Genomic DNA, 56,641 nt, shown 5'->3' with positions numbered 1-56,641 from the left:
GGCGACGCCCGGATACTCCGCGCCAGGCCTGGCACCGGCTTCCCGCCGTCGTCAGGAGAGCCAGGCAGCACGGGCTGGCGTCGGCCGCGGTCGCAGTGACCGTACTGCTGTGTGCGACGGCGCTGGCCGCGCTCACGACGCTGGCCGGGAGTTCGGTGCAGGCCGGGGCCGTGCGGCGGCTGGCCGCCGACCCCGACGCGCAGGTGAGCGTCAACGCGTCCTTCCGGGCCGGGGGAATGGCCGCGGCCGACCGGGACGTACGGGCCGCCGCCGACCGGGTGTTCGCCGGGGTACCGCAGCGGACCTATGTGGGGCTGCTGGGCATGTCGCCGGTCTCGGTAACAGGGATCGACGGGGTCACGGGCCCGCCGCGCGGTCCCGGCGGCAGCGGTCTGCACCCGGTCGCGGTGCAGGACGCGGGCCGGTTCGGGCGGTTGGTCGCCGGGCGGTGGCCCGTCGGCGCGGGCGACGCCCCGGCCGGCGCGTTCACCTCGCTGCCCGAGGTCCGGGTCGCCACCGGGTCCACCGCCCCGGTCGACACGGCGGTACCCGCCGCGCTGGCCAGGCGTCTGGGCGTCGCACCCGGTTCCCGCCTGCAGGTTCGGGACGCCTTCGGGCGCGCCATGACCCTACGGGTCACCGGGGTCTTCCGGGCGTCCGGTGCCGTCGGGTTCTGGCCCGCGATGGCCGGCGACCTGACCGAGGGGGAGACCGCCGACCAGGACCTGCTGGTGGTCTCGGCCTCGGCCCTCAACGGCAGCGCCGTCCTGAACGGGCAGCTGGCGGCCCACTGGAGTGTGCAGCCGGACTTCTCCCGTCTCGCCCCGGGCAGCCTCGCCGGGCTCCACGACCGGCTGCGCGCCTTCTCCGGCAGCCAGAGCCGCGTGTCGGTGTTCGGAGGGCGGCGGCCGTCGTTGAACGACCTGACCGTGGTCTCCGGTCTGCCGGGGGCGATCGACGACCTGTCGGTGCCGATGGTGGCGGCCCGGTCCTCGCTGTACCTGCCGAGCGTGATGCTCGCGTCCCTCGCCCTGGCCACCCTGGTGCTGGCCGCTCGTCAGTTGACGGTACGTCGGCGCAGCGAACTGGCTCTCCAACGGGCCAGGGGCGCGGGCACCCTGCGGTTGCTGCGCGGCGCGGCGGCCGAGTGGGCGCTCACCGGCGTCCCGGCCGCCGTCGCCGCGCCCTTCCTGGCCGGGCTGCTGCACCCCGGCACCCGGAGCACCGGCGCGTGGGCGGCGGTGGGTCTGACCCTGCTGGTGCACGCCGCGGCGGTGCTGCTGCCCGTGCTGCCGTCGGCGCGGTCGCGGCCGGCCCGCGGCGCGCGGGCCGCCGCCGCGCAGCGGCTGGGCGCCGACCTGGCGCTGCTGGCCGTCGCGGCCCTGGGATATCTGGAGTTGCGGCGGCACCACTCGCTGCTCGTCGGCCTGGGCACCGGCGGCGCGTCCGCCGACCCCGTGCTGGTCGTGGTACCGACCCTGGTGGCCGGCGCCGCCGCGCTCCTGCTGTTACGGCTGCTGCCGCTGACCTCCCTCCTGCTGGACGTGTGCGCCCGGCGCAGCCGGGGCCTCGTCCTCGCGCTGGCCGGCTGGCAGTTGAGCCGGCGGGCCGCGCGCAACGCGGGACCGGTGATGCTGATGTGCCTGGCCGTGTCGGTGAGCGCCTTCGCCACCACCGCGCTGGCCTGCCTGGGCGGCTTGGCGTCCGAGGAGGCCGCGTTCACGGTCGGCGCAGACGTGCGGATCTCCCCCTCCGCAGACGACAGTTACCCCTCCTCCGTCCTGGGCGCCGCCTATCGCGCCCTGCCGGCGGTGACCTCCGCCACACCAGTGACGCGGTCGACGGTGAACCTGCCCGGCGGAGCCACCGAAGAGCTGGTGGGCACGATCGGCGGGCCCGCTCCCCGCCCGCCGTCACCGGTCGTCCCCGGGATACGGCTCCCGGGGCGTCCGACCGCGCTGCTGGTGGACGAGCGGCTGAGCAGCGACGGCAGCCGCGCGGCCCCGGACCTTGGACTGACCGTGCAGGACGCGTTCGGCGTCGTCAGTACGGTGACGGCCCGGCTGCCCGCCGCCGACGGGGCCAGGCACACCGTCGTGGTCCCCCTCGACGTGGCGCTGAGCGGCGGCCACCCGCGGAGTTATCCGCTGACGGTGACCGCCGTCAGCGTCCTGCCGCAGCCGAATGTGCGCCCCGCGCGGCTGGACCTGGAACTGATCCGGGTGGGCGCGCGCGGCACCGCGGACACCTGGATCACCGGGCTGCCCGGTGGGCAGGTCTGGGCCGACGGCACGGACCACGCCGCCGACTCCACCGCGGGGGCGTGCCGGGGAAATCCCACCGGCGCCTACGGTCCCGGCACCCCCGGGGTGTGCTCGGTCGATCGTGGTGGCCCCGAGGTCCTCCGCACCACCATCAGCACCGGAATCCGGGCCTCCCAGGCAAGCGAGGACGCGTTCGGCGTCCTGGCCGGCAGCGACTACGAGACCCGGCCGGGCAGCCGGCTGCGACTCGTCGCGGGCCCGGCCGGCGCGCCGGGGCCGCTGCCGGTGCGCGCCGACGCCTCGGCGCTGAGCGAGGTGCGCCTGGGCGTGGGCAGCACCATCACGCTGAATCTGGGCGGCGCTGAGGTCACCGTCAAGATTGTGGGCCGGGTCGACTCGCTGCCCGGACTGGGCCGCGGACAGGGGCATCTGATCGCCGACCAGCGCCAACTCGCCACCGCGACGACGCGGACCGGTGCCGACCAGGAGGATCCCGCGTTCTGGTGGCTCAGCAGCACCGACAGCGCCCGAACGGCCGCCGCCACCGAGGCGCAGCCCGCGCTGGGCCGCGTCACCACCACGGCGCGCACCGCCGCGTCCCTTCGGGCCGACCCGTTCCGCAGCGGACTGCGCCGGGTGCTGGAACTGGTCCGGTATCTGGCCCCCGGCTTCGCGGTCATCGCCTTCACCGTGCACGCGGTGGTCTCCACCCGGCAGCGCCGCAAGGAGTTCGCCCTGCTGCGGGCGGTGGGCGTCCGGGCCAGAAGCCTGTCCGCGCTGCTGGGCGCCGAGCAACTCGGTCTGGCGCTGTTCGCGGTGGTCCCCGGGGCGCTGATGGGCATGGCCCTGGCATCGGCGGTGCTGCCGCTGGTCACCGTGGACGACAGCGGACAGACCCCCTATCCGCCGCTGCCGCTGGTCATCCCCTGGTGCACCGTGGCGCTCACCGCGGTGGCGACCGCCGTGGCCATCAGCGCCGTCGTGCTGGCGCTCGCCCGGCTGCTGGCCCGGGTGGACCTGGTCCGTGTGCTGCGAGCGGGGGACGACCGTTGAGCCGGGCGGCCGGACACGACCGGAAAGGACGGACGGTGACGCGAACCGTGGGTACGGGCGCGGCGGTGACGCGGCGCCTGATACGCAAGGAGACCCTCGGCGACCTGCCGCTGCTGGCCTGCCTGGCGGTGTTGGTCCTGGTGCTGACGGCGCTGTGCGCCTGGGGCCCCGCCTTCGCGGGGGGCCAGGAGGACCGGGCACTGCGGCAGCGTGTCGACGCCACGCGGGCCCAGGCGCCCCCGATCAGCCTGAGCACCACACCTGAGGTCTTCGGCACCGAGCCGCCCGCCGTGGACATGGCCACCCTGCTCGGCGCCGGCCGCACCCTCATCGAGCGGCTCAGCGGCCCCGCCGCCCGGCATGTGACCATCACCGGCGGCGACTACGACTACAACCAGGCGTCCCTGATCTCACCGCAGCCGCCGGGGCCGGCCATCACCAGCACCGAGCTGACGGTCAGCCATCTGCCGTCCGCGCGGGCCCACCTGCACTACGTCAGCGGCCACCCGCCGGCCGACCACACGCCGTTGGGCACCGCGCCCCAGATCGGGTTGTCGCAGGCCACCGCGCAGGCGCTGGGCATCCGGGCCGGCAGCCGGCTGACCCTTGAGTTCGCCAAGACCCTCGGGGTACAGAACGCACCGCCCCGCGCAGTGCTGCTGGTGAGCGGGATCTACCGCACCACGGCCGCCACCGACGGCTTCTGGTCGGGCCGGGAGACGCTGGACCAGCCGTCACGCTACCCGGCCGAGCACTCCGCCGGCACGGTGCTCGCCGTCCGCGGCCTCGTCGGCCTCGACGCCGCCGACCTGCTGGCCGGCCGCGGGGTGGGCGGCCCGCGGGTGACCTGGCAGCTGCGCGCCGATCTGTCCGGGGCGGCGCTCGACCGGGCCCGCACCCTGACCGGGCCGCTGTCCCATTACAGCCAGGACCTCAGCGCCGCCCTGTGCCAGGGGACCGACCCGATCACCGGCGACCTCAGCTGCCTCGTCGAAGGCCAGGCCACCGGGCCCCTGTTGGTGACCGACTCCCTGACACCGCTGCTCGCCGCCTTCACCGCTCAGGACCAACAGGCCAGGGACCTGGCGATGTTCGCCGTCGACGCGCTGGCCGCGGTCGCGCTGGCCACCGTCACCGTCGCGGTACGGCTGCTGCTGCGCCGAAGGCAGGCCCACCTGCGGTTGCAGCGCGCGCGGGGCGCGTCCACCACGCGGCTGGTGCTGCTGCGCTGCGCCGTGGCCTGGCCGGTGGTGGTGATCGCAGCACTGCTCGGCTGGGCGGCCGGAGGGGCGCTCGCCCCCACCGGCACGTCCGGAGCGCCGCAGCCGATGACCGCCGCGCTCGCCGCCTCGGTGGTGGCGCTGACGGTGCCGCTGATGACCTGGCTCGCGGTCCGAGAGCCGCGCAGACCCGGCCGGCTGCGGCACTCACGCCGGAACATCGCCCTCGGCCGGCGCGTGGTTCTGGAGCTGACGGTGCTGGTCACGACGGCGGCGGGTGTGATCGCGCTGCGCTCGCAGGGCCCCGACGGGATCCTGGGCGCGGTGCCGGTGCTGGTGGCGCTGACCGTCGTACTCGTCCTGCTGCGGTGCTACCCGCTCGTGCTGCGCCTGGTGCTGCGGCGGACCCGGCGCGGCCGGGGAGCGGTGGGCTTCGTCGGGGCCGCCCGGGCCGCCCACGACGCCCCGGCGACCGGGCTGGCCCTGTTCGTCCTGGTGCTGACCCTGGGAACGGCCGTGTTCGGCGGCCTCGTGCACCGTACGATCGACGACGGCCTGGCCACGGGTGCGGCCTGGAGCACCGGCGCCGAGGCGAGCGCGACCGTGGCCGGAACCGTGACTTCCGCATCGGGTACCGGCACCACCGGGACACGGACCGCCCTCCAGCATCTGTACACCCTCGACCTGGCAGGGCAGGCCGACGGCGCAGTGATCTCGCCGGTCGCCGTGATCACCGTGGATCCCCGGCAACTGGCCGCCGTCGCCCCGAAGTCGCCCCTGGCCGGCGCGCTGCTGTCCCGGCTGGCGGCCCCGGCGGGAACCCGGGCCGGCGCGAACGCCCCGCTGCCCTCCTTCCTCTCGCCCGGCCTGCGGGCGAGCGAGCGCACCGGCGGCTTCACCGCCACGGTCGTACCCGACGGGCAGCGGCCGGTGGACCTCGTCTTCAAGCCGGTCGGCACCCTCACCGCCGCGGAACTGCGCGACCCGCTCCTCGGGCCGGTCACCGCGCAGCTCACCGCCGGTACGCCGTTGCTGATCACCACCGCAGGAGCCGAGCATCTGCTGCCCCCGCAGCCCTCGGGAAGCACCGTCCTGCTCCTCAGGGGCGACAGCCCCGCCACCGCCGCACCCGCGGCACTGCGGTCGGCGGCGGCCAAGGCGCTCGGTCCTCTGGCCCGGATCCGCGTCCGCTCCGAGACGGTCAGTGCCCTGCGCTCGGACGGCCTGACGCGGGGACTCGCCACGATCTACACCACCGGCTCGATCCTGGCCGCCCTGTCGGGCCTGCTCGCGCTTCTCCTGGAACTGACCCTCACCTCCCACGAGCGCAGCCGAACCACCTCGTTCCTGCGCACGCTCGGACTCGGCGCAAGGGAAGCCGGGGCGCTGCACTTCCTGCAACTGCTGCCGCTGGCGGTCGCCTCGGCGGTGGGCGGCACCCTGCTGGGGCTGCTCGAACCGCGGCTCATGGCGCGGACACTGGACCTGCGGCAGTTCACCGGCGGTCCCGCCCAACCGGCGCTGCACACCGACTACTCGCTGACCGTCGCCCTCGTCGCCGGCGTGGCCGCGCTGATCCTGGCCGCCGCGGTCACCGAGTCCGTCCTCGCCCGCCGCCGCGGCCTGGGAGCCGTACTGCGCCTCGCGTGACGGCTCGCCCTCGGCGTGCTCAGCGTTCGGGGCCGCCGCCCGCCGCGTCCTGCGCGTCGGACCTCGCCCGGCGCGCGGCCTCGTCGGGCCACACGCCGACGTGGTCGCTCTCCAGGACCAGCCGGACCCGCTTGCGCAGGTGCAGGCGCTCGGTGAACTCGCCCGGCAGCTGCAGCCGACCGCTGCCGTCCAGGACCGCGTACTCCTCGGCGGTGAGCACCTCGACGCCGTCCTCGTCGGTGGCGACCCGGCGCAGCACCTCGGTCGAGGTACGGCCGTCGCGGATCCCCACGGTGCGCTGCACCTGCTCGGACACCAGCGCGTCGTGGGTCACCACGATCACGGTGACACCCAGGTCCTCGTTGGCCCGGCGCAGCGCGGCGAAGACCTCGTCGCTGGTGGCGGTGTCGAGTTCGCCGGTGGGTTCGTCGGCGAGCAGCACCCGCGGCTCGTTGGCGTTGGCGACGGCGATGGCGACCCGCTGCTGCTCGCCGCCGGAGAGCGTGTCCGGGGTGCGGTCCCGGCAGTGGCCGACGGACAGCAGGTCGAGCAGTTCCTCCGCCCGGGCCCGGCGCCGGGAGCGCTTGATCCCGGTGTACGTCATCGGCAGCATCACGTTCTCGGCCGCGGAGAGGTAGGGCAGCAGATTGCGGGAGGTCTGCTGCCAGACGAAGCCCACCGTGCCGCGCCGGTAGCCGAGCCGCTCGCGGCGCTTCATCGCCAGAAGGTCGTGTCCGGCGACCTCGGCGGCGCCCGCGGTGGGCACGTCCTGGCCGGACAGTATGCCCAGCAGCGTGGACTTGCCGGAGCCGGAGGCCCCGATCACCGCGATCATCTCGCCTTCGGCCACGGTCAGGTCGAGGCCCTGGAGGGCCTGTACCTCGACACCCTCGGTCCGGTAGATGCGCACCAGGTTCTCGCAAACGACCAGCCCCGCCTCGCGCCGCGGGGCGGCGGCCGCCGCGGCCCGCCGGCGCAGCTCGGCCAAGTCCGGTGCCCCGGTGGGCTGTTCGTGAACTGGCACACGGTCCCCCGAGGAGGTGAGGTCTGCGGGCAACGCTGTCAGGCAGTCGCCAGCGTAATGCGGAAGTGTGTGCGAGGGGCGGGATCCGGCAGGTCGGCGGCGGCACGCCGGTTCCGTCCCGGACGGTCGGGTGCCGGCGCCTCAAGGACCGCCCCGCCCGGGCTTTCGTCACCGGTCCGCGGCGGTGCCGTCAGTCGTCCTCGACGATGCGGCCGTCCCGGAGTTCGAGCACGCGGTCGGCCAGCGCGAGGAGTTGGGTGTCGTGGGTGGCGACGAGGGCGGTGACGGATTCGCTGCGGACGACGGCGCGCAGCAGGTTCATCACGGTGAGCCCGGTGTCGGCGTCCAGCTGGCCGGTGGGTTCGTCGGCGATGATCAGGGCCGGATTGTTGGCAAGCGCCCGGGCGATCGCGACCCGCTGCTGCTGGCCGCCGGAGAGCTCGCCGGGACGCTGGTCGGCATGGTCGGAGAGGCCGACGAGCGAGAGCAGAAGACGGACGCGGGCCTCGCGCTCGCGGGCCGGGACCTTCCGCAGGCGCAACGGAACCCCGACGTTCTCGGCAGCGGTCAGGACCGGGATGAGGCCGAAGGACTGGAAGACGAAGCCGACTCGGTCGCGGCGCAGCGCCAGCAGGTCGTCGGCGCCGAGGCCGGCCAGGTCGGTGCCGTCCAGGATGATCCGGCCGCCGTCCGGAGTGTCGAGACCGCCGACCAGGTTGAGCACGGTGGTCTTGCCCGAGCCGGAACGGCCTCTGAGGGCGACGAGTTCGCCGCGCGGCACGTTGAAGGAGACACCGCGCAGGGCGTGGACGGCGGTTTCGCCGCTGCCGTAGGTGCGGCGCAGGTCCTCGACCACGACCATCCCGCCGGCCGCCGTCCCGACGTCCGCCACAGCGCCGTGACCGCCGGGCTGCTCGCGCATTCTTCCTCCCCGCCCCGCCCCGGCTCGACCGGGGCGCTACTGCATCCGCACCGTAGGGTATGCCGGACCGCCGCGGGAAGGTGGATCGCGGGCGTACCACCCGGCGCACCGGCCTCCCGGCCACCGCGGTGCGAGCGCGGCCGAGGGTGTTCGGGCGAGGGCACGCTAGGTCGCCGGAGGCGAGGTCCGCCGGCCGGCCTCTGCCGTGCCCGGCGGGAACACCTCGGGCACACCGTGCCGGCCCGCACGCCCCGGCTCCCGTGGCCGACGGCGGCCGAGCGGCACAGCCGGCGCCCCGCCGTCTCAGACCAGGGGATTCGGCAACGGCAGATAGCGCGCGTCGGCCCCGTCCGCGCCGGTCCAGCGCAGCAGGAGGTTGGTCTTGCCGGGCAGGGTCGGGGAGGCCAGCAGGCCGGTCACCTCCGGGAGCGGCTGCCGTGCCAGCTCCCGCCGCGCCGCCGGCCACGGGTCGAACCCGGGGTGCCGCTCGGCGAGCGCGGCGGCGACCTCGGTCAGGTGGTTGACGACGAGGCAGTACACGAGCCGCTCCCAGCCGGCGGCCCGGTCCACGTCGGCCAGCAGCTTGACCCCTTCGGCGTCCCGGTACAGCGCCTGCACCGGCATGCCGTCGGCGTCGACGGCGACCAGGGTGTTCTGCAGATGCGCTTCGAGGACGACGCCGTGCTCGGCGAAGGCGGTCAGGGCCGGGGGTACGACCGCCCGCAGATACGCCTCCCACCAGGCACCGGGGTCCGCCGCCGCGGCCAGCGGGTCGCCGTCGAAGCCCTCCACCAGGCCGGCGGCGAGCAGCGGGGTGGCTCCCGGCAGCAGCGGCCCGCGCAGCCCGTCCCGGACCAGTACGGCCAGCTCCTCGAAGGCGAAGCGGGCGGTGCGGTAGCCGCGGTCGCCGAGCCAGCCGGCGGGCCCGTCCATGGCCGTGAACGCGGCGGTCGCGGCCGCGTCCGTACGGCGCAGTCTGCGCAGGTCGTGCGCCCAGAGGCGGCGGATGTCGTTGGTGATCCGGACGTCCAGGCTGAACTTCAGGAAGAGGTCCCGCTCCGGCTCGTACACCGTGCGGATCGCGGCGGTCGGCCAGGTCGTGAAGCCGGTCTCGCCGAGGCGCAGCAGCCGCCCGTCCGCGAAGGCGGGAGCGAGGTCGCGGGCGACCAGGTCGAGCTGCCAGGGGTGGGCGGGCAGCAGCCGGTAGCCCGGCGGTACGGCGGCCAGGGCGTCCAGCGCGGCCGTGTCGCCCTCCTCCACCACCTCGTCCTCCCGGACCGCGAGCAGCACCAGCGGGAACCGGGCGTGCGCCTCGGGGGCGTACGGCAGCCAGGCGGTGACCGGGCCGCCGCCACGGGCCTTGGGGGCGGGGTGGTAGGGATGGCCGGTGATGAGGGACTGCTCCGAACGCAGATACGGGTCGTCGGGCGCCGTCGCCCGGGCGCGTGCCGTGAGCAGCGCGGCGACCGCGTCCCGGCTGTCGATCATCTCGGTCGGCAGGTCGCCGTTGGACAGCCCGGTGTGTCTGCGCAGTTCCTCGGCGACGAGTTTCACCAGTTCGGGGTGGCCGACGCGGTGCCAGGTGCCGTCCGCGTACACCTCGGGAGCGGCCGGCCGGCGTCCGCCGCGCACCCGCAGCAGCCGTCCGCCGCCGGGCAGCCGGTAGACCCGTGACGGCCCTTCCCCGGTGTCCGGGAGCGGCTGGGCCACCTCCCGCAGCAGGCAGTTGAGCAGGGGCGCGGCAGCGTACGCGTCGGCGCGTTCGCCGACCGCGTCGCTGAGGGGGATGAGGTCCACGCGTTCCATTCGTTCGCTACGTCCACACAGTCCGATCCTGATCAGTATGTCGCTCACCACCGGTCATCATGACCGTCGTACCCCTCTCCGAGGAGCCCTCCCGTGCATCGTCCCTCCCCCATCGAGACCCGGCTCGCCGCGGAGCTGGCCGAGGCCCGGCCGGACCTCGTCGACCGGTACGCGGCCGAGCTGCCCGGTGCGCGGGCGGCGGTGCTGACCCGGCTGTGGCGGGCGCTGGCGCACGAGCCGCTGCCGTGGGTGGCGCGCCGGGTGCGCGGGGCGCACAGCCTCGCCCTGTGGCTGGCCGACGGGCGGGCGCTGCACGGGCCGCGGGCGGATCCGTACGCCACGGACGCGTACGTGACCGCCGTGCGTCTGGACGGGGAGGTGTACGACGATCCGGCGCGGTTGACGACGGACCTGGGGTGGCCGCACTCGGCCGGTTTCGCCGCCGAACTCGGGCACAGCGTCGCGTCGTTGGCGCTCTCGCGAGCGAACCGGGAGTTCTCCGCGAAGGGCCCGGAGCAGAGGGGCCCCGAGGAGTGGCCGGTGGGAGTCTCTCCGGCCGAAGCCTGGGGGAGCGACTGGCAGTGGGAGCAGCGGGTCGTCGACGGGCATCCCTTCCACCCCAACTGCCGTTCCCGGCCCGGTTTCTCGGCGGCGGAGCAGCTCGCCTACGGGCCGGAGCACCGGCCGGTCGTACGGCTGGAGACGGTCCCGGTCGCGGCCGGGGACTGCCTGCTGACCGGCGACTGGCCGGACGAACTCCGGGACGGTGGCCGTCTGCTGGTTCCCGTGCACCCCTGGCAGCACACCCATGTCCTCAAGGGCGGCTCCGCCGGGCCGTGGCGGGACGCGCACCCGCTGATGTCCCTGCGCACGCTCGCCCTTGCCGACGACACCCATGTGAAGACAGCCCTCAGTGCACGGCTGACCTCGTCCGTGCGGGACATCTCGGCGTACTCGGTCGGCGCGGCGGTGACGTTGTCGTCGTTCGCCACGGACCTGGCGGACCGCACGGACGGGCTCCTGCACATCACCCGCACGCTGGGCGCGGTGACCGCCGGCTCCCCCGACCTGGCGGCGCTGTTGCGCGAGTCGCCGCAGGCGTACGCGGCACCGGGCGAGCGCGTCCTCCCGGTGGCGGCCCTGGCCACCACGACGCTCCCCGAATCGCCGTCGTGGCTGGCCGGGTTCACCCGGCTCGCGCTGACGGTGGGTCTGCGGCTGCTGGATCTGGGCGTGGCCCTGGAGGCGCACGGCCAGAACCTCCTGGTCGTGCTCTCCGGGACCGGCGCCCCGCTCCGCCTGGTCTACCGCGACCTGGCCGACATCCGTCTCAGTCCCGCCCGCCTCCGCCGGCACGGCATCACCCCGCCCGACCTGACGGGCCGCCTGGTCACGGACGACGAGACGACCCTGCGCCGCAAGCTGTTCGGCTCCCTGGTCGCGGGCGCCCTCGCGGGCACGGCGGGTTCGGGACCGGTCCTGGCGACGGCCCTGGAGGCGGCCGTACGGCACCTGCCCGCCACCCCCGACCTGACGGCACTCCTCGAAGGACCGCTGCCCACCAAGGCGTTGACCCTGATGCGGCTCTCCCCGGAGGTGCCCGGCGACCAGTGGACGGCCCTGCCGAACCCGCTCGCCGCCCTGCGTTGACCTGCCGGTCACTCTTGTTCACCGGTCCGGACCTCGTTTTGGAGCCCGGCACCTTTGATCAATAGGATCCGCCGATGATCAGAACACATCGGCCGGCGGCAGGAGTCTGTGCTCTGCTCGCCGCCCTGGCGGCCGGGATCGCGTTCCCCGGCCATGCGGTCGCCGACGAGACCGAACAGGCCGCTCCCAAGGTGGAGCTCGTGCTGGACGTCAGCGGTTCCATGCGGACGGCGGACATCGACGGCGGGACGCGCATGGCCGCGGCCAAGCAGGCGTTCAACGAGGTGCTGGACGCGACGCCCGAGGGGGTCCAGCTCGGCATCCGCACGCTGGGCGCCAACTACCGCGGCAACGACCGCAAGGAGGGCTGCAAGGACACCGCGCAGCTGTACCCGGTCGGCACGCTCGACCGCACCGAGGCGAAGACCGCCGTCGCCACACTCTCGCCGACCGGCTGGACCCCGATCGGCCCCGCGCTGCTCAAGGCGGCCGACGACCTCCAGGGCGGTGACGGGACCCGCCGTATCGTCCTGATCAGCGACGGCGAGGACACCTGCCAGCCGCTGGACCCGTGCGAGGTGGCCCGCGAGATCGCCGCCAAGGGCGTCGGGCTGACCATCGACACGCTCGGCCTGGTGCCGGACGCCAAGACCCGCGACCAGCTCAGCTGCATCGCGGACGCGACCGGCGGCACGTACACCTCCGTCCAGCACAAGGAGGAACTGACCGACCGGGTCGGCCAGTTGGTGGACCGGGCGGCGGACCCCGTGGTCACGCCGGTGGCGACCGAGGGGACGGACCAGTGCTCGTCCGCGCCCGCGCTGAAGTCGGGGCTGTACACCGACCGTGAGGAGTTCGGGCAGCAGCGCTGGTACAAGGTCGACGTCAACCCGGGCCAGGAGCTGCGCGCTTCGGTGAGCGTCGCGGCCGACCGGGCCGTCAACGCCGACTACGGTGTGCTGCTGCGCGCGGTGACCGTGCACGGGCGGGAGATAGTGCGCGGCGAGGCGTCGGGCCTCGGGCGAACGGACGTCATCTCGACCGGGCTGCGGTACCCGAAGGCCGAGAGCGACGACGACGAGGACACCACGCCGGAGACCGTCTGTCTCCAGGTGACCAACTCCTTCTCGGCCGCGTCCGGGGTGAAGACCAGCCCCGGCCTGCCGGTCGAGCTGACGGTCGACGTGGTGGACGGGCCGTCGAAGGCGAGCGATGTCGCCTCCTTCGGTCTCGGCCGCGGCTGGTGGCTGCTCGGCGCGCTGGTGCTGACCGGCTTCCTCGCGGGTCTGGTGTGGGGCTGGGTGTCGCGCTGGCGGGTCGCGGTCTGGAGGACCAACTGATGTCGATCACACGTGTGTTGAGCGCCGCCATGCTGGCGGTGGGCCTGGCGGCCGGTCCGGCGGTGGCGGATTCCTCCCCCTCCCCCAGCGCCTCGGAGGACAGCGGCGCGCCCACCCAGGCGGGCACGTCCTTCCGTACGGCGGCCGAGATCGACCAGGGGCAGCGGGCGACGGCCAGCGGGTCCACCGGCGACTACCTGTACTGGTCGTTCCCGGCCGACGCCGGCCGGCGCCCGGACGTCAAGGCGACGGTGAAGCTGCCCGACGCGCACGCGGGGCAGACCTGGCAGCTCGACGTGTACGACGGTCTGCGGCGCCGGCAGGCCTGCCAGTACGGCGCGCAGACCCGCACGGCCGCGCAGGGCGCCACGTCGGTGGAGCTGGCCTGCGTGATGCGTACCGTGCGCGCCTGGTCGGAGCCGTGGGCCGACGATCCGCTGCCCGGCACGTACTACATCCGGCTGACCGTGGTGGACCTGACCTCGGCCGACCTCGGTCAGCCGGTGAGCGCCGAGGTGAAGGTGGACTCCAAGGACATCGGCGGCTCGGCGGCGGTGGACGGTTCGCTGGCCGAGCCGCTGGTACCGGGGATCGCGGTCAAGGCCGAGTCGGACGCCGACAGTTCCTCGTCCGACGACGGTTCTTCGACCTCTAAGTCGGCGGTCCTGTCCAGCATCGAGCCCGACGGCGGCTGGTCCTCCGGCTGGTGGAGCGACCGCTGGGTGTGGACCGGGATCGGCGGCGTGCTGGCCGCGCTGGCGGGGATCGGCGGATATGCGCTGACGCGGGGGTCGGGCCGGCCGTCGCGGGTACCGCCGGGCGCGTGATCCTGTACAGAACCTGGTGACTGGGCCCCGTTCGCGGCGGCCCAGTCGTCGTTTCAGGCCTCCCGCAGCTCCTTGGCCAGCGCCCCGTCCCCCGTCACCGTGACCCGCCCGCCCCGCACCGCCTCCGCCAGCCCCAACTCGCCCCGGGCCAGAGCCGTACCCGTCCCGGCGTCGAGCACGAGCCGGGCGTCGGGCTCGGCCGGAGCCGGGCCGTCGCCGTACACCGGTCCCTCCTCCGCCCCGACGTACAGGTGGAAGTCCCCCTCCCCCAGCCGGACTTCGACAAGCCCCTCGCCCGTCAGGGCCCGCAGCAGCGGCAGCGCGAACCAGTGCGCGCGCACCGCGTCGGTCGGCCGGCGCTCCCCCAGTTCGGACTCGCCCCACTTGCCCAGTGCCTGGAGTACCGGCAGCAACTCCCGCCCGCGGGGCGTGAGTTCGTAGACGTACGCCGCACCCGGCGGGGGCAGCCGCCGCCGGGTGGTGAGCCCGTCCCGCTCCATGTCCTTCAGCCGGGAGGCGAGGACGTCCGTGCTGACCCCCGGCAGATCCGCGTGCAGGTCCGTGTAGCGGCGGGGACCGGCGAACAGCTCCCGGACGATCAGCAGGGTCCAGCGGTCGCCGACGACGTCGAGGGCGCGGGCCGCGGAACAGTACTGGTCGTAGCTTCGGCGAGGTGACATGCGACGCAGTCTAGACAAGATGTTGGACTTTCCAAGCTCCTACTTGGTAAAACCAAGCAACACGAGTTCCCGGAGGGGCGCATGGAGTTCCGGCAGTCCAACAAGCTCAGCGAGGTCTGTTACGAGATCCGCGGACCGGTGATCGAGCACGCCAACGCGCTGGAGGAGGCGGGCCACAGCGTGCTGCGCCTGAACACCGGCAATCCGGCACTCTTCGGCTTCGAAGCCCCTGAGGAGATCCTCCAGGACATGATCCGGATGCTCCCGCAGGCACACGGCTACACCGACTCGCGCGGCATCCTCTCCGCCCGCCGTGCGGTGGCCGGGCGCTACCAGACGCTGGGCCTGGAGGTGGGCGTCGACGACGTGTTCCTCGGCAACGGCGTCTCGGAGCTGGTCTCCATGGCCGTACAGGCGCTGGTCGAGGACGGCGACGAGATCCTCATCCCCGCCCCCGACTTCCCGCTCTGGACCGCGGTGACCACCCTCGCCGGCGGCAAGGCGGTGCACTACCTCTGCGACGAACAGGCCGACTGGTACCCGGACCTGGCCGACATGGAGTCGAAGATCACGGACCGCACCAAGGCCGTCGTCATCATCAACCCGAACAACCCGACCGGCGCGGTGTACCCCAAGGAGATCCTGGAGGGCATCCTCGACCTGGCCCGCCGGCACGGCCTGATGGTCTTCGCGGACGAGATCTACGACCAGATCCTGTACGACGACGCCGTCCACCACTCCACCGCGGCCCTCGCCCCCGACCTGGTGGTCCTCACCTTCTGCGGCCTGTCCAAGACGTACCGGGTGGCCGGCTTCCGCTCGGGCTGGCTGGTCGTCACCGGCCCGAAGCAGCACGCCAAGGACTACCTGGAGGGCCTCACCATGCTGGCCTCCATGCGGCTGTGCGCCAACGCCCCCGCCCAGTACGCGATCCAGGCCGCACTCGGCGGCCGCCAGTCGATCCGGGAACTCGTCACCCCCGGCGGCAGGCTGCACGAGCAGCGCAACGTGGCCTGGGAGAAGCTCAACGAGATCCCCGGCGTCTCGTGCGTCAAGCCGAAGGGCGCCCTCTACGCCTTCGCCCGCATCGACCCCAAGGTCCACCCGATCCACGACGACGAGAGGTTCGTCCTGGACCTGCTGCTCCAGGAGAAGATCCAGGTCGTCCAGGGCACCGGCTTCAACTGGCCCGCCACCGACCACTTCCGCATCCTCACCCTCCCCCACGCGGAGACCCTGGAGACGGCGATCGGCCGGATCGGGCGGTTCCTGAGCGGCTATCGACAGTAGTCGTGCCGTGGTCATGCGGTAGTCATGCGGTAGTCATCGGGGGCCGTCCGGGTATGCCGTACCCATGACCCAGCGGCCTCTGCTCCTCCTCGACGTCGACGGCCCACTGAACCCCTTCCGGGCCCGGTTCCTGCGGCACCGCGGGTACGTGACCCGCAGGCTGCACCCCGCCGGCTGGTCCGCCCGCCAGCGGCCGGACTCCCGCAGGCTGCGCCGGGGGCTGCGGGTGCGGCTGCATCCGGGACACGGGGTCCGGCTGCTCGCGCTGCCGTACGAACTGGCCTGGGCCACCACCTGGACGCACCAGGCCAACGAGATGATCGGCCCGGTCGTCGGGCTGCCCGAACTGCCCGTCATCGAGTGGCCGGAGCTGTTCGCGAAGGATCCGGACGGCCTGTACTGGAAGACGCGGACCGTCGTGGCGTGGGCGGCCGGACGGCCGTTCGTGTGGGTCGACGACATGGTCACCGAACTCGACGTCCGCCATGTCGCCGAGCACCACGAAGGGCCCGCACTGCTCCTTCCGGTGGATGCGCGGCACGGCCTGCGGGCGCGTGACTTCACCGAACTGGAGCGCTGGGCTCTTAGCGTCTCTGATCAGCCAACTGATCCTTTGTGATCCGCGGGTTGCGGGATCGGTTGGATCGGTTCCCACCGTGGTGGGGTGGCGTGGGCGTGCAGGTGAAAGCCTGCGCCCAGTGCCGCCCCTCTAGGCCGGTGTCGGCGGGTGGTGGGTGTGCTGATCGTCGTCACGCCCTGGTGCCGGTGGGCTGCGCGGGGCAGCCGTTTTGGGCCCGTGTGAGCGTGTCCCTCCGGACGCTTGCCCGCCGGACCCGAGGGACCGGTAGGGGAGGGTGCCCCGCGTCGCCTGGGCGCGGAGCGTGCGATTGTGCGCCGGGTGGGTCCGGCCTTGGACCGGTCTCCCCGGCGGATCCCAGTGATGGTGGCCGTTTCGACCACTGCGGTGGTTTCGAGCTGGTCGACCACGCTGCGGATGACCATCGCGCCACTGGCGCGGTCGACCGCGGTCTTGGTTTGGTGGGTGGAGCCGCGTGCGGCGATGCGCTGCCATGCTCCGGTGTCGCGGTCGCCCTGCCAGCCGCATTCGGGGTTGGGGCAGATGGCCCATTTCCAGCCGGGTACGGTGGGCCGGTCGGGGGCCTTGCGGTGGCGTAGCGGTACCAGGCAGCGGGGGCAGTGCCGGGAGGTGCCACGGGCCGGGACTGTGACGACAGCGATTCCCGCTTCGGCGGCCAGGTGCCGCATGCGTTCCACGATCTGTCCGCGAACCTGCTGGGACAGACGGGTGTTGAGAGTGCGGCCCATGCCCCGGGCTTCCATCGAGCGCAGGTCCTCGACGTAGATCACGCTCGCGTGGGCGGCCAGTGCCTGGTCGACCGTCCACCTTGCGGCGGACCGGGCAAGCGCGTCGTTGAGGTTCGAGCGTCGGTCGGCCACGTACCGAATCTCCTGGGCCAGGACGGCGTGTTTGCCGGACAGATAATGGCTGTCGGTGTCGTTGATGAGCCGCCGATAGTGATCGGCCTTGGCATGCAGATGCTCGCCCTCGCGGCGCAGCCGGTGCTGTTTGGCCAGCACTCCGGCGGCCCGGAACTGGGCACCCGAGCCCAGCGCGGTGATCGTCCCGTTGTCGTGGAGCCGAACGGCGCCCGCGCTGAGCAGTGCGTTGAGGCCCCAGTCCACGCCCAGCGCCACTGTGTGCCCGGTGCGCCGGGCCTTCGGCACGGTGTGGGTGTAGGCGAGGTCAGCGTGGACCCGGCCGTGGTGGGCGCGCAGGGTGGGCAGGTGCACCAGCGCTCCGGGCGGGATGGTGGGCGGCAGTGTGATGGGGCAGACCACCCAGGTCCAGTCCCGATAAGAGCTGGGGGCGGGGCAGGTTGGCAGCTGCAGCCGCAGCAGCGCCCGGCCCGGCTCATCACTGCGGGCAAGAGTGGCCTGCTGTCCGTCGCAGGCGGAAAGCAGCAGCATCCGCGCCGCGTGGGGTGCGGCCTCAAGCTCGAACACGTCGGCGGGCAACCGGCCGTGCTTCTCGGCGAAGGCGGCGATCTGCCGAGTACGGGACCTGATCACGCTGGAGGGCAGATCCCGGCCGTCGGGGACGGCGGCACGGACGGCATCCCACTCATCCGAGGTGCGCCTGCCCGACTCCGCGGGCCAGGTCCCAATGACTCCGGCGGTCAGATCCGCGCGCCACTTGGCCGACCGGAGCAGGCGCCCGGCCTGCTCCTGGGCCATGCGCACGATGCGGTCGTTGACGCGCATGTCCTCGGCCGGTGCGGTGGTCCAGCCCAGTCGCCGCAGCGCCATCCACGCGTTCGACGGCAGCTTGCGGCCTGCGCCGTCCACACCTGAGGCCAGCAGGTCAACATCGGCGGCGTTCCAGTGCACACCCAGCAGAGCGGCAGCCATGCTGGACACCAGATCCGCCGCCCAGCCCACCCGCTGGGCCAGAACTGCGGCCGACAGCACCTCGCCAGTCTTCTCCACCACGCCCGCACGCAGCAGGCCACGGGCACAGGCGATACGGGCCGTCTCGTCCTCGCCCAACGGCAGCCTCCGGCTCACCGGCACCTCTCCCCACCCGTAGTGCTGTCATCCGATCAACGACGCGCCCGCGGAAAGGTCACGCATTCGATCCGCGCACCCACATACGACCGGCAGACGACACACCACTGCACATCACTACAAGTCCCTAAGGGAAGTGTGAGCCTCTGACGTATGGCTGATGTCTTCCTCGTCCGGCACGGTGAGACCGAGTGGTCGCGGTCCGGACGGCATACCGGGTGGACCGACGTGCCGCTCACCGAGCACGGCAGGGACGAGGCGCGCCGGCTGGTGCCGCTGATCCGCTCGCACCGCATCGGTGCCGCGTTCGTCAGCCCGCTCCAGCGGGCCCGCGAGACCGCCGAGCTGATCGGGGTGCCCGACGCACGGGTCGACACCGACCTGCGGGAGTGGGACTACGGCGGCTACGAGGGCGTGACCACCATGGAGATCCAGCGCACCCGGCCCGGCTGGTTCCTGTTCACGGACGGGGTCGCGCCCGGCCCGCCGGACCACCCCGGGGAGAGCCCGGAGCAGGTCGGGGAGCGGGCCGACCGCATGCTCTCCAAGGTCGAGGCGGCCCTCGCCAACACGGAGGGGGTCGTGCTGCTGGTCGCCCACGGTCACTTCCTGCGCGTCCTGACCGCCCGCCGACTCGGCCTGGCGCCGTCCGCCGGGGCCCTGTTCCAGCTGGCGACCGGGACGCTGTGCCGACTGGGCACGGAGCACGACCGGCCGGTGATCGCGGGCTGGAACATCCGGCCGGGCGGGTAGCGGCACCGCGTTGTCAGTGGCCGGTCGTAGCCTTCGGAGAAGGGATCAGTACCGCGCTCGACACCGGGGAGGTGCGCACCGTGACCCGACCGCCCACCGCCGCGCAGCGGCGGGTCGTCGACGCCGCCGACCCGGTCACCGGGCGGCTGCGGGGTACCGAGGCGCAGCTGGCGGCGCTGGTGAGGCGCGGGCTCGCCTTCCGGCACCCGCGCCCGCCGCACGACCACTTCCTGACGCCGGCCGGGCACCGGATACGGGAGGCTCCGGAGGCCCTGACCGCGACGGAACCCCGGGCCGCGACGGAGTCCCGGGCCGCGCGGGAACCCGAGCCGGCCGGGGGGTTCGCCGCGCGGGTCGGCGGGGAGGAGTCGGCCGCGGGCGGGCCCGCCCGAGCGCGTGAGGTGCACAGCGCCTGGCAGGGGCTGCTCGAACTGCGCCGGATGACCAATCCCGACGGCGCCACCGACCGGCCGTGCGGCTGGGAGCGTGCGCATCTGGTGCGGGCCGCCGCGCTCGCCCTGGAGGCGGCCGGGCAGCCGCCCGAGGGGCCGGGCACCCCCGGCTACCGGGTGCGGGCGACCCCGCAGCCGGAGGCGGTCGCGGTGTACGCGCCGCAGGGCGAGCCCTTGCGGGCGTGCGCCGCATCCCTGGAGCGGGCGGGCTGGCAGACCGGCGAGTACACGGAGCCCCGGACCAGAACGCGCTATCTGCTGGCATCGCCGCGCCGGGTGTGACGGGCGTGTCAGGATGCCGACAGAGGATCAGTGCGTCGTACACGAGAAGGGGAAGTCGTGAGCGAACCGTATTCCGTCCGGGTGACCGTCCGTGGCTACGAGACCGATGTGCAGGGCCATCTGAACCAGGCGGTGTACATCAACTACGCCGAGCACGCCCGCTGGTCGCTGCTCCAGGCGGCCGGGGTCACGCAGGCCGAGCTGATCGGGCGGGGCGTGGGCCCGGTGGGACTGGAGACGACCATCCGTTACAGGCGGGAGCTGCTCGCCGGTGACGAGGTCGACGTGACCTGCGCGTTCGAGTGGGGCGGTGGCAAGACGTTCCGGATACTCCAGAAGATCACCAAGGCGGACGGCACGCTGGCCGCCGAGGTCGACGCGGTCGGCGGGCTGCTGGACCTGAAGGCCCGGAAGCTGGTCGCCGATCCGCGCGAGGTCTTCAAGGAACTCGCCTCGGACCCTGCGCTGTTCGGGATATGACGCGGTCCGCGCCGTCTGCACGGCCGTCTACACGTCGAGCAGTTCCGGCTGGTGCTCGGCGTCGTAGACCGCCCGGGCCTGTGCGATGTAGTGGCGGTTGCGCTCGGCCCAGTCGGTCAGCCGCTGCAAGGTCTCGTGCAACTCCATCGCCACCGGGGTGAGTTCGTACTCCACGCGCGGAGGCACCGTCGGGTACACGGTGCGGGTCACCAGGCCGTCGCGCTCCAGGTTGCGCAGGGTGAGGGTCAGCATCCGGCGGCTGATGCCCTCGATGCCGCGCTCCAGTTCCGTGAAGCGGATGGGCCCGTGCGAGGCCGCCACCAGGATCTGCACGCTCCATTTGCCGGCCACCCTGTCAAGAACCTCGCGGACGGGGCAGGCGTGCGCGTTCACGACCTGGCTGGTAACACCGGTGTTCCTCTGGGACATCGAACTGCCTCCTTACGCCGTCCTCTCATGGTCACTCACCATGAACCCCGTTACAAGTCGTGCCCCTTGCGCACGATCGGTTCCTGTTGATGTCCCTGACGAGCTACGGCGACTGCGGAGGCCAGAAGGCCATGTCGACCACGACCGGCACACCGGCCGCACCGGTGACTCTCTCCCGAACATACCCGCGTCGGGCATCCCTCGCCGTCCTGTGCGCGGGCGCGCTGATGACGATCCTGGACGGCACCATCGTCACCGTGGCGATGCCGGCCGTCCAACGCGACCTGGGCTTCAGCGGTCCGGGGCTGGCCTGGGTGGTGAACGCCTATCTGATCCCGTTCGGCGGACTGCTCCTGCTGTTCGGCCGTCTGGGTGATCTGGTGGGCCGGAAACGGATGTTCACGGCCGGGCTCGCCGTGTTCACCGCGGCCTCCGTGGGGTGCGGGCTGGCGACGAGTCAGGGCGCGCTGATCGCGGCGCGTGCGGTGCAGGGCGCGGGTGGCGCGATGACCTCGGCCGTCGTGCTCGGCATGCTGGTGTCGCTCTTCCCCGAGCCGCGCGAACAGGCCCGTGCCATCGCGGTGTTCAGCGCGGTGGGGTCGGTGGGCGCCACCCTGGGCACCTTCCTCGGCGGAGCGCTGACGCAGGCGCTGAGCTGGCACTGGATCTTCCTGATCAATCTGCCGATCGGGGTGGCGGCCTGGCTGGCCGCGGTACGGATCCTGGCCCGCGAGCCCGGCGCGGGGCTCCGCGGGGGCGCCGACGGTCCGGGGGCGGCCCTGGTCACCGGCTCGCTGATGCTCACCGTCTACGTCATCGTCGGCTCCGGCGACCGGGGTCCGGCCGCCACCGTGCTCCTGGCCGCGCTCGCCCTCGCCCTCCTCGTGGCGTTCACCGTCCGCCAGGCCCGGGCCGAGCACCCGCTGCTGCGGCTGCGGCTACTGCGTTCCCAGGCGCTGAGCGGCGCGAACGGCGTACAGATCCTGATGATCGCGACGATGTACGGCTTCCAGTTCCTCGGCGCGTTGTACCTGCAACGCGTGCTGGGCTACGGCGAGTTGCACACCGGTCTCGCCTTCCTGCCGGCACCGCTCGCGATCGGCGCCCTGATGCTGGGGCTGTCGGCGCGCATGACCGGCCGCTTCGGCGCGTACCGCGTGCTCCTCGCCGGGCTGGTCCTCATCACCGTCGGGATGGCCCTGCTGAGCCGGGCGCCCGCCGACGGGTCGTACGCGGCCGACGTGCTGCCCCCGATGCTGCTCATGGCGGCCGGCTTCGCCGCGGCGATGCCCCCGCTCACCGGCCTCGCCATGGCCGGCGTCCGCGAGGAGGACGCGGGACTGGCCTCCGGGCTCTTCAACACCACGCAGGTGGTGGGCGGTTCGCTGGGCCTGGCCGCCCTGTCCACCCTCGCGGCGAGCCGTACCGACGGCCTGCTGCACGCCGGCGCGGAGCTGGTGCCGGCCACGGCGGAGGGCTACCGGCTGGCGTTCCGGGTGGCCGCGGTGATCGCGGCGGGGGCCCTGGGGCTGGCGGCGGTCGCACTGCGGCCCCGGCGCGCCTGAACCGGGCGGGGCCGGCGCCCCTGAACCTGGCGGCGCCGGCTCTCAGGACCCCGGGAACGCACCCCTGTGGTCCTCGGCCCACTCCCGATAGGTCCGGGCCGGCCGGCCGAGCACCTCCCGGGCGTCCTCGGTGACCACCGCGTTGCCTCCGGCACGGACGAACGCCACGCCCATCAGGGCACCGTCCGCCTGAGCCCCCTCCATGCCCCAGGCCGTGCGAAGGAAGTCGCGGGTCTCGTCCGGGGCCAGGTCCCGGGTCGGGACCGGGCGGCCCAGGACCTCGGCGAGCACGGCGGCCTGACCGGGGACGGTGATCGCCTCGGGACCGGTCAGGGTGTACGTCCGCCCCGCGTGCCCGGCGTCGAGCAGGGCCCGCACCGCCACCTCGGCGATGTCGCGGGGGTCGATCACGCCCGAAGCGCCGTCGCCGGTCATGTTGGGGACCGGCTCGCCCGTGCGCAGGGCCTGGACCCAGGTCAGCGTGTTGGAGGCGAACGACGAGGGCCGCAGCACCGTCCAGTCGAGCCCGCTGTCCCGCACTGCCCGCTCGCCGGCCACGTGCCACGAGCCGGAAGGGCCGGTGGCCGGGTCGCCGGTGGCGATGGCGGAGAGCTTGACCAGCCGCTCCACACCGGCGGCCCGGGCCGCGGCGACCAGGGCCGCGTCCTGCCCCGCGTCGGGACCGGCCGGCCGGAGCAGGAACGCGGCCGTCGCACCAGCCAGCGCGGCCTCCAGGGACGCCGGGTCGGCGTAGTCCCCACGCACCACCTCCACCCCGGCGGGCACCGTCGCCTTCACCGGGTCGCGGGTGAGCGCGCGCACCTTCGCGCCGCGTCCGGCCAGCTGTCGTACAACGTCGTTTCCGATGGTGCCCGTGGCACCCGTCACCAGAATCATGGGGTCCACGGTGGGCCCGCCGGGGCGCCCTTCTCTTGGAAATTCCGGCACGGCAGGACCGCCCGGGCGGCGGTGCCGGTCGCCTACGGTGGAAAGGTGCCGAAGACCATCGCCGAGCCGCTTGCGACCATGCCCGACGTGCTGCGCCCGTGGATCTCCGAGGTGCGGCCCATGTCCTTCGCCGAGCCCCCCGAGGGGACGTTCGTCCAACTGCCGGACGCGCTGACCAAGGTGGTGCTGCGGGTGACGGCGGACGGGCAGCGTGACGTCCTGGCCGTCGGGCCGCGGGTAAGGGCGACCTACCACGAGGGGAAGCCCCACGTCTCGTGCGTGGTACTGCACCTGGCGCCGGGTACCTCCCGGCCCCTGCTGGGTGTGCCGGCCGCCGGACTGGTCGGCCGGGTGGTGCCGCTGGACGCCCTGCCGGGCGGGGTGGCCCGCCGGTTCGCGCGTGAGGTGCGGTGGCTGGACCCGCTGGAGGCACTGCCGCGGATCGCCGAGGTGCTGCCCGGGCTGTTGTCCGAGCAGACGGATGCGGGCCGGACGGCGTTGCTGCGGGCCGGCGTGGACGCGTTGTCCGTGCGGCTGGACCGGGCGCCCGCGCAGGTACGGGACGTGGCCCGGGAACTGGCCGTCAGCGAGCGCCAGTTGCGGAACCTGTTCACCGACGGCGTCGGGGTCTCCCCGAAGCACTACGCCCGTATCGACCGCGTCCGCACGGTCGCTGCCCGCGCGGGCAGCGTCGGCTGGTCGGAACTGGCCGCCGCCACCGGCTACTTCGACCAGTCGCACATGACGGCCGACTTCCGCGCCCTGATGGGCGTACCGCCCCGCTCGTACGTGACCGAACGGCTCCCCGCGCCCAGTCCCTGCCAGGCGATCCGGCGCGGCTGAAGCCGGGGCCCCGGCTCCTTCGGGCAGGCGTGGCCGCCCGCGACGCTCACGGCGTGTCCGGGTCCGGGCGGGTCGGGACCGGTACCTGGTTGAAGCCGTAGTAGAGGGCCAGCAGGCCGTGTGCGGCCAACGTGAGCGGGGCCGAGACGAAGGCCAGGCCGACGGTGACCGGGTAGCCGAGTGAGCCGAGCGCGAAGCGGGCACGGGTGGCACGCGCGGCCTCGACGTCCACGCGGGCGTCGAAGAGATGGCCGGTCCGGGTGAGATGCCACCACAAGGCCTGGAAGGCGGCCGCCATCAGGACCATCACCAGGCTGTAGACGGCCGCCGCCGCGTGCGAGGACGCGTCCTCCCGCAGGTACTCGGCGAGCATCGCCGTCGGCCAGGGCACCGCGGACACCACCATCAGCACCAGCAGGTTCAGGAACATCAGCTTCCGGTCGACCCTGGCGACATAGCTGAACAGCTGATGGTGGTTGACCCACATGATCCCGACGACCAGGAAGCTCACCACGTAGGCCGCGTAGGACGGCCACTGGGCGCCCAGCGCCTGCCAGAGGCTGCCGCCCTCCGCGGTCTTCGGCACCTTGATGTCCAGGACGAGCAGGGTGACGGCGATGGCGAAGACCCCGTCGCTGAAGGCCTCCACACGGCCCGACTCGTTCATGACGCACTCCCCCGTCGGCTCACAGGGACTTCCTACCGCATCCCGCGCCCCGGAGCCGGCGTCACGGGATCGACTGAGGTGCCGCGAGCGGTACGGCGGCCTCCGTCGTGCCCCTCGCTCCCGCGCGCTGCCGGCCCAGGTGGTTGAAGACCAGGTTCAGCACCACCGCCGCCACACATCCCGTCGAGATGCCCGAGTCGAGGACGGTCCGGGCGGTCTCCGGGAAGGCGTGGTAGACGGTCATCGGGGCGACCCCGGCGAAGGTGACGCCGTTGACGAAGGGCAGCCGGGCGCCGATCCTCCAGACGCCGAGGGTCTGGAGGAAGGTGGCGAGGCCGGCGGTGAAGAGGCAGGCGGCGGTCAGGAAGGTCAGTTCGGTGCCGGTGAGGCCGATGGCCGCGCCGACGACCAGGGGCGGGGCGACCACTCCGGCGTACATGGCGGCCACGTGCTGCAGGCCGGTGGTCGCCATTTTCAGGGGCGGGAGCTTCTCGTCGACGGGATGCACTTCTTGCACTGCGGCTCTCCTCCGGTGGGTTACGCGGCGGCTCTGGCGCGGGTTTCAGGGAGGTGGTGCGTGATCCAGGTCGTGCGGGACCCGAGAGGAGGACGGTGACCGGTCCCGGGCGCGCGCATGGCAGCGCGCGCCCGGGAGACGGCCGCCGTGGACCCTTCCGGGGTCCACGGCCACCGGCCGGGAGCCGTCCCTCCCGACCGGAGCTCACACGCCTTGCGGAGAAGGGGAGTTACCGCCCGGCGAGCTGCGCCAGCCGCTGGGCCTCGGCCCGCGTGGAGCGGGCGATGGCGTCCTCGTCGACGTGCAGCAGACGGTTGTCCTCGACAATCTGACGGCCGTTCACGAAGGAGGCGGTGACCGGGGCGGCCGCGCCGAAGACCAGGGCGGTCACCGGGTCGGCGATGGAGGCGTGGGCGAGGGTGTCCAGCCGCCACAGGACCAGGTCGGCGAGCTTGCCGGGTTCGAGGGAGCCGATCTGGCTCCCGCGGCCCAGCACCTGGGCGCCGCCGTGGGTGCCCAGGCGCAGCACCTGGCGGGCGTTCAGGGCCGCTTCCCGGTGCGCGCCGAGGCGGTTGATCAGCAGCGCGTTGCGCAGTTCGGTGTGGAGTTCGCCGGACTCGTTGGACGCGGTGCCGTCGACACCGAGGCCGACCGGGACGCCGGCGGCGAGCATGTCGGGGACACGGGCGATGCCGGCCGCGAGGCGGGCGTTGGAGGACGGGCAGTGGGCGACGCCGGTCCTCGTGCGGGCGAACGCGGCGATGTCGGAGTCGTTCATGTGGACGCAGTGCGCCATCCACACGTCCTCGCCGAGCCAGCCCGTGGACTCGAAGTAGTCGGTCGGGCCCATCCCGAACAACTCCTTGCAGAACTGCTCCTCCTCGACGGTCTCCGAGCCGTGGGTGTGCAGGCGCACTCCCAGTCGGCGGGCCAACTCCGCGCCCTGCCGCAGGAGTTCGGTGGAGACGGAGAACGGCGAGCAGGGGGCGACGGCCACCTGGGTCATCGCGTCGAAGGAGGCGTCGTGGTGCTCCTCGACGGTCGCCTCAGTGGCGGCGAGGGCGCCTTCGAGGGTCTCGACGGCGAAGTCCGGGGGCAGCCCGCCGTCCTTCTCGCTGCGGTCCATGGAGCCGCGGGCGAGGGTGAAGCGGACGCCCGTCTCGCGGGCGGCGCGGATGATCGCGCCGGACAGGTCGCCGGAGTCCCTCGGGTAGACGTAGTGGTGGTCCATCGCGGTGGTGACACCGCCGCGGGCCATCATGGCGAGCGAGCCCTGCGCGGCCGCGTACACCATGGGCTCGTCGATGCGCGCCCAGGTCGGGTAGAGCGCGACCAGCCAGTTGAAGAGGTTGTGGTCGGTGGCCAGGCCCCGGGTGATCCACTGGTAGTAGTGGTGGTGGGTGTTGACCAGGCCGGGGGTCACCAGGTGGCCGGTGGCGTCGATCCGCCGTACGACGTTCTCCAGTCCCTCGGGAGCACGGCCCGCGCCGAGCGACTCGATCCGGTTGCCGGCGATGACGACGTACCCGTTCGCGTACTCGGTGTCGTGGGCGTCGACGGTCGCGATCGAGCAGTTCTCGATGACGATGCGCTGGTCTGCTGCCATGGTTCGTCCTTTTCGCTCAGTGGACTTGTGGGGAGGGCACGGCAGGACCCCGGGGATTTGAGTGCCTCGGCCGGGGAGCCGGACAAGGTCGCCGCCCCGGCCGAGGGTGCCGAAAAAGGGATGCTCAGAGGTTGGTGAGGTCCACCGGGATCCTCGCCTCGCAGCCGTCCCGCAGGATGGTCGCCTCGATCAGGCCGTAGGGCCGGTCGGCGGCGTAGTACACGGCACCGTCCTCGGTGGCGTTCTTGAGACCGAACGGCTCCAGGTCGACCAGGAAGTGGTGCTTGTTGGGCAGCGAGAAGCGGACCTCGTCGATCTCGCCGCGGTTGTTGATGATGCGCGAACCCATCTGGTACAGCGTCTGCTGCAGCGAGAGGGAGTACGTCTCGGCGAAGGCCTGGAGCATGTGCTTCTTCGTCTGCTCGTAGGACTTCTCCCAGTTGGGCATCTTCTGCTCGTCGTCGGTCCAGTTGAACCGCCAGCGGCTGGAGACCTGGGTGGCCAGAATGCGGTCGTACGCCTCGGGGAGCGTCGTGTACTTGTCCTTGACGTAGCCCCAGAACTCCGAGTTGGTCGAGTTCATCACGACGAGGTCCTTGAGGCCGGAGATGACCTCCCACGACTCACCGTCGAACGTGATCTGGGTGAGCCGGGTCTCCTGGCCCTTGCGCACGAACGAGTGCTTGACCTCGTCCGCGCCGATGAACTTGGAGTTGGCGTCCGAGGCCTCGATGCGCTCCCAGGCGTACTCCTCGATGCGGATCCGGGCCCGGTGGATCGGCTCCTGCGAGGTCACGAAGTGGCGGGCGAGGTGGATGCCGAACTGCTCGGCGGAGTCGATGCCGTGTTCCTTGGCGAACGCGAACACCGTGTTCTTGGTGGTGTCGGTCGGCAGGACGTTGGCGTTGGAGCCGGAGTAGTGGACCTCGTCCATGTCACCGGAGAGCGACACCGAGACGTTGAGGTCCTTGACGTGGTGGGTGGCACCGTCCCGCGTGATCTTCACGACCCGGTTCTCGGCCTTGCCGTACTGGTTCTGTCCCAGAATGGTGGGCATGAGCTAGCTCCCTCGGTAAACGGAGTAGCCGAACGGGTTGAGCAGCAGCGGTACGTGGTAGTGCTCACCCGGTACGACGGCGAACGTGATCGCCACCTCCGGGAAGAACACGGCCGGTCCGCTGTCCCGATTCGCGGGGGCGTCCTGCTGCGCATCGGCTTGCTTCTTCGCGGTCTTCTCTTCGAAATACGGCTCGACGGCGAAGTCGAGCCGCACGTGTGTCGTCCCCTCCGGCAGGTCCGGAAGGTCCTTGCACCGGCCGTCGGCGTCGGTCGCGGAACCGCCGAGCGCCTGCCAGTCCGCCTCCCGGCCGCCGCGGGCGGAGAGCCGGACGGCGACGCCCGCGGCGGGGCGGCCGACGCTGGTGTCCAGGATGTGGGTGGACACGGAGGCGGTGGTGCTGGTGCTCATGCTGCTGTCAGTCCTCTTCGACGATGCGGGCGAGCCGGATGCGGTTGATCCTGCCCAGCTCGGTGCGGACGATCTCCCGCTCCCGCTCCGGCGGGTTGCCGATCCGCTCCTTGGCCGCGTCCCGCATCTCCTCGCCGGTGCGGCCGGTGGCGCAGATCAGGAAGACATGGCCGAACCGCTCCTGGTAGGCGAGGTTGAGTTCGAGCATCTCCGCCTTGAGGCCGTCCGCGGCGCCGGCCATGCCGGACTGCTCCCGGGCCGAGGTGGGGTCGCCCGGCTTGGGGCGGCCGATCGGCGGGTGCCCGGCCATGGCCTGAGCCAGGTCGGCCTCGCCCAGCTCGGCCATGGCGGCGTCGCTGGCGGAGTAGAGGGCCTCGGGGGTGGCGTAGGGGCGGGCGGCGAGCAGGCGCCGGGCCCAGGCCGTGGAGGCGCACGCCTCGTGGAGGGCGGCGAGTGCCGCGTGCTCCTCCAGGTCGTTGAACCGGGCCAGACCCGGGGGCGTGGAAGTCGACGTCACGGGAGCCTCCGTGGCCGTGTGCGGCCTTCGTGCTGAACGGGCTGCCGTTAGCTAACGCCCTCCGGAACCCAGCGTCAACACTTTGTTGAAAATTCCGCGTAACATCCCTCGCTCGTGCCCCGCAGGTCGCTCCCGGGGCGCTCCTCGCGGGTCAGCTCTTCTCGCGGTTCAGGTAGTTGTAGACGGTGAAGCGGCTCACCCCGAGCGCGCTCGCCACGGTCTCCACGCCGTGCCGTACGGAGAAGGCGCCTCGCGCCTCCAGTATGCGCACGACCTCCTGCTTCGCCTTGCGGTCCAGGTCGGCCAGCGGTTTGCCCTGCTTGCGCTCCATGGCGGCCAGGATGTGATCGAGGGAGTCCGCGAGCTGCGGCAGCCGTACGGCGACCACGTCCACGCCCTCCCAGGCGAGCACGACGTCGTCGGCGCCGGCCTCGTCGGGCGGGAGCATCTCCCCGCCCATGGCGTCGACCAGCGGCTTCACGGCGGTGATGAAGGGTTCGTCCCCGCTTCGGGTCACTTGTCGTCACCCTCCCCCACCACGTTGACCTGGAGCGAGATCCGGGTGGCCCCGGCCTCCAGGGCCCTGCGCAGCAGTGCGTCCACGGCGGTGAGCACGGCGTCTGAGCCGCCCTCCGCCGTGTTCCCGAACGGCCCGACGTCCACCGCGTCCAGCGCGGCCGCCTCGACGACCTCACGGGCGACCAGCGCGTGCGCGGGGGCCTCGTCGAGGTCGAAGGGCTCGGTGGTGAACTCCACTCTCAATCGCATTGCGCCCCCAGAACACGTCCCTGACCCGGCCGCGACGGACCCACTCCGGCCGCCACGAGGCGACCCTAACGGACCATGGCCGTCCTCCGCCCGCCACGCAGCCAAGCCGCCGGAGCACAGCGCACCGGGCTCATCCGCGCTCCTTGCGCAGGAAGCCCCGCAGCCGCCTCTCCGGCCAGGTGTTGATCACGTCGTCACCGGTGAGCCAGCCACGCTGGGCGGTGCCGATGCCGTAGCGCATGTTGGCGAGGTGCGGGACGGCGTGGGCGTCGCTGTTCACGGCGAACCTCACGCCGTGCCGGCGGGCCCGCAGGATGTCCTCGTCGCGCAGGTCGAGGCGGTCCGGGTGGGCGTTGATCTCCAGGGCCGTGCCGGTGCGGGCGCAGGCGGCGAAGACCGCGTCGAGGTCGGCGTCGATGCCGGGCCGCTTGCCGATGAGACGGGTGGTGGGGTGGCCGATGACGTTGACGTGCGGGTTCTCGCAGGCCCGGACGAGGCGCCTGGTCAGCTGCTCGCGGCTCTGGTTGAAGTGCGAGTGCACGGACGCCACGCACAGGTCGAAGCCGGCGAGGAAGTCGTCGGGCCAGTCCACCCCGCCGTCGGGCCCGATGTTCAGCTCGGTGCCGTGCAGCAGCCGCAGCCCGCCGCGCCGGCCCCTGGTGGGGTACCTGCCGTCCAGCTCGCGCACCCGTTCCCGCTGGGCCAGCATCCGCTCGTCGGTCATGCGCTGCATCGCCATGTCGGGGGCGTGGTCCGTGATCGCGTAGTAGGCGTAGCCGCGCCGGGCGGCCGCCTCGGCCATCTCCTCCAGCGGGGCGAGCCCGTCGGTGAGGTCGGTGTGGGTGTGCAGGTCGCCGCGCAGGTCGGCCTCGGTGACCAGCTCGGGCAGCTCGCCGCGCAGCCCGGCCTCGATCTCTCCGCGGTCCTCGCGCAACGTCGGCGGGATCCAGGGCAGGCCGAGCCGGGCGTACACCTCCTCCTCGGTCTCCGAGACGATCTTCTCGCCGCTCTCGACGTCGAAGAGGCCGTACTCGGAGAGCTTGAGCTTCTGGTGCACCGCGATCTCACGGGTGCGGATGTTGTGGGCCCTGGAGCCGGTGAAGTACTGCAGCGCGGCTCCCCACGAGTCCGGCGGTACGACCCGCAGGTCGACGTTGAGGCCCTTGCTGGTGCGCACGGACGTCTTGGTCCCGCCCTGCCCGATGACCTCGGTGACGTACGGCAACCCGGTGAACGCCCTCATGAGCGGCGCCGACTTCTTCGCCGCCGCGAGGATGTCGATGTCGCCGATCGTCTCCCGCATCCGGCGCAGTGATCCGGCGTACGCGCACCGCTCGCAGCCGGTCACCGCGGACAGGGCGCCGACGATGTCCTCCGCGAGGTCCGTGGCCAGGTCGAGCTGCACCCGGCCGCCGGCGGACCGGAGCAGCGCGATGCCGTGGAGGATGTTCTCCTCGGTCTTCGGCCCGAAGCCCTTGAGGTCGCGCAGCCGCTCCTGGTGGATGGCGTCGGCGAGTTCCTCGACGGAGGAGATGCCGAGCTCCTCGTAGACCGCCATCGCCTTCTTCGGACCGAGGGTGGGCACGGCCGTCAGCCGCCGGACCCCGGCGGGGATCTTCGCGCGCAGTTCGTCGACGGCGGAGACGCTGCCGCTGTCGAGGTATTCGAGGACCTTCTGGGCGATCGACTTCCCGACGTTCGGGATGTCCTGGAGCCCCTTGAGGTCGAGCGTGGCGACATCGGCGTGGTGGCCGCCGACGGACCGGGCGGCCTTCTCGTAGACACGTGCCCTGAAGGCGTCGCCGCCGGTGATCGAGATGAGGTCCGCGTACTCCTGGAACAGCGCGGCGACCTCGTCGTTGGAACGGGCCACACCTCCAGGGTAGGGCGCGGGATGTGCGCGGGCGCTCTTGACAGCCTTCCCTGCCCACAGGCAGTCTTCCATTAAGCAGAAATTAATTTCCGCAATACGGAAACATAGAGAGTGGAAGGGAGCGCCGACCCCATGGGATTCGCAGAGCAGCGCTTCACCGTCAACCTGTCGATCCTCTTCACGGAACTCCCGCTCCTGGAGCGCCCCGCGGCCGCCGCCGCGGCCGGCTTCCCGGCGGCCGAGCTGTGGTGGCCCTGGGTCGACTCCCCCACCCCCGAGCGCTCCGGGCTCGACGCGCTGAGGAAGGCGATCGAGGACGCGGGCGTCCGGCTGACCGGCCTGAACTTCTACGCCGGCCAGCTGCCCGGACCCGACCGTGGCGCCCTGTCGGTCCCGGGCGCGGAGTCGGAGAGGTTCCGCGCCAACATCGACGTGGCGGCCGACTTCGCCCGGTCGCTCGGCTGCACGGCGCTCAACGCGCTGTACGGCAACCGCGTCGACGGCGTGGACCCGGCCGAGCAGGACGCGCTGGCCCTGGAGAACCTGACGCTCGCGGCGCGCGCGGCCGACCGGATCGGCGCGGTCCTGCTGATCGAGGCGCTCAACGCGCCCGAGTCACCGCGGTACCCGCTGGTGTCGGCCCCGGCCGCGGTCGAGGTCGTCGACAGGGTCAACGAGGCCACGGGACTCGGCAACGCCCGCTTCCTGATGGACCTCTACCACCTGGCGATGAACGGCGAGGACCTGCCGTCGGTGATCGAGCGGTACGCCTCGAAGACGGGCCACGTCCAGATCGCCGACAACCCGGGCCGCGGCGCCCCGGGCACGGGGTCGCTGCCGCTGGCGGACCTCCTCGACGGGCTGAGGAAGGCCGGGTACGACGGCTGGGTGGGCCTGGAGTACAAGGCGGGCGACCGCCCGAGTGCGGACGCCTTCGGCTGGCTGCCGGTGGCACAGCGCGCCGCCCGTTGATGTGACCGCCCCCGGGGGCTGCCGCCCCCGGACCCCCGCTTCGGCCTTCGGCCTCGTCCTCGAACTCCCCCGGAGGGGGACCCCCAGACGGGCTGTGTGATCGACGTATCCAGAGAGGCACCCCCTATGAGCAACACACTCCCCAAGATCGCCTGGATAGGCCTCGGCATCATGGGCTCCCCCATGTCCGAGAACCTGGTCAAGGCGGGCTACGACGTCACCGGCTTCACGCTGGAGCAGGACAAGCTGGACCGGCTGGCCGCCGCCGGCGGCACCGCGGCCGCCTCCATCGCCGAGGCGGTGCGGGACGCGGACGTGGTCATCACCATGGTCCCCGCGTCGCCACAGGTCGAGGCCATCGCGTACGGCCCGGACGGCATCCTGGCGAACGCGCGGTCCGGCGCGCTCCTCATCGACATGTCGTCCATCACCCCGCAGACCTCCGTCGACCTGGCGAAGGCGGCGCGGGACAAGGGCATCCGCGTGCTCGACGCGCCCGTGTCCGGCGGTGAGGCCGGTGCCGTCGAGGCCGTGCTGTCCATCATGGTCGGCGGTGAGCAGGCCGACTTCGACGCCGCCAGGCCGGTCTTCGAGGCGCTGGGCAAAACCATCGTGCTGTGCGGTCCGCACGGCTCGGGCCAGACCGTGAAGGCCGCCAACCAGCTGATCGTCGCCGTGAACATCCAGGCGTGCGCCGAGGCCGTGGTCTTCCTGGAGAAGTCCGGTGTGGACCTGACGGCCGCGCTGGACGTGCTGAACGGCGGCCTGGCCGGCTCGACCGTGCTGACGCGGAAGAAGGACAACTTCCTCAGCCGCGACTTCCGGCCGGGCTTCCGGATCGACCTGCACCACAAGGACATGGGCATCGTCACGGACGCGGCCCGCAACGTCGGCGCCGCCCTGCCCGTCGGCGCCGTGGTGGCCCAACTGGTCGCGTCCCTGCGCGCGCAGGGCGACGGCGGCCTCGACCACTCCGCGCTGCTGCGCGCGGTGGAGCGCCTGTCCGGCGCGCAGGTCTGAGCCGGACCGCATGACTTCCGGGCGGTGGCGGTGCCGACACCTGTCCTGTCGCGCCCAGGCGCCGGCGCCGCCCGGAAACCACTTCAACAAACTGTTGACGCCCTGGCCGACCCGATCCTAGGCTCCACGAAGCGGAAATGAATTTCCGCTGACACCCGCACGGAAGGCCCACGATGTCGAAGCGCGTGCTCACCACCGAGTCCGGCGCCCCGGTCGCCGACCACCAGAACTCCGCCTCCGCCGGCATCGGCAGTCCGCTCCTCCTCCAGGACCAGCACCTGCTGGAGAAGCTCGCGCGCTTCAACCGCGAGCGCATACCGGTGGGGGCACCTCCCACGCCCTTAAGGCAGTGGGGGAGGGTGGTGCACGCCCGGGGCAGCGGCGGGTACGGCCACTTCGAGGTGACCGACGACGTCACGGGGTTCACCTGTGCCGACTTCCTCGCCTCGGTCGGCGAGCGGACCGAGGTGTTCGTGCGCTTCTCGACGGTCGCCGACTCGCTGGGCGGCGCCGACGCCGTACGGGACCCGCGCGGCTTCGCGGTCAAGTTCTATACGGCGGAGAGCAATTACGACCTCGTCGGGAACAACACCCCGGTGTTCTTCGTCAAGGACCCCGTCAAGTTCCCGGACTTCATCCACTCGCAGAAGCGCGACCCCTTCACGGGCCGTCAGGAGCCGGACAACGTCTGGGACTTCTGGGCGCACGCCCCCGAGGCCACCCACCAGGTGACCTGGCTGATGGGCGAGCGGGGCATCCCGGCGTCGTACCGCCGCATGAACGGCTACGGCTCGTACGCCTACCAGTGGGCGAACGCCGAGGGCGAGGCCTTCTTCGTCAAGTACCACTTCAAGACCAACCAGGGCGTCCGCTCTTTGAGCAGCGAGCAGGCCGCCGAGCCGGCGGGCAAGGACCCGAAGGCGACGACCGCGCAGAACTACGGCCGGGACGGCTTGATGGCCGCCAACGCCCGGGGCCGGCACGCGAAGAACTACGAGCCGAACTCCTACGACGGCCCGGTGGAGACCGGCCGCCCCCGGTCGGCGCCCCTCGCCGTGACCGGCCACACGGGCACCCACGAGGCCCCGCTCCGCACCAAGGACGACGACTTCTTCCAGGCGGGCGAGCTGTACCGCCTGATGTCCGCGGAGGAGCGGCAGCGGCTGGTGGCGAACATCGCCGGCGGCCTCTCGCAGGTCACTCGCGACGACGTGATCGAGAAGAACCTGGCCCACTTCCACGCCGCCGACCCGGAGTACGGCAGGCGCGTGGCGGAGGCGGTCCGCGCCCCGCGCGAGGACTGACCCCACAGGCGGCCCGCGGCGGCCGACCGGCCCGGATGAGGGGTGGCCGGTCGGTGTCGGCGCGCGGGCGGGGCGAGGACCGCGGCGGCGTGCAAGCCAGTGCGGTGGTGAAGGAACCGAGCGCTCTTCTCGACCAGAGGGAAGGACGCCCCCGGCTCCCTCGCACCCGCCGCGGTCCCAGCCACACCCTGGCCCCCGTCCGGCGGCGCGAACGTCCCGTCGCGCCCGGCCTCGCGCCGTCGGACGGCCACAGCCGGGGAGAGCGCCACGGACTCGTCGAGCGCCGGATGCGGAACCGCCCGCATCCGGCGCTTCGGCGTGCGTTTCCACCCCCGCCGCAGGAGCCTTGTGGCATGACTGCACATCCACCGACCCAGTTCCCGCGCATCGTCGTGCACGCCCCGGCCCTGGACGGCTCCCGGCGGGTCACCGAGGGCGACGTCACCCTCGGGATCGCCTCCCACCTCGACGACGTGATCGAGATCCTGCGGATGGCCGACCTGGACCGGATCGAGGTCGAGGAGAGCGACCTCATCGAGTGGCAGGGCGGCGGCCCGGACGACTGGCCGGGCCTGACCGAACATCCCGAAAGCTGATGTACCCGGACGAACGTACCGGCCGATCCTCAAATAAAGCTCTGAACTGCGTTCAACATGCTTCAACCGCCCCAGTCAGGGGGCATATTCGCGTCACACGGTGCCCGCCGGCACGGGGGCGGCGGGCACCGAGTCATCTACGACGCGAAGCGGGCGGTCCATCCCCGGGATGGACCGCCCGCTCTCGTCTTCGCCGGCTCAGACCTTCAGTGTCCTGATCGACGTCGGGGCGTGCCCCGGCTCGGTCGCCATCTCCTCGAACTCGACGACGTTCGAGATGTCGTTGGTGGTCGACATGGAGATGTTGGTGACCCGCTCCAGGATCGCCTCCACGACGACCGGCACCTGGTGCTCGGCGGCCAGCTTCTTGGCCTTCTCGAAGGCCGCGCCCAGTTCCGCCGGGTCCGTCACCCGGATCGCCTTGCAGCCCAGGCCCTCGGCGACCTTGACGTGGTCGACGCCGTAGACGCCCAGTTCGGGCGAGTTGATGTTCTCGAACTCCAGCTTGACCTGGAAGTCGATGTCGAACGCCCGCTGCGCTTGGCGGATCAGGCCCAGGTAGGAGTTGTTGACCAGGACGTGGATGTACGGGATCTTGTGCTGCGCGCCGACCGCGAGTTCCTCCAGCATGAACTGGAAGTCGTAGTCGCCGGAGAGGGCGACGACGGACGCCTCCGGGTCGGCCTTGGCCACGCCCAGCGCGGCCGGGATCGTCCAGCCGAGCGGGCCGGCCTGGCCGCAGTTGATCCAGTGCCGGGGCTTGAAGACGTGCAGCATCTGGGCGCCGGCGATCTGCGAGAGGCCGATCGTGGAGACGTACCGGGTCTCCGGGCCGAACGCCTTGTTCATCTCCTCGTAGACGCGCTGCGGCTTGATCGGGATGTCGTCGAAGTGGGTGCGGCGCTGGAGGGTCGCCTTCCGCTCCTGCGCCGAGGCCGCCCAGGCGGAGCGGTCGGGCAGCCCGCCGGTCGCCTTCAACTCCAGTGCCACCTCGACGAGCAGTTCCAGTGCCGCCTTCGCGTCGGAGGCGATGCCGTAGTCGGGGGCGAAGATCCTGCCGATCTGGGTGGGCTCGATGTCCACGTGGACGAAGGTGCGGCCGGCCGTGTAGACGTCCAGCTTCCCGGTGTGGCGGTTGGCCCAGCGGTTGCCGATGCCGAGGACGAAGTCGGACTCCAGGAAGGTCGCGTTGCCGTAGCGGTGCGAGGTCTGCAGACCCACCATGCCGGCGTTCAGCTCGTGGTCGTCGGGCAGGACGCCCCAGCCCATCAGGGTCGGGACGACCGGGGTGCCGGTCAACTCGGCGAACTCGACGAGGAGTTCGGCGGCGTCCGCGTTGATGACCCCGCCGCCCGCGACGATCAGCGGACGCTCGGACGCGTTCAGCATCCCGATCGCCTTCTCGATCTGGGCGCGGGTGGCAGCCGGCCTGTAGACGGGGAGCGGCTCGTACGTCTCCGGGTCGAACTCGATCTCGGTGAGCTGCACGTCGATCGGCAGGTCGATCAGGACCGGGCCCGGGCGGCCGGAGCGCATCAGGTGGAAGGCCTGCTGGAAGACGCCCGGGACCTGCGCGGCCTCCAGCACGGTGACCGCCATCTTCGTGACGGGCCTGGCGATGGAGGCGATGTCGACGGCCTGGAAGTCCTCCTTGTGGATCACCGCGGTCGGGGCCTGGCCGGTGATGCAGAGGATCGGGACGGAGTCGCCGGTGGCCGAGTACAGACCGGTGATCATGTCGGTGCCGGCCGGGCCGGAGGTGCCGATGCAGACGCCGATGTTCCCGGGGTGCGTACGGGTGTAGCCCTCGGCCATGTGCGAGGCGCCCTCGACATGGCGGGCGAGGGTGTGCTGGATGCCGCCGGAGGCCTTGAGCGCCGCGTAGAAGGGGTTGATCGCCGCGCCGGGCACACCGAACGCATCGGTGACGCCCTCGCGCTTGAGGATCTCAACTGCCGCGCGGGCAGCGGTCATACGAGCCATCGAGAACTCCTGCTTTCGGCTGTCGGATGCCTGCTCCCGTCGCGCCCCGCGGTGAGCATCGTCTTCAGTTTTCCGTATTACGGAAACTAACTTCTACTATCTGAAATCAATGTAGGTGCGGTGACGAACGTCGTCAAGGGACGGACAACCGGGCCCCGGCGGGAGCACCATGGGACGGCTGAACCGACGCGACGCCTGAGGTGGGGGCCATGTCCGAGAGCGTGCCGGTGCGCTGTCCGGCCTGTCGGCGCGAGCACGTCTACACCGCGCCGTCGTACCCGTGCGCCTGTGGCGCGCCGGTCACCCCGAGCCTCGACGGCACGGCCGGACCGACCGCGGTGGCACACCGCGCCTGGGACGCGGACTGGGTGACGGTGAGCTGCGGCTCCTGCGGCCGCCGGGACCAGTGGCCGCAGCCGGAGCTGGGCTGCCCGTGCGGGGCGCTCCTGCGCATCGCGGTCACCGGCGGCGTGTCCGCGCCGCCGGCGGAGCCCGAGCCCGAACCCCGGACCGCCTTCCATCCCGTGACGATCCGCACCGCCCGGGACGCGGTCACCGCGGCCGCGCTCTATCTGCGCTGGCTCGGCTACCGGGACATCCGCCGCGCCGACCAGCAGCCGCCGTCCGGCATCGGGCTGGCCGCCCGGGGGCTGCTGGCCCAGGTGGACCCGACCGTGCAGCCGGCCTCGCGGCGGGACGTGGAGTGTCTGTGGCTGACGGCGATGACGGAGGATTCGGGGTGCGTGTACTTCTCCCTTGCGGGGTACGCCGAGGAGGCGCGGGAGCGGGCCGACGCTCTGGGGGTGCCGTTGTTCGTGCTGGACTTCACGGGGACGCCGCAGCCGGTGAATGAGCACGCCGATGAGCTGCGCGGCTCAGGAGCGTGAGCATCTGCGGGCCGGTGGGGGCTGGTCGCGCAGTTCCTCCCCCAGCCTTCGGCCGGGGGTACCCCCAGCGCCCCTATGGGGCGCTGCCCTGGCGGGCGCTTCAATCGGTGGCGTATTTCTCCCTCAGTTCGATCTTGCGGACCTTGCCCGAGACCGTCATCGGGAAGTCGTCCAGGATCTGCAGCCGGCTCGGCACCTTGTAGTGGGCCAGGCGGCCCTCGCAGAAGGCGCGGAGTTCGTCCAGGGTGGGCGGGGCGGCAGGGTCGTGCGGGATGACGCAGGCGAGGACCTCCTCGCCGTACCTCTCGTGCGGCACCCCGACCACCTGGACGTCCCTGATCTTGGGGTGGGCGTAGAGGAACTCCTCGACCTCGCGCGGGTAGATGTTCTCGCCGCCCCGGATGATCATGTCCTTGATGCGGCCGACGATCTCGACGTACCCGTCCTCGCGCATCATCGCCAGGTCGCCGGTGTGCATCCAGCGCCCCGGGTCGACGGCCTCCGCCGTCTTCTCGGGCTCGTTCCAGTAGCCGAGCATCACGCTGTAGCCGCGGGTGCACAACTCACCTGCGGTGCCGCGGGGCTGGGTGACCCCGGTGGCCGGGTCGACGACCTTGACCTCCAGGTGCGGCAGCACCCGGCCGACCGTGCCGGTGCGGTGTTCCAGGTCGTCCTCGATCCGGGTCTGGAGCGAGACCGGGGAGGTCTCCGTCATGCCGTAGCAGATGGAGACCTCCGCCATGTGCATCTCGGCGACCACCCGCTTCATCACCTCGACCGGGCAGGGCGAGCCCGCCATGATGCCCGTGCGCAGGGTGGAGAGGTCGTACGAGGCGAAGCCGGGGAGGTTCAGCTCCGCGATGAACATGGTCGGGACGCCGTAGAGCGAGGTGCAGCGCTCCTGCTGGACCGCCTCCAGGGTGGCCTTCGGGTCGAAGGACGGGGCCGGGATCACCATGCAGGCGCCGTGCGAGGTGGCGGCCAGGTTGCCCATCACCATGCCGAAGCAGTGGTAGAAGGGCACCGGGATGCAGATCCGGTCCTGCTCGGTGTAGGCGATCGACTCACCCACGAAGTAGCCGTTGTTGAGGATGTTGTGGTGGGAGAGCGTGGCCCCCTTCGGGAAGCCGGTCGTGCCCGAGGTGTACTGGATGTTGATGGGGTCGTCGCAGGACAACTCGGCCGCTCGGGCCGCCAGTTCGGCACCCCGCTCGGCCGTTCCGCGGGCGGTCAGCGCCTCCCAGCTCGGGTCCCCGATGTAGACCGTCTCCCGCAACTGCGGGCACCTGCCCCGCACTTCCTCCACCATCGCCCGGTAGTCGCTGGTCTTGTGCCGCAGCGAGGCGAACAGCAGGGAGATCCCGGCCTGGTTCAGGACGTACTCGACCTCGTGGGTGCGGTAGGCCGGGTTGATGTTGACCATGATCGCGCCGATCCGGGCGGTGGCGTACTGCACCAGCACCCACTCGGCGCAGTTGACCGCCCAGATGCCCACCCGGTCGCCCTTGGCGACCCCGCTCGCCAGCAGGGCGTACGCCAACCGGTCGACGTCGGCGGCGAATTCGGTGTAGGTCCAGCGCCTGCCGGTCGGTACGTCCACCAGCGCCTCGCGGTCCGGCCAGGCCGCGACGGCCCGGTCCAGGTCGGCCCCGATGGTGTCGCCGAGCAGCGAGGTGGTGCTCGTGCCGTGCGTGTACGACGAGCTCACCGGAAGTCCTCCTCGCGGTACTCGTCGGCCGAGCCGGCGGCCGTGGCCTCGCGCAGCTCGATCCGGCGGATCTTCCCGGACACGGTCTTCGGCAGCGGGGCGAACTCCAGCCGCCGGACCCGCTTGTACGGCGCCAGCACCTGCCGCGAGTGCTCGAAGAGCACCTTCGCGGTGTCCGGGCCCGGCTCCCAGCCCGCCGCAAGCACGATGTACGCCTTCGGCACGGCGAGCCGCAGGTCGTCCGGCGCGGGCACGACGGCCGCCTCGGCCACCGCCTCGTGTTCGAGGAGCGCGCTCTCCAGCTCGAACGGGCTGATCTTGTAGTCGGACGCCTTGAACACGTCGTCCGCGCGGCCGACGTAGGTGATGTAGCCGTCCTCGTCCCGGGAGCCGATGTCCCCGGTGCGGTAGTAGCCGCCCGCCATCGCCTCCGCCGTACGGTCGGCGTCCCCGTGGTAGCCGGTCATCAGGCCCACCGGCCGCGCCGCCAGGTCGAGCGCGATCTCGCCCTCCGTCGCGCCGGGGGCACCGCTGACCGGGTCCAGCAGCTCCACCCGGTACCCCGGGCTCGGACGGCCCATCGACCCGGTCTTCAGCGGCTGCCCGGGGCTGTTGGAGACCTGCACGGCCGTCTCGGTCTGCCCGAACCCGTCCCGGATGGTCACGCCCCAGGCCCGCCGCACCTGTTCGATCACCTCGGGGTTGAGCGGCTCGCCCGCCGCGACGACCTCGCGGGGCGGGGTCGCCAGCTGACTCAGATCCGCCTGGATGAGCATGCGCCACACCGTCGGCGGGGCACAGAAGGACGTCACGCCGTGCCGGTCCATCTCGGCCATCAGCCGGCCCGCGTCGAAGCGCGCGTAGTTGTGGATGAAGACCGTCGCCTCGGCGTTCCAGGGGGCGAAGAGGTTCGACCAGGCGTGCTTCGCCCACCCCGGCGAGGAGATGTTCAGGTGCACGTCACCGGGTTTCAGGCCGATCCAGTACATGGTCGCCAGGTGCCCGATCGGGTAAGAGGTGTGGGTGTGCTCGACCAGCTTGGGGCGGGCGGTGGTGCCCGAGGTGAAGTAGAGCATCAGCGGGTCGTCGGCCAGCGTGGGGCCGTCGGGCACGAAGTCGGCCGAGGCGGTGTACGCGTCCTCGTACGGCTCCCAGGGCCCGGCCTCCGACGCCGGCAGCCCGCCCACCGCGATCCGGGTGTACGTGCCCGGCACCTCGGCGAACTTGGCCGCGTCCTCGGCGCGCACGAGCACGTGCTTCACCCGGCCCCGGTCGACGCGGTCGCGCAGGTCGGCCGGGCCGAGCAGCGGGGTGGCCGGGATGACCACGGCCCGCAGCTTCATAGCGGCCAGCGCGGTCTCCCACAGCTCGGCCTGGTTGCCGAGCATGACCAGGATGCGGTCCTCCGGCTCGACGCCCCGCGCGCGCAGGTGGTTCGCGACCCGGTCGGAGCGCTCGGACAGCTCGGCGAAGGACAGCTTCGTCTCCGAGCCGTCCTCCTCGACGATGTGCAGGGCGGTGCGGTCGTTGCCCTCGGCGATGACGTCGAACCAGTCCAGCGCCCAGTTGAAGTGGTCCGGACGCGGCCAGGCGAAGCCCTCGTAGGCGGTGGCGTAGTCCACACGGTGTTCCAGCAGGAAGTCCCGTGCCCTGCGGAAGTCCTCCGTCGCACTCGTCATACGCGTCTCCTTCGGTACCGGACCATTGCCGGGCGGCTCTCTGGCATCGTGTAATCCGTGATGCAGGTCTCACTACCCCCGAACGGGGGTGTGGACAGCACGAGGCCGGGGTCGAAGGGGCAGGACAGGTGGCAGCAGAGGTCACGGGGGCGGTGGAGATACGTGGTGCGCTGGCCAGACTCCGGCGCGCCACCGGGCTTCCGATCGCCTTCGGCGGGCTGGTCGAGGCGGGCCGGACACAGGTCCGGATCAGCGAGCTGACCGGCACCAGCACGGCGTCGCTGCGCTCGCTCGCGGTCACCTCCGGGAACGGCCTGGGCGGCAAGGCGGTCGAACGGGCCCGCCCCTGCGCGGTCGTCGACTACTCGGCCTCCCGGCAGATCAGCCACGAGTACGACATCCCGGTGGCCGCCGAGGGCCTGCGCTCGGTGCTCGCGGTACCGGTGGTGGTACGACGCCGGGTGCGGGGCGTGCTGTACGGCGCGCTGCGCACCGCCCAGCCGCTGGGCGACCGCACGCTGGGCGCGGCGGTGGCGGCGGCCCGGGACGTGGAGCAGGCGCTGGTCGTGCAGGACGAGGCCAGGGAGCTGCTGGCGTCGGCGCGGCCGGAACCGGCCGCCGCGGGGGATCCGGGGGCCGCCCGGGAGCAGGTGCGGGAGGCGCATGCCGCGCTGCGGGCCCTGGCACCGCGGATCGCCGACCCGGAACTGCGCGCCGAACTGCTCGCCGCCTGCGGGCTGCTGACCGCGCCGGCGCCGGTTCCGCCGGCCCAGGCGGTGCTGGCGCCGCGGGAACTGGACGTGCTGGCGTGGGTGGCGGCCGGGGCGACCAACGCGGCGGTGGCCGAGCGGCTGGGGCTGCGGCCCGAGACGGTCAAGGGCTACCTGCGCTCGGCGATGCGGAAGCTGGGCGCGCACACCCGGGGGGAGGCGGTGTCGACGGCTCGTCGGACGGGGGTGTTGCCATAGCCGGAGGGGACCCATTCCATTCATGCGGACGCGCAGTGAATTGCCATATGCGAAGCCCCTGTTATTTCCCTCACCATGCCGTTCGGCCGGATTTCAGGGTTCATTGCCTAGAATTTGGCTGGGACACGACACACGAGGGGAGCGGTGACCGTGCGACGGGACTTCCAGGAGCCTGCCAGATGCCGCCCCGACCTGGTCATCGGCCGGGCGGAGCTGTTCGCGGCCGCCCGGGAGCAGCTCTCCTCGGGGGGCAGCGTCCTCCTGCACGGGCCCGCCGGAATAGGAAAATCGACCGTCCTGCGGGCACTGGACGCGGAATACTCCGGCACCGCCCGCACCGTGTTGCGCTGCTCGGCCACCGAGTCCGAATCTCATCTGCCGTTCCTCGCCCTCGCCGACCTCTTCGGCCTGGTCCTCGACGACGTCTCCGCCCACCTGCCCGGCGCCCAGCGCACCGCCCTGGAGTCGGCGCTCACCGGCCGCGGCGAATCCACCCTCCAGCGCGACGGCCTCGCCCTGCGCCTCGCGGTGCTCTCCACGCTGCGCGTGCTGGCCGCCGAGGGGCCCGTACTGATCGTCGCCGACGACCTCCAGTGGCTGGATCCGGCCAGCGCCGAACTCCTCGGCTTCGCCGCCCGCCGCCTCGGCGGCACCCCGGTCCAACTGCTCAGCGCGGTCCGCACGGAGGGCCAGGAGTACGACCGTCACCTACGCGCGTCGCCCCCGGACACCGTCGCCGTCCGCCTCGGCGCGCTCAACCGCAGGCAGGTCTCCGAACTCCTCGACCACCGCGGCCACACCGGGCTGAGCCGGTCCACGGTCCGGGAGATCCACCGCACCAGCGGCGGCAACCCGCTGTTCGCCCTGGAGCTCGGCCGCGCCCTCGCCGAGAACCCGACCCCGCCCCGCCCCGGCGAGCCGCTGCCGGTGCCGACCTCGCTGCGCGCCCTGGTGCTCAGCCGTCTCGACATGCTCTCCGTCGAGGCCCGCCGCACCCTGCTGGTGGCCAGCGCCGGCGCCCGCCCCACCCAGGCCCTGCTGCACGCGGCCGGCCGGGAGAACGCCGAGGCCGAGTGCGCCCAGGCGGCCGAACTCGGGCTGCTGGCCACCGAGCCCGAGGGTCCCGCCGTACGGTTCGCGCATCCCCTCATCTCCGCCGCGCTGTACGCGGAAGCACCCGCGCAGGAGCGCCGGGCCGCGCACGCGGCGCTGTCCACGGCCGCCTCCGACCCGATCGAGCGGGCCCGGCACCTGGCCCTGGCCACCACCGGCACCGACCCGGAGGTCGCCGACCGGCTCGCCGAGGCCGCGACCGAGGCCCGGGACCGGGGCGCGCCCTCGGTGGCCGCGCAGATCGGCCTGCTCGCCGCCCGGCACACCCCCGGCGGCAACGCGCCCACCCCGGACGAGCGCCGGCTCCAGGCGGCCGAGGACGCGACCAGCGCGGGCGAGATCGACCTCGCCCAGGACATCGCCCGCGAGGTGCTCACCCACGCCACCCGTCCGGCGGACCGGGTGCGGGCCTGGATCCTGGTGATCGACTCGGCCGGCCACACCATGACCGAGGTGGACGCGGCCTTCCCGCACGCCCTCGCCGACGCCGGGGACGACCCGCGGCTGCTCGGCAAGGTCCACTACCAGCTGGCCTGGCGGGCGCTGATCGTGGGCGGCGACTTCACCGAGGCCCGGCAGGCGGCGGCGCACTCCGCGGACCTCGCGGCCGTGGGCGGCGACCGGCGCACCGAACTCCTCGCACTGTCCCTCCAGGCCCAGGTCGAAACCCTGATGGGCCATCCGGCGGCACCCGCCACCATCAAGCGCGCCCTGAAGGAGCCCCAGGACCCGAACGTGGCCTGCCACCACAACGGGGCGGGCAGCGCCAGGTTCCGCTGGCTGGTGATGGGCGACCAGCTGGCCGAGGCGCGCACCACCGTCACCGCGCTGCTGCGCGAGGTGCGCCGACGCGGGCAGGTGGAGAGCGAGGTGCACTTCCTGCGCGGGCTCGCCGAGACCGAACTGCGCTCCGGGCACTGCGGCCGGGCCCTCGACCTGGCCCGGGAGGGCCTGCACCTCGCCCACGACTCCGGGATCGGCGAGACCGCCTCCGCGATGCTCACCTCACTGGCCGAGGCGTCCGGCGGCGACGTGGACCGGGGCCTGGCGCTGGCCCGGGAGGCGGTGGAGCACGCCGAGCAGGACGGCGACACGATGTACCTGTCCCGGGCCCTGGGCGCCCTCGGATACGCCCAGTTGGTGGCCGGCGACCCGGCGGGCACGGTCCGCTCGCTGCGCCGGGTGCGGGAACTGGAGCAGAGCCTCGGCATCACCGACCCGGCCCGCGGCCGCTGGCAGGGCGACCTCGCCGAGGCACTCGTCCGGGTGGGGGAACCCGCCGAGGCGCAGGACGTCATCGACGTCACCCGGGAGCACGCGCTCAGGCTCGGCCGGGAGAGTGTTCTCGCCGCGCTCGACCGGGCCGAGGCGCTGGTCCGGGCCGCGCACGGGGAACGCGACACTGCCGTCACCCTGCTGACCTCGGCTCAGGACCGGTTCGCCAAACTGGGCTACGGCCTGGAGGAGGCGCGGGCCGCGTTCGCGCTGGCCGCGCTGCGCGAGAAGCGCTCCCCCACGGCGTTCGACGAGGCCACCCGGCTGTTCCGGCGGTGCCGTGCGCTGCCGTGGCTGCGGCAGGTGGACGAGGCCGTCTCCGCGCCGGAGCCGCCGGTCGAGGCGCCCGCCGCGCTCGACGCCCTGGACGGGCTGGCCGCGATGGAGCGTCAGGTCGCCGCGCTGGTCATGGAGGGCGCCACCAACCGGGAGATCGCCGCCCGGCTGTTCATCAGCGTCAAGACGGTGGAGGCCACGCTCACCCGGGTCTACCGCAAGCTGGGCATCCGATCGCGCGTGGACATAGTCCGTTTGGCCGCGGGGCGACGCGCGAAGTGAGAGCCCTCCCGGTTAACTGAGGCGGACCGAGGGTTTTCCCTCCCGCATCCCCCTAGGGGGTTCCCTCATTGGGAGGGTGGGGTTCCGGGTCCTAGCTTATGGATGTGCCGCTCGCCCGGGCATACGGGGGTCGGTCCCGCGACCCCCGTGCTGCACCCCCCACACCCGCGCGACCCCCACCGGCAACCCCCACTGAGGAGACTCATGTTCGGGCACCACCGCGCAAGAAAGTCCGCCGCAGTCCTGGTGGCCACCGCCGCCGCCGCGGCGACCGCGCTGATCGCGTCCCCCACCGCGTCAGCCGCCCCCCAGCCGATCGTCGGCGGTACCACGACGACCACGACGGCGTACCCGTTCATGATGCAGATCACGGACGCGTCCGGCAGCCAGTTCTGCGGCGGGACCCTGGTGTCGGCCACCAAGGTGGTGACCGCCGCGCACTGCATGGAGGGCGAGTCCACGAGCAGCGTCCGCGTGGTCGGCGGCCGCACGTACCTCAACGGCACCAACGGCACGGTCAGCAAGGTCAGCAAGATCTGGATCAACCCGGACTACACGGATGCCACCAACGGCGACGACGTGGCCGTCCTGACGCTGTCGACGTCGATGTCGTACACCCCGGCGTCGTACGTGACGTCCTCCCAGACGGGTCTGTACGCGGCCGGCACCACGGCCCGCATCCTCGGCTGGGGCACCACCTCGGAGAACGGCAGCTCCTCCAACCAGCTGCGGACCGCGACCGTCCCGATCGTGTCCGACTCCAGCTGCAAGAGCTCCTACGGTTCGGACTTCGTCCAGACCGACATGGTTTGCGCCGGATACACGTCCGGCGGCGTAGACACCTGCCAGGGCGACAGCGGCGGTCCCCTGCTCATCGGGGGCGTCCTGGCAGGGATCACTTCCTGGGGAGAGGGGTGCGCGGAGGCGGGTTACCCGGGTGTCTACACCCGGCTGACCACCTTCTCGGACCTGGTGACCGCGCAGGTCAACTCGTAACCAGAAGGTCTCCCGAGTATCCCTCGGGTGAGTGACCAGGGGGCGTTGCGGGCTTCCACGAGCAGCCCGCAGCGCCCCCTATCCATGCCCGCTACCTGTCGGCGGTGAGCTTCCCGGCGGCGCCCCAGCTGTCGGCCGGGACCTCGTGGATCCAGACCTGCACGGTCTCGGCGGGGATCTTGTACGCGTCGACGAACGCGTCGGTGACGCGCCTGACGAGGTCCCGCTTGAGTTCGGGGTCGCGGGGGCCCTGCTGGACGGTGACGATCGGCATCGCTGAACTCCTCCGAGTGGGTGTTCTGTTCGGTGGGTCCAGTCCATCGCGCGGGACGTCCGCGACCAAGAAGCAGATCCCGACCGCAGCGATCAGCCTTCGTGATCGTCGCAGGCCAGCAGCAGGGCGGCCAGGTGCGGGGAGGGGGCGACCGCGGGCACGGTGAGGCCCGTCGCGAGGGCCAGGCCCAGCGCCCGGAACGGAACGAAGGCGACCCGGGGGGTGTGCAGCACGCGCGCGTGGGACGCGTACACGACCGTCCAGAGCATGGGGGTCCCCCCGCTCGAGCGAAGCCGAGAGTGGGGGAGGGTGCCGATGCTGGCGAGGGTGTCCTGGAGGGAGCCGGGCGACGGTCCGGGCAGCGGCTCGAAGCCGGCCTCGCGACAGGCGCCGACGACCAGGTCGACGAGGGCGGGGTTGGTGCGGCGCTCGGTGAGCGCGAGGGGGAGGCCTGCCAGTTCTTCGACGCCGATCTCGGCGCGGCCGGCGAGGGGGTGGGTGGCGGGGAGGGCGGCCACCAGGGGGTCGGGCCACAGCGGCCGGACCCGGACACCGGGCACGGGCCTCGACGGCCCGGACGAACGCGGCGTCCAGGCGGCCGCCCGCGACCCGGGCAAGGCTCCCCCACTCTCGGCTTCGCTCGAGCGGGGGGACCCCCATCGCGGCGGGCAGCGAGAACAACTCGACCGGCACGTCGGGCGCGCGGCGCGCGAACGCGTCCAGCACCCGGTCCAGATGTGCACCGAGCCCCGTACTGGTGCCGATCCGCAGCCCGGCCGGTGCGGCGACCGCGGCCCGGGCCCGCTCGGCCGCCGCCAGCACCGCCCGCGCCTCGGGCAGCAGCCGCTCCCCCGCGCCGGTGAGCCGGACCCGGCGCGGCGAGCGGTCGAACAGTTCGGCGCCCAGTTCCCGTTCGAGGCGCTGTATCTGCTGGCTGACGGCCGACTGCACGATGTGCAGGCGCTCGGCGGCCCGCCCGAAGTGCAGTTCCTCGGCGACGGCGACGAAGTAGCTGAGCTGCCGCAGTTCCATGACGCCGACTCTAGGCGGGTCCCGCGAAACCGCTGCAGTGCGGCCGCGCCCCGTTCGGGGCGCGAGGCTGTATCCATGTGCGGCTCCGCCGCGTGGGCGCGACCAGCCCCGACGGCGCCGCAGTCGGCGGACGGCAGGTCGCGGCGCCTCCGGCAGAGCGCCGGGCGGGCGGATTCGCCGCCGCTCATCACCGTGCTTGGGCCACGACGGTCCCGAACCGGATGTCGTAGCGCTCACCGGGGTGCAGGGTGGCCAGCATCCGCTCGCCCTCCTCCATGATCGCGGCCCGCTCCGCCGCCCCGCCGGCCGACGGCCCGAAGGTCTCGATGACCAGGGCATCCTCCGCCAGCTTCCACACACCGGCCAGGAAACCGTCCACGAGCAGGGTGCGGTGGGCCTGGTTGCCCTGCCAGACGCGCCCCCGGTACTCGGGCGGGACGACACGGGTGCGGTCGGCGTGGGAGAGGAGGAGGTTGTCGAACTCGGGGAGGAAGCGGGGCGGGGAGGGGGTCCCGGGGTCGGGGCGGGGCGCGTCGGGGAGGTCGAAGAGCTCGGCGCCGGTCTCGTCCCGGAAGGAGAGGAGGCGGGGCCGCAGCCGTTCGAAGGCCGCGCGGAGCCGGGTCAGCCCGGCCCAGGTCTGCATGTCCCTGACGGAGGCCGGGCCGAAGGCGGCGAGGTAGCGCAGGACCGCGGTGTCCATGGCGGCGGTGTCGGCCGTGGCGTCGGGGGCGGACGCCGGCTCGGCGGGTCGGCCGAGCCAGTGCTCGGCGGTGGTGAGGGCGACCTGGCCGGACCGGCCCCACAGCCCGCGCGGGGTGACCTGGACGAGGGGCAGCGTGCAGCGGGCGGCGACGGCGAGGGACTGCGGGTCGGCGTCCGGCCACTCGGCGCTCAGCGCCTCCCGCAGCCCGGCCATGGTGCGCGGCTCGGCCTCGACCAGGCCCCGGGCGAGCGCGGCGAGCCGGTCCAGGTCGACGCCGGCCAGCCCCTTGCGGAAGGCGGTCAGTTCGCGTCTCCGGGCGGGCTGGACCAGCGGGCGCACGGTCAGCGCGTCGGCGGCGGTGTGGGTGTGGATGGTCGACCGCAGGGTGACGATCCGGACCACCTCCCGGTCGGCCATCAGCCGGGAGAGCTGCTCGGGAGCGAAGCCGTCGAGGCGGGCGGCGAGGGCGTAGTACGGCGGCTTGACGTTCTGCGCCTGGAGGCCGACGAGGTGCGCCACGGCCTCCTTCACCGACCGCGGTGAGCGGCGCAGCAGGAGCTGGCGGTCGAGGGTGGCGCGGTTGAGGGCGCGGGTGCCGAGGACCGGGCCGGACGGCTGCTTCGTCATACCCGGCACGCTAACGCCGAACGAGGACAGATCCTGTCCGCATCTCTCACCGAATCCCGTCCTCGATTCCCTCCGCCGGGCCCGTATGCCCCGTATATCCTGCGACGAGACTCACGGATCACGCGTGATCACCCGGACCACGCGGATCACACAGCTCACGCCGATGCAGGCTCCACCGAGAGGCGGCCGCGATGTCCGAGCGACGCCCCAGCCCGGTCTCGAAGAACGCCGCGAACGGCAGGAACGGCCGGGGCACCAGAAGGTCCGTCTGGCGCCGCGCCCTGCCGCAGGAGCGGGACGCCACGGCCGAGCCGCCGGAGCGAGGGTCGGGCGGAGAGCCCGCCGAGCCGCCGAGCATCGTGGAGGCGGCGCTGTACAGCGGCGGGGTGCGGGTGTCGACACCGGCGACCCTCGCGGAGACGTACCGGGAACTGCGCGACACGCCCTCGGGCATGGCGTGGATCGGCCTGGCCCGTCCCACCTCGGACGAACTCCTCTCCCTGGCCAGCGAGTTCGACCTGCACCCGCTCGCGGTCGAGGACGCGATGGAGGCACACCAACGGCCGAAGCTGGAGCGGTACGGCGACACGCTCTTCGTGGTCCTGCGCGCCGCCCGCTATCTGGACGCGCCCGAGGAGGTCGACTTCGCCGAGCTGCACGTGTTCGTCGGCCCCGACTTCGTGATCACGGTCCGGCACGGCGCGGCCCCGGACCTCTCGGCGGTCCGCCGCCGCATGGAGGACTCCCCCGACCTGCTCAAACTCGGCCCGGAGGCCGTCCTCTACGCGATACTCGACGCGGTGGTCGACGGCTACGCCCCGGTCGTCGAGGGCGTCCAGAACGACATCGACGAGATCGAGACCGAGGTTTTCCGCGGCGACCCGTCCGTATCCCGCCGCATCTACGAACTCTCCCGCGAGATGGTCGAGTTCCAGCGCGCGACCCGCCCCCTCGTCGGCATGCTGCACGGCCTGATGGCCGGCTTCACCAAGTACGAGACCGACGAGGAACTCCAGCGCTACCTCCGCGACGTCGCCGACCACGTCACCCACATCAGCGAACGCGTGGACGGCTTCCGCCAGGCCCTCACGGAAATTCTCACGGTCAACGCGACCCTGGTCACCCAGCAGCAGAACGCGGAGATGCGGGCGTTGGCGGAGGCGGGGTTCGAACAGAACGAGGAGATCAAGAAGATCTCGTCGTGGGCGGCGATTCTGTTTGCTCCGACCCTCGTTGGAACTATCTACGGCATGAACTTCTCACACATGCCCGAGTTGCATTGGGGGTTCGGATACCCCTTCGCGATCGGGCTGATGGGGGTTGTATGCGCTGGTTTGTACGTGATTTTCAAGCGACGGGACTGGCTTTAGGGATGAGCATCCACCCACGCGGAGCTTCCGCTGTTTGCTCTCGCACCTGACAAAATTGGGGCACGAACGGGCTCTGGGGAGTCCGTGGGGAGAAGTGATGTGGATGATCTCCTCGCCCTCACGAAGCCACGCCTCTGACCTGGCCTTTCGAGCGCCTGTCGACGCTGGGGAGAATCCGGGGAGAATCGAACGCCGCTACCCGCCTTCCGTTGGGCACAACGAACCCGCGGTGTCTCGCCGTTCCCCGGTTCCCGCCGCGCCGACCTCCCCTGCGGCACGTGACGGAGAGTCACCGAACGAGTGGCAGGAACCGACTGTGGAGCGGCCACTGCACATGACCTGGTAGGGGATGTCCTTGTACGACATGAACAATCCTCGACGGTGCGCGTCTGGTCGCAGCGCCGGCGCGGGTGAGTGGCTCGCTGCGTGATCCGTCGCCGCCGATGTTGTACTTGCCCTGGTAGTAGCCCCGTTGGGAAATGCACGTGGGCACGCCCAGCTTGACCGCAGGAGTGGACGCCTGCCCTCTGTGCGACGCCCGCCGGGCCTGGCGCAAGAAGAGGCCCGTGCATCCGCCGAACTGCTGTACTTCGACCCGACCACGGCCCAGGCCGCCAGCCACTGGGTCCACCACGGGTCGGGCCACAGCACCGGCAAGGAACTACTGGCCGCCACCGTCCGCCACGACAGTCCCATCAACGGCAGTTCCTGCTGGAAGGCGGCGACCGACCATGACTCCGACCGCCTTTGAGGGACTGCTGACGGCCCCCATGCCGTAGCCCGCCTCCACCTGGGCCGCTCGGCCGTCCTGGTCCGCCATGACTTCAGCGCCGCCGACCGGACACATATCGGTGTCCAGCCGGCGGCTCCGTCGTCGGGAGGGGATCAGGGCGTCGGCTCGCCTCATTGACGGCACCGGAACTGCGCCACCGCCCGAGTGCCGGGCCGGCTCCCCTCAACGCGCCGACCTGCCTAGCTGGACCGCGGCAAGGCGGTCCGGGCGAGTTCAGGTGGTCGCGGCCCCCAGTTTGACGGACTGCTGCCGCTCGGCCGTCGTCGACCCGGTCCCGGGGTCGTCTCCCAGGACGTTGAAGGTGGCGAGGTACTCGACCGTGCCGCCCACGGAGCCGATGTCCAGGTAGATGGGAAGGATCTGCTGGCCGACCTTCGCGGTCAACCGAAAACCGAGAGAGGTCTGGGCGCTCAGATAGGCGCCGTACTGAGCCACCCCGACATGCTGCTTGCCGCCACTGCCGGACCCGTCGAAGCCTTTGCACTGCTGAGCCGCGCCTGCCAGATCGGCCATGATCTTGCTGGCACCGTCACCGGCGTACGAGGCCAGACGCACCCGCACCATGACTCCGGAACGATCCTCCGCCACCGCGCTCCGCTCCACCGAGGCCACCGACTTGACGGCCCCGGTCCCGCTCAGCGCGTCGGCGACGGGCTGACATACGGCCTTGTCGGCCACCATGCGTGCCCCTCCGACGGGCCCCGAGGCAGACTTCGGAACGGCCACCTTCCACCCCGCCGCATCACCATCGGCGATCACAGCACTCTCCAACTGCGCACGCGTCATCGCGGTCGACTTCCCGTCGGCCGCGGCGGCAGTCGTGTCACTCGCCTTCACAGAAGGCTTCTCGGTCTTGGCTGAGCCATGCCCGCCACATCCCGCAGCCAACAACACGGACCCAGCCACGATCACGACCCGGGCCATTCCCCCACACCTGTTCATCAACGCTCTCATCTCTCGGAAGCCCATAAGGATGGACAGGTTCACTTGCCGACTTTGAAGTTTAATAGGGCCGATCGCAGATATGTCCCCTTACCGTCTTACAAGTTGCACAGCTCCGAATCTGCCTGCAAGTTACCGACAGCATTCACTCTCATAATACGCAGCTTTCGGCTACTTTCGCAGCTCTTTTGAAGCGGCGGTAGCGGCGCGCTCATTTTCAAGCACAGTTACATGTGAACCTTACTTGCGCCAAGGCCATATTCCCTCCGGCGCATTAGCACAGACCAACGCATACTTCCGGTGCTCCAGATCAGGCCATTCACATAACGGCCAGAGCGCCGCCATGCTGCATGAAAATGCGAACAGCCGAGCCACCGGCCGATAGGTAACCACGAGTCGTCGATGGCTGAGCCGATCGCCAAAAAAATTCGTCCTGATACCTGCCGCCAACCCCCGCAGCGTCAACGAAAAACGGTTCACCATACCGCCTGCGGACATGAGTGCTACGAGCGGCGTTGCCGCCATACGACTCCGAAGGGATCAGCCTTCATACTCCCAGGGAGCAACTTCCCATGGAGTTGCAATCGATTTGCGAGTCGCCGCATACCCTATCGGGATAGTAAAAGCTTCAGCCACACTTCCATCCAGCCTCAGCACGTGACTCACGTGATAGACCCCGCAAGCGTCGTCATCATTTGGATCGTTTATACCGTCTCCGATGAGCCAGTCCCCCTCATCGTCGTGCACCACTATCAATGCTGGCATTTGACCATTGATAATGGTGCGCTGGACGACAGCTGCCACATTAGGTACGGCAGAGGCACCTTCATCACTCACTGGCACCAACTCCTAACTGCCAGGTATTCCACCATTGGGAAACGTCCCCATCTCTTCCCACATCTCGGGATAAGTTTTGTCGCTCTTAATTTCGCTATTACATACTCGGCACAGCACATCGCCGTAACTGGGGTCCCCTGATCCGCCTCGTGATTGAGGCACCCTGTGATCAACTGCCCCTTCATTCGAGGGCGGCGTAACACCGCTCCTCGACTGTTGCGGCCTGACAACAGGCTCGCCGCAGATCTCACATTTGGCCGTCCCGCCGTTTGCGGCCTCATTATCGGCCCAGACCTTTCTCTTGCCAGCGCGAGTAAAGGGCAGACCCGGACGACTACCAGGAGCCCCGCCAACAACCCTGGGGCAGTTATGGACCAGCACGGCCGTTTCGCCCGCCAGCACATAGTACGTGTGCAGAGTGCCGACGGTGAGGTCGTACGTCGTCTTGCGCTGGTGGAAATTACGGATTTCGGCCACCGTGACGGTGGTGCCGCGCGTGGTGCGGAGCCGGGTACCCGTGGTGAGGTCGTGGGCGTCGGTCCAGCGGTGGTGGGTGACGTCCCAGAAGGGGTGGTGCCAGGTGGTGGTGAGGGTTTGCTTCGCCGACGCAGTATCGGTCTGCTTGCCGTTGGGGGGGCCGCGGGTCGGTGCCGTGTCCAGGGTGAGGGTGGTGAAGTCCTTGTCCGTCGTGGTGACGATGACGTTCTGGACTTTCTCCGGTGCGGTGACGCCGGTCTGGGGGTCGGTGGCCAGGACCGTATCGCCGACCTTCACTTTGCTGATGGGTTTTGATGTGCCATCGGCGAGGCGGACGCCGGTGCTCGGGACGAAGCTGTGGACTGCTGAGGTGCAGCCCGCTGCATCGGCGCCGGCGCTCTCCGCGCTGCGTGTCTCCGCCAGGGCGTGTTCCGCCTTCACCGCGTCCTCGGCCAGTTTCGCCGCCTCTTCGGCGTCCTTGACCGCCGTGTAGGCGCGGTCGAGGGAGCGCCAGATCTTGAAGGCTTCGACGCCGACCTTGATGGCCTTGAAGACCTTGCCCCAGGGGACAGCTGTCAGGGCTGTGTTGACGCAGCCCATCACGTCGCCCTTGGTGAAGCAGTTGTAGGCGTCGGTGAGGCCAATGACGTCCGCGACCAGGCTGAGCAGCTGGTGCTTGAAGCCGGTCACCTGCTTCTTCGCCGCGGCGGCGGCCGCGTTCGCGGTGGCCTTGGCACGCTGTACGGCCCTGGCTTCGGCCTGCGGGTCGTACGTTTTGCTGCTGATGTTGCCGCCGGCGGCGCCGAGCGTGTGTCCGTCGGAGCAGCGGCCGTGGTGGCAGACCGAGGTGTTCTGGCCGCCCGGGTCGACCGGGCCGTCCTGGACGTAGCGGGTGGGGTTGCTCTTGCTGGTGCCGGTGCCGCCGATGGGGTAGCCGACGCCGCACAGGTCGGCGAAGCATAGGCCCGACGGGTCGGACTCGGTCACCGGGGAGTCGTCGGCGTAGTCGTAGGCGTTCCAGGACTGCGGGTTGCCTGGGGTCAGGACGGGGTCTGGGCTGAGGAAGCGGCCGATGGTGGGGTCGTACTCGCGGGCGCCGAGGTTGGTCAGGCCCGTGTTGTCGTCCTGGGTGCCGCCGACGTAGCCCTGTTGCCCGACCCAGGTGCCGGTCTGGTCGCGTGACTCGCCGAAGGGCTTGTACTGGCGGCGGACGACCTGCTGGGTCTGGGAGTCGATCTCCAGTGTGCCGGTACCCTGCCGGTCGGGGATCAGGTAGGTGAACTTGCCGTCGGAGGAGTGGGTGGCCACCGTCTCACCGGCGATGGAGATGTAGCGGACGCCGTCGGCGGTCGAGGCGCCGGTCTTGAGGGTGATCTCCTCGTCGCCGGTGTAGAGGGTGGTCCCGTCCGGGCTGTGGCGGATCAGCAGCCCGCCGTCGGCATCGTAGAGGTACTTCGTGTCACCGGCCGAGCCGGTCGAGGACAGTTCGGAGAAGTTGCCCTCGTCGTCGTAGGTGAGGGTGTCGGTGCCCGTGCGGGTGGTGCGGGTGTGGACGTTGCCGTCGTCGTCGTAGGTGTAGGCGTTGGTGGTGTCGGCCGTCGAGTCGCCGGGGACCACCTTGTCCACCGTCGATACAGCGTGGGCCGGGCCCTTGCCCGCCTCGAAGGGGGTGTAGGAGGACGTCGCGTCGTGGGATGTGTCGCCAGTGGTGTTGTGGTCGATCTGGGAGGAGCGGGCGCCGGCGGCGTCGTACGTCCAGGACTGCCAGTACGGCGACGGGCCGCCCACGGTCGTCGAGGCGCCGGACGCGGGGGTGGCCGAGCAGTCGTCCGTGGCCGTCCACGCGTCCTTCAGGCGCTGCGCCCAGTCGTGGGGGTGTCGGCGTCGAACGGTGAAGGGGCCTCCTGGTCGTGCTCCGTGATGTTCGTCTCCTGGCAGGCTGACCCAGGGGCCTGATGTCGCTGGTCAGCCCGTTCTCTCGTGCTTGATACGTCACTTCGTTCCCGCGGCGGGCCGGGAGAGCGAGCCTGGGCGCGGGGCGGAGAGCGACGGCGATCGTCGCTGTCCGCCCCGAGCGCGTTCGCCGCGATTACGCGGCGGGGGTGAGTTCGGCGCGTCCGAACAGCAGCGCGTAGCCGGAAGGAAGTTGGCGCAGGATGCGGGTGATCAGGTCGGGACCTGCACACGCGGCGACGGCGGAGAAGACGGATCCGGTGTCCCAGCGGGTCGTGGCCTGAGAGGCGCCGGTGCGGGCGGCGAGGTCCTTGACGAAGGCCCAGCCGGTCAGCTGCTGGGTGTCGGGGATCTGGGCGGTGAGGATGCGCGCGGCCTCGAAGGGCAGACGGGCGGCCAGTTCGACGCGTTCCTCGCCGGTCAGCTGGCGTCCCAGTCCCGCGAGGACCAGGCGGACGGCTTCCTCGGCCTTCTCGCGGGTGGGGTAGGCGCCGTCGTAGCGGACCTTCTCCAGCATCTGCTCGTACGCCCTGTCGTAGGGCTGCGGGAACGGTGCGGGTCGGTCGGACGTCACTGCGGTGATTGCCTTTCTGTCACCAGGGTCGCGGTGACCGGCGTGCGGTCACCGGTGGGTGGGCGGTCGGGTGGGCCTGGGGCGGCCGGAAAGTGGGTCGTAGCCGGGGAGGGAGCAGGCTCTGGTTCAGCAGGTCGTCGCCCACGGCGTCGGCGACCGTGGAGAGGACGGCGCCGACATCCCGGGCGGCGGTCTGCTCGGTGGCACCCTCGACCCGGGCCGTGCTGGCGCGCACGAACCGCTCCTGGGCAGCGGCCCGGCGCTCTGCAGCGAGTCGAAGCACGATCAGAGCGAAGCCATCCGGCAGACGGGCCGTCGACTACGTCGGACGCCACTCATCCTCGGTCCCGGGGAACACGGAGGACGGGCGAGAGGGGCGAACAGATACCCGTCCTCCGCCGCTTCAGAGCCCTTGTCGATCCGGCTCAGCCGGAGATCTCCTTGCGGCCGGATCCGACGCCGATGGCGATCTTGCGGGGCTTGGCGCGCTCGGCGATCGGGATGCGCAGGGTGAGCACGC

Annotated in this window: 48 protein-coding genes and 2 pseudogenes; 22 read left to right on the top strand and 28 right to left on the bottom strand. The window is 71.8% G+C overall.

Going from position 1 to position 56,641, the window contains the following annotated elements; genetic code table 11:
• The first annotated feature begins 95 nt into the window (after positions 1-95).
• Together ACZ4UV_RS08170 and ACZ4UV_RS08165 are read left to right on the top strand one after the other, a co-directional pair.
• Positions 96-3,317: an FtsX-like permease family protein gene (locus ACZ4UV_RS08170; RefSeq protein ID WP_467836763.1), complete on the top strand. Its 3,222-nt coding sequence runs from the start codon at positions 96-98 to the stop codon at positions 3,315-3,317.
• 35 nt (positions 3,318-3,352) lie between these two features.
• The gene (locus ACZ4UV_RS08165; protein ID WP_451017849.1) at positions 3,353-6,187 is read left to right on the top strand and encodes a hypothetical protein; all 2,835 of its coding nucleotides are present in this window, start codon (positions 3,353-3,355) and stop codon (positions 6,185-6,187) included.
• A gap of 19 nt (positions 6,188-6,206) precedes the next feature.
• Here the strand turns inward: ACZ4UV_RS08165 and ACZ4UV_RS08160 are convergent, their stop codons facing one another.
• From ACZ4UV_RS08160 to ACZ4UV_RS08150, 3 genes are all read right to left on the bottom strand, one after another.
• On the bottom strand, positions 6,207-7,211 hold the full coding sequence (locus ACZ4UV_RS08160) for an ABC transporter ATP-binding protein (RefSeq protein ID WP_451017850.1): 1,005 nt from the start codon (positions 7,209-7,211) through the stop codon (positions 6,207-6,209).
• A 190-nt stretch (positions 7,212-7,401) separates the two neighbouring features.
• Positions 7,402-8,133, bottom strand: a complete 732-nt coding sequence (locus ACZ4UV_RS08155; protein ID WP_467836755.1) for an ABC transporter ATP-binding protein — start codon at positions 8,131-8,133, stop codon at positions 7,402-7,404.
• Positions 8,134-8,436: 303 nt separating this feature from the next.
• Entirely contained in the window at positions 8,437-9,939 is a 1,503-nt protein-coding gene (locus ACZ4UV_RS08150) for an IucA/IucC family protein (protein ID WP_451017852.1), read from the bottom strand.
• A 93-nt stretch (positions 9,940-10,032) separates the two neighbouring features.
• Here ACZ4UV_RS08150 and ACZ4UV_RS08145 point away from each other — a divergent pair, with 93 nt between their 5' ends.
• The 3 genes from ACZ4UV_RS08145 (at position 10,033) to ACZ4UV_RS08135 (ending at position 13,756) form a co-directional block, all read left to right on the top strand.
• A complete protein-coding gene (locus ACZ4UV_RS08145) occupies positions 10,033-11,589 on the top strand; it encodes an IucA/IucC family protein (RefSeq protein ID WP_451017853.1) in 1,557 nt (518 codons plus the stop codon).
• Positions 11,590-11,663: 74 nt separating this feature from the next.
• Entirely contained in the window at positions 11,664-12,929 is a 1,266-nt protein-coding gene (locus tag ACZ4UV_RS08140) for a VWA domain-containing protein (RefSeq protein ID WP_451017854.1), read from the top strand.
• Positions 12,929-13,756, top strand: coding sequence for a hypothetical protein (locus tag ACZ4UV_RS08135; protein ID WP_451017855.1), 828 nt, complete (start codon positions 12,929-12,931; stop codon positions 13,754-13,756). The genes ACZ4UV_RS08140 and ACZ4UV_RS08135 overlap by 1 nt, the downstream gene beginning before the upstream one ends.
• Before the next feature lie 53 nt (positions 13,757-13,809).
• On the opposite strand, the gene ACZ4UV_RS08130 is transcribed toward ACZ4UV_RS08135, so the two are convergent.
• Positions 13,810-14,436, bottom strand: a complete 627-nt coding sequence (locus ACZ4UV_RS08130; RefSeq protein WP_451017856.1) for a winged helix-turn-helix transcriptional regulator — start codon at positions 14,434-14,436, stop codon at positions 13,810-13,812.
• Between the two features lie 81 nt (positions 14,437-14,517).
• Between ACZ4UV_RS08130 and ACZ4UV_RS08125 the strand changes: the two genes are divergently transcribed.
• Both ACZ4UV_RS08125 and ACZ4UV_RS08120 read left to right on the top strand, forming a co-directional pair.
• A complete protein-coding gene (locus ACZ4UV_RS08125; protein ID WP_390034595.1) occupies positions 14,518-15,726 on the top strand; it encodes a pyridoxal phosphate-dependent aminotransferase in 1,209 nt (402 codons plus the stop codon).
• 64 nt (positions 15,727-15,790) lie between these two features.
• Positions 15,791-16,345 (top strand): hypothetical protein, encoded by a 555-nt coding sequence (locus ACZ4UV_RS08120; protein WP_467836741.1) that lies wholly within the window; start codon positions 15,791-15,793, stop codon positions 16,343-16,345.
• Here the strand turns inward: ACZ4UV_RS08120 and ACZ4UV_RS08115 are convergent.
• A complete protein-coding gene (locus tag ACZ4UV_RS08115; protein ID WP_467836737.1) occupies positions 16,324-18,294 on the bottom strand; it encodes a zinc ribbon domain-containing protein in 1,971 nt (656 codons plus the stop codon). The genes ACZ4UV_RS08120 and ACZ4UV_RS08115 overlap by 22 nt on opposite strands.
• A 171-nt stretch (positions 18,295-18,465) precedes the next feature.
• Between ACZ4UV_RS08115 and ACZ4UV_RS08110 the strand changes: the two genes are divergently transcribed.
• The 3 genes from ACZ4UV_RS08110 to ACZ4UV_RS08100 all read left to right on the top strand — a co-directional run bounded on the left by ACZ4UV_RS08110 (position 18,466) and on the right by ACZ4UV_RS08100 (position 20,279).
• Positions 18,466-19,065 carry a histidine phosphatase family protein gene (locus ACZ4UV_RS08110; protein ID WP_451017860.1) on the top strand — a complete coding sequence of 200 codons (600 nt, stop codon included), beginning with the start codon at positions 18,466-18,468 and terminating at the stop codon, positions 19,063-19,065.
• An 80-nt stretch (positions 19,066-19,145) separates the two neighbouring features.
• Positions 19,146-19,799 (top strand): hypothetical protein, encoded by a 654-nt coding sequence (locus ACZ4UV_RS08105; RefSeq protein ID WP_451017861.1) that lies wholly within the window; start codon positions 19,146-19,148, stop codon positions 19,797-19,799.
• A gap of 57 nt (positions 19,800-19,856) precedes the next feature.
• Positions 19,857-20,279 (top strand): acyl-CoA thioesterase, encoded by a 423-nt coding sequence (locus ACZ4UV_RS08100; protein ID WP_467836728.1) that lies wholly within the window; start codon positions 19,857-19,859, stop codon positions 20,277-20,279.
• Between the two features lie 27 nt (positions 20,280-20,306).
• On the opposite strand, the gene ACZ4UV_RS08095 is transcribed toward ACZ4UV_RS08100, so the two are convergent.
• Entirely contained in the window at positions 20,307-20,708 is a 402-nt protein-coding gene (locus tag ACZ4UV_RS08095; RefSeq protein ID WP_351488756.1) for a winged helix-turn-helix transcriptional regulator, read from the bottom strand.
• A gap of 227 nt (positions 20,709-20,935) precedes the next feature.
• Between ACZ4UV_RS08095 and ACZ4UV_RS08090 the strand changes: the two genes are divergently transcribed.
• The gene (locus tag ACZ4UV_RS08090; RefSeq protein ID WP_467837906.1) at positions 20,936-22,273 is read left to right on the top strand and encodes an MFS transporter; all 1,338 of its coding nucleotides are present in this window, start codon (positions 20,936-20,938) and stop codon (positions 22,271-22,273) included.
• 42 nt (positions 22,274-22,315) lie between these two features.
• Here ACZ4UV_RS08090 and ACZ4UV_RS08085 read toward each other — a convergent pair whose 3' ends face one another.
• Positions 22,316-23,170, bottom strand: coding sequence for an NAD(P)H-binding protein (locus ACZ4UV_RS08085; protein WP_451017862.1), 855 nt, complete (start codon positions 23,168-23,170; stop codon positions 22,316-22,318).
• A gap of 129 nt (positions 23,171-23,299) precedes the next feature.
• Between ACZ4UV_RS08085 and ACZ4UV_RS08080 the strand changes: the two genes are divergently transcribed.
• Positions 23,300-24,064: a helix-turn-helix domain-containing protein gene (locus ACZ4UV_RS08080; RefSeq protein ID WP_467837904.1), complete on the top strand. Its 765-nt coding sequence runs from the start codon at positions 23,300-23,302 to the stop codon at positions 24,062-24,064.
• Between the two features lie 46 nt (positions 24,065-24,110).
• On the opposite strand, the gene ACZ4UV_RS08075 is transcribed toward ACZ4UV_RS08080, so the two are convergent.
• The 9 genes from ACZ4UV_RS08075 to polX all read right to left on the bottom strand — a co-directional run bounded on the left by ACZ4UV_RS08075 (position 24,111) and on the right by polX (position 31,480).
• Positions 24,111-24,731 carry a TMEM175 family protein gene (locus tag ACZ4UV_RS08075; RefSeq protein WP_390034600.1) on the bottom strand — a complete coding sequence of 207 codons (621 nt, stop codon included), beginning with the start codon at positions 24,729-24,731 and terminating at the stop codon, positions 24,111-24,113.
• A gap of 61 nt (positions 24,732-24,792) precedes the next feature.
• On the bottom strand, positions 24,793-25,203 hold the full coding sequence (locus ACZ4UV_RS08070; RefSeq protein ID WP_467837902.1) for a solute carrier family 23 protein: 411 nt from the start codon (positions 25,201-25,203) through the stop codon (positions 24,793-24,795).
• Between the two features lie 274 nt (positions 25,204-25,477).
• Positions 25,478-26,854: an 8-oxoguanine deaminase gene (locus ACZ4UV_RS08065; protein WP_451022479.1), complete on the bottom strand. Its 1,377-nt coding sequence runs from the start codon at positions 26,852-26,854 to the stop codon at positions 25,478-25,480.
• A gap of 124 nt (positions 26,855-26,978) precedes the next feature.
• Positions 26,979-27,911: a factor-independent urate hydroxylase gene (pucL, locus tag ACZ4UV_RS08060; protein ID WP_451022480.1), complete on the bottom strand. Its 933-nt coding sequence runs from the start codon at positions 27,909-27,911 to the stop codon at positions 26,979-26,981.
• Positions 27,912-27,914: 3 nt separating this feature from the next.
• Positions 27,915-28,322 (bottom strand): hydroxyisourate hydrolase, encoded by a 408-nt coding sequence (gene uraH / locus ACZ4UV_RS08055; protein ID WP_451022481.1) that lies wholly within the window; start codon positions 28,320-28,322, stop codon positions 27,915-27,917.
• 7 nt (positions 28,323-28,329) lie between these two features.
• Positions 28,330-28,839, bottom strand: a complete 510-nt coding sequence (gene uraD, locus ACZ4UV_RS08050) for a 2-oxo-4-hydroxy-4-carboxy-5-ureidoimidazoline decarboxylase (RefSeq protein WP_451022482.1) — start codon at positions 28,837-28,839, stop codon at positions 28,330-28,332.
• 151 nt (positions 28,840-28,990) lie between these two features.
• Complete coding sequence (locus ACZ4UV_RS08045) at positions 28,991-29,356, bottom strand: helix-turn-helix domain-containing protein (RefSeq protein WP_351488778.1); 366 nt, start codon at positions 29,354-29,356, stop codon at positions 28,991-28,993.
• Complete coding sequence (locus ACZ4UV_RS08040; RefSeq protein ID WP_351488781.1) at positions 29,353-29,607, bottom strand: YkoF family thiamine-binding protein; 255 nt, start codon at positions 29,605-29,607, stop codon at positions 29,353-29,355. The genes ACZ4UV_RS08045 and ACZ4UV_RS08040 overlap by 4 nt, the downstream gene beginning before the upstream one ends.
• A gap of 130 nt (positions 29,608-29,737) precedes the next feature.
• Positions 29,738-31,480, bottom strand: a complete 1,743-nt coding sequence (gene polX / locus ACZ4UV_RS08035; protein WP_451022483.1) for a DNA polymerase/3'-5' exonuclease PolX — start codon at positions 31,478-31,480, stop codon at positions 29,738-29,740.
• 132 nt (positions 31,481-31,612) lie between these two features.
• Between polX and ACZ4UV_RS08030 the strand changes: the two genes are divergently transcribed.
• The 4 genes from ACZ4UV_RS08030 to ACZ4UV_RS08015 all read left to right on the top strand — a co-directional run bounded on the left by ACZ4UV_RS08030 (position 31,613) and on the right by ACZ4UV_RS08015 (position 35,372).
• Positions 31,613-32,452 carry a TIM barrel protein gene (locus ACZ4UV_RS08030; protein ID WP_451022484.1) on the top strand — a complete coding sequence of 280 codons (840 nt, stop codon included), beginning with the start codon at positions 31,613-31,615 and terminating at the stop codon, positions 32,450-32,452.
• A 126-nt stretch (positions 32,453-32,578) separates the two neighbouring features.
• Positions 32,579-33,472, top strand: a complete 894-nt coding sequence (locus ACZ4UV_RS08025) for a 2-hydroxy-3-oxopropionate reductase (RefSeq protein WP_467836706.1) — start codon at positions 32,579-32,581, stop codon at positions 33,470-33,472.
• 173 nt (positions 33,473-33,645) lie between these two features.
• Positions 33,646-34,776, top strand: coding sequence for a catalase (locus ACZ4UV_RS08020; protein WP_467836703.1), 1,131 nt, complete (start codon positions 33,646-33,648; stop codon positions 34,774-34,776).
• Positions 34,777-35,129: 353 nt separating this feature from the next.
• Complete coding sequence (locus ACZ4UV_RS08015) at positions 35,130-35,372, top strand: hypothetical protein (protein ID WP_351488793.1); 243 nt, start codon at positions 35,130-35,132, stop codon at positions 35,370-35,372.
• A gap of 198 nt (positions 35,373-35,570) precedes the next feature.
• Here the strand turns inward: ACZ4UV_RS08015 and gcl are convergent, their stop codons facing one another.
• Positions 35,571-37,355, bottom strand: a complete 1,785-nt coding sequence (gcl, locus tag ACZ4UV_RS08010) for a glyoxylate carboligase (protein ID WP_467836700.1) — start codon at positions 37,353-37,355, stop codon at positions 35,571-35,573.
• Between the two features lie 209 nt (positions 37,356-37,564).
• Here gcl and ACZ4UV_RS08005 point away from each other — a divergent pair, with 209 nt between their 5' ends.
• Positions 37,565-38,242, top strand: coding sequence for a hypothetical protein (locus tag ACZ4UV_RS08005; RefSeq protein ID WP_451019292.1), 678 nt, complete (start codon positions 37,565-37,567; stop codon positions 38,240-38,242).
• Between the two features lie 100 nt (positions 38,243-38,342).
• On the opposite strand, the gene ACZ4UV_RS08000 is transcribed toward ACZ4UV_RS08005, so the two are convergent.
• Both ACZ4UV_RS08000 and ACZ4UV_RS07995 read right to left on the bottom strand, forming a co-directional pair.
• Positions 38,343-39,950, bottom strand: coding sequence for an AMP-binding protein (locus tag ACZ4UV_RS08000; RefSeq protein WP_467836694.1), 1,608 nt, complete (start codon positions 39,948-39,950; stop codon positions 38,343-38,345).
• Positions 39,947-41,629, bottom strand: coding sequence for an AMP-binding protein (locus tag ACZ4UV_RS07995; RefSeq protein ID WP_451019294.1), 1,683 nt, complete (start codon positions 41,627-41,629; stop codon positions 39,947-39,949). Before ACZ4UV_RS07995 ends, ACZ4UV_RS08000 begins: the two co-directional genes overlap by 4 nt.
• Before the next feature lie 128 nt (positions 41,630-41,757).
• Between ACZ4UV_RS07995 and ACZ4UV_RS07990 the strand changes: the two genes are divergently transcribed.
• From ACZ4UV_RS07990 to ACZ4UV_RS07980, 3 genes are all read left to right on the top strand, one after another.
• Complete coding sequence (locus ACZ4UV_RS07990) at positions 41,758-42,597, top strand: helix-turn-helix transcriptional regulator (protein WP_451019295.1); 840 nt, start codon at positions 41,758-41,760, stop codon at positions 42,595-42,597.
• A 144-nt stretch (positions 42,598-42,741) separates the two neighbouring features.
• Positions 42,742-45,543, top strand: coding sequence for a helix-turn-helix transcriptional regulator (locus ACZ4UV_RS07985; RefSeq protein WP_451019296.1), 2,802 nt, complete (start codon positions 42,742-42,744; stop codon positions 45,541-45,543).
• A gap of 204 nt (positions 45,544-45,747) precedes the next feature.
• A complete protein-coding gene (locus tag ACZ4UV_RS07980; RefSeq protein WP_390034614.1) occupies positions 45,748-46,539 on the top strand; it encodes a S1 family peptidase in 792 nt (263 codons plus the stop codon).
• A gap of 91 nt (positions 46,540-46,630) precedes the next feature.
• Here the strand turns inward: ACZ4UV_RS07980 and dmpI are convergent, their stop codons facing one another.
• The 3 genes and pseudogenes from dmpI to ACZ4UV_RS07965 form a co-directional block, all read right to left on the bottom strand.
• Complete coding sequence (gene dmpI, locus ACZ4UV_RS07975) at positions 46,631-46,813, bottom strand: 4-oxalocrotonate tautomerase DmpI (protein ID WP_451019297.1); 183 nt, start codon at positions 46,811-46,813, stop codon at positions 46,631-46,633.
• Between the two features lie 92 nt (positions 46,814-46,905).
• A pseudogene (locus tag ACZ4UV_RS07970) lies at positions 46,906-47,845 on the bottom strand (LysR family transcriptional regulator).
• A gap of 187 nt (positions 47,846-48,032) precedes the next feature.
• Positions 48,033-49,175 (bottom strand): winged helix DNA-binding domain-containing protein, encoded by a 1,143-nt coding sequence (locus ACZ4UV_RS07965; RefSeq protein WP_451019298.1) that lies wholly within the window; start codon positions 49,173-49,175, stop codon positions 48,033-48,035.
• A gap of 191 nt (positions 49,176-49,366) precedes the next feature.
• Between ACZ4UV_RS07965 and ACZ4UV_RS07960 the strand changes: the two genes are divergently transcribed.
• Positions 49,367-50,545: a magnesium and cobalt transport protein CorA gene (locus ACZ4UV_RS07960; protein ID WP_467836687.1), complete on the top strand. Its 1,179-nt coding sequence runs from the start codon at positions 49,367-49,369 to the stop codon at positions 50,543-50,545.
• 529 nt (positions 50,546-51,074) lie between these two features.
• A complete protein-coding gene (locus tag ACZ4UV_RS07955; protein ID WP_467836685.1) occupies positions 51,075-51,296 on the top strand; it encodes a hypothetical protein in 222 nt (73 codons plus the stop codon).
• Positions 51,297-51,551: 255 nt separating this feature from the next.
• Here ACZ4UV_RS07955 and ACZ4UV_RS07950 read toward each other — a convergent pair whose 3' ends face one another.
• The 6 genes and pseudogenes from ACZ4UV_RS07950 to ACZ4UV_RS07925 all read right to left on the bottom strand — a co-directional run.
• Entirely contained in the window at positions 51,552-52,325 is a 774-nt protein-coding gene (locus ACZ4UV_RS07950) for a hypothetical protein (RefSeq protein ID WP_467836683.1), read from the bottom strand.
• Positions 52,326-52,820: 495 nt separating this feature from the next.
• Positions 52,821-53,084 carry a hypothetical protein gene (locus ACZ4UV_RS07945; protein ID WP_467836681.1) on the bottom strand — a complete coding sequence of 88 codons (264 nt, stop codon included), beginning with the start codon at positions 53,082-53,084 and terminating at the stop codon, positions 52,821-52,823.
• A gap of 45 nt (positions 53,085-53,129) precedes the next feature.
• A complete protein-coding gene (locus ACZ4UV_RS07940; protein WP_467836678.1) occupies positions 53,130-55,382 on the bottom strand; it encodes an RHS repeat-associated core domain-containing protein in 2,253 nt (750 codons plus the stop codon).
• A 301-nt stretch (positions 55,383-55,683) separates the two neighbouring features.
• Positions 55,684-56,121 (bottom strand): DUF2267 domain-containing protein, encoded by a 438-nt coding sequence (locus tag ACZ4UV_RS07935; protein WP_451023384.1) that lies wholly within the window; start codon positions 56,119-56,121, stop codon positions 55,684-55,686.
• Positions 56,122-56,140: 19 nt separating this feature from the next.
• The gene (locus ACZ4UV_RS07930) at positions 56,141-56,356 is read right to left on the bottom strand and encodes a hypothetical protein (RefSeq protein ID WP_467836676.1); all 216 of its coding nucleotides are present in this window, start codon (positions 56,354-56,356) and stop codon (positions 56,141-56,143) included.
• 190 nt (positions 56,357-56,546) lie between these two features.
• Positions 56,547-56,641: pseudogene (locus ACZ4UV_RS07925) on the bottom strand (Hsp20/alpha crystallin family protein); the annotation flags it as partial.

The sequence above is a fragment of the Streptomyces sp. NPDC028289 genome (genome assembly GCF_055565975.1).
The sequence above is the reverse complement of the archived record's forward strand: the minus strand, read 5'-3'. Positions and strand labels throughout refer to the sequence as shown.

Bases quoted from the DNA above. Each gene is read 5' to 3' on its own strand.
- ACZ4UV_RS08155 (WP_467836755.1), bottom strand. From the start codon at position 8,133: ATGCGCGAGCAGCCCGGCGGTCACGGCGCTGTGGCGGACGTCGGGACG.
- ACZ4UV_RS08150 (WP_451017852.1), bottom strand. From the start codon at position 9,939: ATGGAACGCGTGGACCTCATCCCCCTCAGCGACGCGGTCGGCGAACGC.
- ACZ4UV_RS08140 (WP_451017854.1), top strand. From the start codon at position 11,664: ATGATCAGAACACATCGGCCGGCGGCAGGAGTCTGTGCTCTGCTCGCC.
- ACZ4UV_RS08135 (WP_451017855.1), top strand. From the start codon at position 12,929: ATGTCGATCACACGTGTGTTGAGCGCCGCCATGCTGGCGGTGGGCCTG.
- ACZ4UV_RS08130 (WP_451017856.1), bottom strand. From the start codon at position 14,436: ATGTCACCTCGCCGAAGCTACGACCAGTACTGTTCCGCGGCCCGCGCC.
- ACZ4UV_RS08125 (WP_390034595.1), top strand. From the start codon at position 14,518: ATGGAGTTCCGGCAGTCCAACAAGCTCAGCGAGGTCTGTTACGAGATC.
- ACZ4UV_RS08120 (WP_467836741.1), top strand. From the start codon at position 15,791: ATGACCCAGCGGCCTCTGCTCCTCCTCGACGTCGACGGCCCACTGAAC.
- ACZ4UV_RS08110 (WP_451017860.1), top strand. From the start codon at position 18,466: ATGGCTGATGTCTTCCTCGTCCGGCACGGTGAGACCGAGTGGTCGCGG.
- ACZ4UV_RS08095 (WP_351488756.1), bottom strand. From the start codon at position 20,708: ATGTCCCAGAGGAACACCGGTGTTACCAGCCAGGTCGTGAACGCGCAC.
- ACZ4UV_RS08090 (WP_467837906.1), top strand. From the start codon at position 20,936: ATGACGATCCTGGACGGCACCATCGTCACCGTGGCGATGCCGGCCGTC.
- ACZ4UV_RS08085 (WP_451017862.1), bottom strand. From the start codon at position 23,170: ATGATTCTGGTGACGGGTGCCACGGGCACCATCGGAAACGACGTTGTA.
- ACZ4UV_RS08080 (WP_467837904.1), top strand. From the start codon at position 23,300: ATGCCCGACGTGCTGCGCCCGTGGATCTCCGAGGTGCGGCCCATGTCC.
- ACZ4UV_RS08075 (WP_390034600.1), bottom strand. From the start codon at position 24,731: ATGAACGAGTCGGGCCGTGTGGAGGCCTTCAGCGACGGGGTCTTCGCC.
- ACZ4UV_RS08070 (WP_467837902.1), bottom strand. From the start codon at position 25,203: ATGGCGACCACCGGCCTGCAGCACGTGGCCGCCATGTACGCCGGAGTG.
- ACZ4UV_RS08065 (WP_451022479.1), bottom strand. From the start codon at position 26,854: ATGGCAGCAGACCAGCGCATCGTCATCGAGAACTGCTCGATCGCGACC.
- pucL (WP_451022480.1), bottom strand. From the start codon at position 27,911: ATGCCCACCATTCTGGGACAGAACCAGTACGGCAAGGCCGAGAACCGG.
- uraH (WP_451022481.1), bottom strand. From the start codon at position 28,322: ATGAGCACCAGCACCACCGCCTCCGTGTCCACCCACATCCTGGACACC.
- ACZ4UV_RS08040 (WP_351488781.1), bottom strand. From the start codon at position 29,607: ATGCGATTGAGAGTGGAGTTCACCACCGAGCCCTTCGACCTCGACGAG.
- ACZ4UV_RS08030 (WP_451022484.1), top strand. From the start codon at position 31,613: ATGGGATTCGCAGAGCAGCGCTTCACCGTCAACCTGTCGATCCTCTTC.
- ACZ4UV_RS08025 (WP_467836706.1), top strand. From the start codon at position 32,579: ATGAGCAACACACTCCCCAAGATCGCCTGGATAGGCCTCGGCATCATG.
- ACZ4UV_RS08020 (WP_467836703.1), top strand. From the start codon at position 33,646: ATGTCGAAGCGCGTGCTCACCACCGAGTCCGGCGCCCCGGTCGCCGAC.
- ACZ4UV_RS08015 (WP_351488793.1), top strand. From the start codon at position 35,130: ATGACTGCACATCCACCGACCCAGTTCCCGCGCATCGTCGTGCACGCC.
- gcl (WP_467836700.1), bottom strand. From the start codon at position 37,355: ATGGCTCGTATGACCGCTGCCCGCGCGGCAGTTGAGATCCTCAAGCGC.
- ACZ4UV_RS08005 (WP_451019292.1), top strand. From the start codon at position 37,565: ATGTCCGAGAGCGTGCCGGTGCGCTGTCCGGCCTGTCGGCGCGAGCAC.
- ACZ4UV_RS07995 (WP_451019294.1), bottom strand. From the start codon at position 41,629: ATGACGAGTGCGACGGAGGACTTCCGCAGGGCACGGGACTTCCTGCTG.
- ACZ4UV_RS07980 (WP_390034614.1), top strand. From the start codon at position 45,748: ATGTTCGGGCACCACCGCGCAAGAAAGTCCGCCGCAGTCCTGGTGGCC.
- dmpI (WP_451019297.1), bottom strand. From the start codon at position 46,813: ATGCCGATCGTCACCGTCCAGCAGGGCCCCCGCGACCCCGAACTCAAG.
- ACZ4UV_RS07965 (WP_451019298.1), bottom strand. From the start codon at position 49,175: ATGACGAAGCAGCCGTCCGGCCCGGTCCTCGGCACCCGCGCCCTCAAC.
- ACZ4UV_RS07960 (WP_467836687.1), top strand. From the start codon at position 49,367: ATGTCCGAGCGACGCCCCAGCCCGGTCTCGAAGAACGCCGCGAACGGC.